The sequence below is a fragment of the Rathayibacter sp. AY1C5 genome (assembly GCF_002931705.1).
In the GTDB taxonomy this organism is placed as follows: Bacteria; Actinomycetota; Actinomycetes; order Actinomycetales; family Microbacteriaceae; genus Rathayibacter.
The window spans coordinates 1-55,831 of the sequence record NZ_PSWD01000012.1 but is presented as its reverse complement, the minus strand read 5'-3'; the positions used below and the strand labels follow the sequence as shown (position 1 = coordinate 55,831).

Below are 55,831 nucleotides of genomic sequence, written 5' to 3'. Positions count from 1 at the left end.
GTCACCGGCGTGGTCGCGGCCCGGCCCGAGGTGAAGTCGGTGGTCTCGGTCGTCGTGCTCGACGAGGTGGTGCGCAAGGCCTACCTGCTGCCCTCCGACATCCCCGACCGCTCCGGATCGACGAACCGGCTCGGCATGACGCGGTTCACCACCGCGGGGAACGGCCGCGACGCGGCGCGCTGAGCGTCAGACCTCGACGCAGATGCTGACGTGGTCGTCGCCGTCGATCTCGAACTCCTCGACGAGCCGCAGCAGGCCCTCCCCGTCGAGCTCGACGCGGCTGCCGCCGGTGCCGCTGACCACGGTCCCGCCGTCGATCAGCTGGTGCACGAACGAGATCTGCAGGGCGTCGCCGGTGCGCGTGCCCACGAACCGGCCGAAGGTCACGGTGTCGCCGACGTAGTCGCCCCAGACCACTCCGTCGCGCTCGGAGTAGTGGAACCGCGACGGCGACTCCGGGTGGACCGCACTGTTGGTCGAGGAGGTCATCACGAACTCGCGGCCGTCGAGACTGGGGGCGGTGGTGGCGTCGTTCACGTCATGGAGTATGCCGGAGAGGTCGAGGTGTCCTGGCCGCACGCCGGTTTCGTCTCGTTCTTCGGGTCCGCGACCCCCGGGGCTGGACGAAAGCGCCGTCTGCGGGTCTCTCGACGGTCCATTCGTCTGCGATCCTCCGCCGCCCGTCCCGATCCACCGAGCGACTCCGGGATCGGACGGGCGATGTCTGCGGACAGGCGGCTGCGAGGCGTCCGGGGTTCCCTTGCCGCCTCGATACTCCATCGACTCGTCCGTGATCGGAAACTTTCCCGTACTCTCAGGACCCGTACGGGGAATGAACCGGGGGCTCATTCGCATCCGGTTCGAATTCGACATCTTGGGGGCGCAATGGATCCGCAGCAATTGGTGAACAGTGATCGCGCCGTGTGCGCCCACGCGAGGAGCGGCGGATGACCGGGTCGAGTGCGACCGGCGCCGTGGTGAAGCGCCCCGAGTCGCGGGAGTGGATCGACTTCGCCAAGGGCGTCGCGATCAGCCTCGTCGTGCTCTACCACTCGTCGTTGTTCCTCGGATTCTTCGACCTCGCGGGGTACGTCCCGAAGCTCCGGACCGTGCTCCTCTACTTCCCCATGCCCGTGTTCTTCTTCATCGCGGGCCTCACGGCCGCCCGGATGCTGACGTGGACGTTCGCCGAACTGTGGCGCCGCCGAGTTCTCGCGCTGGTGTACCTCTACCTGCTGTGGTCGTTCATCCGGGTCGTCTTCTACCTCATCGTCCCGTTCTCACGGTCGGAGGCGACCTCGCCGACGGACCCGCTCAACGTGCTGGTGCTCCCCATCCTGCCGTCGAGCAGCTACTGGTTCATCTGGGCTCTCGCGATCTTCAGCATCCTCGCCTGGCTGATCCGCAAGGTGCCCCGATGGATCCAGCTCTCGGTGGCCGGGCTGCTGGCCGTCGCGGCGACGACCACCGGCCTGCTGGACACCGACAACATCGGCTGGGACCGGGTGCTCCAGAACTTCATCTTCTTCCTCGTGGCGATGTTCATCCCCCGCACGTTCTACCGCTTCGCCGCTCGCGTGAAGCTCTGGCAGGCGCTCGCGCTCGCGGTGGCCTACCTCGGCATCATCGCGGTGATCGTCGCCTTCGACGCCAACCGCGTTCCGGGCGTCATCCTGATCGCCAGTTCGGTCGCGATCATCGCGGGCATCGCCGGCTCCCAGTACCTCGTCAAGGTCCGCGCACTGAAGATCTTCGTCACCATGGGGCAGCAGAGCTTCCAGATCTATCTCCTGCACCTCTTCGTGATCGCGGTCGTCGTCGCATTCGTCCCCCTGCTCGGCGAGACGAATGTCCCACCCCTTCCGGCGACGGTCTTCCCGGTCGCCCTGACGGTGTTCTCCCTCTGGGCGTCGCTGTTCATCTTCCAGTCGCTGCGGCGCTTCTCCTGGCTGTGGGTGAGCCCGTTCAGCACCGGCAAGTCCCAGAAGAAGCGCCTCGCCGCCAGGAATGCGAGATCAGCCGAGGTCCAGCCCACCGCGGTCGAGTCCGCAGCTCCTGTCGCCCCGGCCGATGAGCCCGCTGACGCGGGGACTGCGGGCAGACCGGAGAAGGACTGACCAGCGAGCACGCCCCGGGCGACTCCCCGGGCGGCCCTTCTGCAGGCCCGAGTCGTCTCGGGTGCTGGTGAGTCCGCGTCAGACCGGGCTGGCCCGCACTGCTCGGTCTCGGGCGAGCCGAGGGAGCAGTCGGACGAGGACGACCATGCCGACGAGTTCCACGAGGGTCTGCGTGACGACGACGACGGGCGCGAGCGACAGCGGTGCCGGGAGCGCGAGTGCGAGGGGCAGCACGACGAGCGAGTTGCGGGTCGCGCCGCTGAACACGAGGGCGCGCGTCGCGGTCACGTCGAGTCGGAAGACGCGTCCAGCACCCAGCCCCAGAGCGGTCATGACCACGAGGAATCCCGCGTAGAGCGGGACGAGGACGAGAAGCCGGCCGGCCGAGGCGCCCACGGCGCCGGCCTGGGGGGCGACGACGGTGAAGAGCGTGGCCGTCATGAGCGGCACCATGAGCCCGAGCATCGTGGACTCGACGATCCGGCCGGACACGTGTCGGCGCGCGAGTGCCTGCACCAGCCCGGCCGCGGACAACGGCACCACGATCAGCAGCAGGAACGCCCGCGCGAACGGACCGGCGTCGACCACCGCCACCCCCGCAGGACCGATGAAGAGCAGCAGATACACGGGGAGGAGGAGGATCTGCGCGAGCATCAGCAGCGGTGCGGCGGCGAGCAGTCGGTCGGACGCCCCTCCGGCGAGCCCGGCGAACACGATCACGTAGTCGATGCACGGCGTCAGGAGCACCAGGAGGACCCCGAACAGCAGCACCGGAGTGTCGGCGACGAATCGGGACAGCCCGTAGGCGACGAGCGGCACGACGACGAAGTTCAGCACCCCGACCGCGGCGAGGAAGCGGCCGTCGCGCAGAGATCGTCCGATCGCGGCGAACGGGACCCCGAGGAACGTGGCGAACAGCAGCAGCGCGAGCACCGGTTCGATCGCGACCTCGAGGTGGTGCGCGGCGGGCAGCAGCAGTCCGAGAGCGGCGCCGGCGGCGATCGCGGCGAGGTAGAGCGGGATCTGGCGGCGCTCGAGCCAGGCGACGAGCGCTCTCACGACAGCAGGTCGGCGAGAAGGAGGGGCACGGGTGCAACGGTAGAGGTCCGAACCGCTTGAGGGTCGCTGCTCTGCCGCTCGTCGCGGCGGAGGGGCTTCTCCCTCGACCCCGCCCCGGTGAACGGACCGGGTCGAGACCTTCGACGATGCGGCACAGCCGGGGATCCGCTCCCGCACGGTCCTCCCCCGTGGGACGCGCGCCCAGGACAAAACGCCGTCGACAGCTCTTTCCCGAGTCACTCGCGGTCCTCCTCATAAGCTTTCGCAACTTCTGGTGCAGAGGTGTCGGAAAGATACGAACGCATCATGTCGCATCAGGCGCGAAAGGCTCGAAGAGCTCAGAGGTATTGAGGCCTCGGCCAGTTAATGCTTTAATCCACATCGAACCGGTTCGATGATTTATGCAGCACTGTGCGGACAGGTTCGACCAATCGCTCGATCAATGGAGATACAGCAGATGAACAGATCCATCGCTCTACGCGAGACGCCTCCCACGGATGCCGACCGGCGACAGCGCCGTCGGATCCGCGGGCGTCGTGTCCTCGCAGCAGTCGTCTCAGCGGCGGTCGTCGCAGCGGGGAGCGTCCTCGCCGTGGGCGCTCCCGCGGAAGCGGCACCCGGAGCCGCAGCCACGCTCGTCGTGGAGGCCGACCAGCCCTTCCGCCCCGTCACTCACATGGCCAGCGGGTCCCTGTACGGACTGGCGAGCGCCGGCGTCCCGTCCCTCGACAAGATCCTCCCCATCAAGCCGCACACCTTCGTGCAGAAGCCCGAGGGGGGCACCCAGCAGCCGACCGGTGACGCCCTGTCGGTCGCCGACACCGCGAAGTCGGCCGGTGCGGGCGTCGTCGTCCGCCTGGTGGACTACCTGCCCGGCTGGCCCTATCGATACGACAAGGCCTCCTGGCTCCCGGCCGTCGAGAAGATGGTCGAGGACACGCAGGCATCCGGCAAGACGAACATCGTCGCCTATGCCATCTGGAACGAGCCCGACATCACCTGGCAGGCGTCGAACGGCTCCTTCTTCGATCTCTGGACCGAGACCCACCGTCTGATCCGCACCCTCGACCCCGAGATGCCGATCCAGGGCCCCGCCTACTCCGACAACATCACGAACATGCGCGCGTTCTACGAGCACGCGAAGGCGACCGACACCCTCCCGGACGTCCTCGAGTGGCACGAGCTGATCCGCTCCTCGAAGATCAAGGGCGACGTCGAGAAGGTCCGGGCGATCCTCGACGACCTCGACCTCCCCGAGCCGCCCATCGACATCACCGAGTACGCGGCACCCGCCGAGGTCGGCCTGTCCGGCCCGCTGGTCGGATACATCGCGAAGCTCGAGCGCTACGGGATCACCCGCGCCGAGCTCCCGTTCTGGAACCAGTCGGGCGCCCTGGGCGACCTCCTCACCGGACGGAACGGCGACCCCAACGGCGCGTACTGGCTCTACACCTGGTACGCCCAGATGAGCGGCCAGATGGTGACCACCACGCCGCCGTCGAACGAGAGCCCGCTCGACGGCGCCGCCTCCGTCAGCGACGAGGGCGACGAAGTGCGCGTCATCGCCGGTGGCAACACCGGAGCCACGTCCATCAAGGTCAACGGGCTCGACGAGCTGTCGCTCGGCTCGAAGGTCGACGTCCAGGTGGACTTCACCGCCTCCTACGGCCGCACGGTGAAGACCGACGGCCCGGTCACCATCTCGAACACGACCTACGAGGTCGCCAGCGACGGATCGATCACGGTGCCCATCGTGATGAACCCGACCTACGGCTACCAGGTGATCGTCACCCCGGAGAAGAGCCCGACCAGCCTGGCGGGCGACTACACCGTGGACAACGCGAACTCCGGTCTGCAGCTCGCCACGCAGGGCGGCGCGACCGCGAACGGGACGCCGGTCGTCCAGGCCGACTCCGCGACCTCGACCGGACAGGCGTGGAGGATCACGGCAGCGGGCCAGGGCCTCTACCGCGTCATCCACACGCCCAGCGGACGCGCCCTGACCATCGCCGGCGCCGCGACGTCCAACGGAGCAGCCGCGGTGATCGCCGACGCGAACGGCGGAGACGAGCAGCTCTGGCAGCTCATCCCCGACGGGAAGGGGAAGGTCCGCCTCGCGAACTACGCGACGGGCAAGACGCTCGGGGTCCTCAACCTGAGCAAGGACGCGGGCGCTGCGGTCATCCAGTGGTCCGACGGCGCACCGACCTCCAACTGCCAGGTCAGCGGAGCCCGCCAGCCGGGCAGGTTCGGCACGGCACTGGACTTCTGCAAGACGGCGTCGTACGGGTCGCTCCCCAGCGGAATCGTCAGCGGACTCACCGGCGACTGGTCGGTCTCGACCTGGATCAAGCCGGCGTCGCTGACGAACTACTCCCGCGTCTTCGACTTCGGCACGGGCCAGAACGTCAACATGTTCCTCACTCTCAACGCCGGGGGTGCCGGACCGCGGTTCGCCATCACGAACACCGGCGCCGGAGGCGAGCAGCGACTGACCTACGGCGGTCAGAACTTCCCGCTCAACCAGTGGTCGAACGTGGTCGTCACCGTCTCGGGCACGCAGGGCACGATGTACCTCAACGGCACGGTCGTCGCCACGAACCCGAACATGACGGTGAAGCCGTCGGCTCTCGGGAACACCAACCGGAACTACCTGGGCAAGTCGCAGTACGGGGACCCGGCCTACGACGGCGCGATCGACGACTTCGCCGTCTACGACCGGGCGCTGTCCGCGGCCGACGTGGCCGCTCTGGCCGGCGGCCGGGCGGCGGCGGGCACCGTCGCGCAGTACGCGTTCGACGAGGCGTCCGGAGCCGCGCTCCAGGACTCCTCGGGGAACAACCGGAACGGGACCATCGTGCTCGGAACCGACGGGGCCACCACCAGCACCGCGACCGACGCCCAGACCGCCGACCGGTTCTGGACGCTCACGCCGGTCGCCGTCGCCGACACGACCAAGCCGGCGGTCACGCTGGTGTCGCCCACCACGGCGGGCCCCTTCTCCGCACTGGCCGTCCAGGTCGACGCGACGGACGACCTCGGACTGAAGCGCATCGTGGCCAACATCTACAAGGACGGCAAGCTCGTCAAGAGCACGCAGTCCCCGGTCGCCGGTGGAGCGAGGACCGGATCGCACTCGGCCACGGTGCAGCTGCCCGACGGGAACTACACCGTCAAGTACAACGCGGAGGATCTCGCGGGCAACATCGCGCCCACGAAGACCTTCGCGGTGACGCTGGACAGCACGGCGCCGACGGCCACGGTCAAGACCGAGCCCTCCTTCACCACCGGTGAGAAGGGCGTCTACGACCAGGTGAGCTTCAAGCTGTACGACGCGGGCAGGATCGACAGGGCGGTCATCAACGGTCGCGTGAAGGATCTCACCGACAACGCGTGGTCAGACGTGAACTTCATCAAGCCGGGCGTCTTCGGCGCGGTCGAGGGTGCCAACACCATGGTCGTCCACGACGTCGCCGGGAACACCACCACCGTCCAGTTCACCCTGAACTGACCCGGACCTCGAGGCGCCCCGTATCCGTACAGGGCGCCTCGAGCGTGTGCGGGGCATGCCACGGCAGGCTGGGCGCAGTTGGGGCGCCCCCCACCCGGACCGGCAGCGGCCCCTGGATGCAGGAGCATGAGGTGCGACCGCCGCGTGCTCTCCTGCACCTGAGCGGAGAGCCTGCAGCAGTCCGACCGGTCCTCGCCGTCCGACAGCCTCCGAGGAGAACGACAGTGGCCACCATCGCAGACGTCGCCCGCGAAGCGGGCGTCTCCCGCAGCACCGCGTCCTACGCGTTCTCGGGCAACCGCCCGATCTCGGCCGAAGTGCGCCGGCGAGTGCTCGCCGCGGCTCGTCGCCTGGAGTTCACGCCCAACGCGGGCGCGCGATCGCTGGCGACCTCGCAGACCCGGGTCATCGGCCTGCTGGCGCAGTTCCTCGAGGACGAGTTCGCCCCCGCGATGCTGCAGTACACCCTCGGCGTCTCGAACATGGCCCGCGAGCTCGGATACGACATCCTGTTGGTCACCGACGCGGACGGCACGAGCGCACTGCGACGCATCAGCGATTCCCGCATGGTCGACGGGATCGTCCTGCTCAACGTCGCCGTGGACGATCCGCGGCTGGACATCCTGCGCAACGCCCGGCAGCCGGGCGCCCTCGTCGGCCTGCCGAGGGACTGCTCCGGCGTCGACGTCTTCGACCTCGACTTCGAGGAGACCGGTCGCGCGATGATCGAGCACTTCCACGCCCTCGGGCATCGGGAGCTCGTGCTCGTGTCCCCGCCACAGCACGTCGTCGATCGCGGCGGCGCCTACGTCTGGCGCCTGCAGGACGCCGCTCTCCAGGCCGCCGACGCCCACGGCATCCGACTGCACACGTCGTTCGCGCCCTCCACCCAGCCGGACGTCGGCCGGGCGCTCGGAGATCTGCTCGACGCGCACCCGCGGGCGACGGGCCTGCTCGTCAACAACGAGGCGGCCGCAGCGGCACTTCCGAGCGTTCTGGGAGCGCGGAGCACGAGGAGCCCGGAGGACGTCTCGGTGCTCGGCCGGTTCTCGGAGGAGTTCGCGCGCACCTTCTCGCTCCCCTACTCCTTCGTGGAGAGCGCACCCGACCGGCTCGGGAGCATGGCGGTGCGTCAGCTCGTCCGCCGGATCGAAGGCGCGACCGACACCGAGGAGGCGTACGTCGTGCGCCTCCTCGGCCCTGAGATCGTCGAACGCGGCAGTACGGCGCCTCCGCGTCCGACTCCCGCGGCCTGAGCGGACGACCTCGCCCGGGCGCCCTCTCCCTCCACCCGGGACCACGACCACGAGGCGTCGGCAGCGGACCGCAGGAGGGCGTCGGGACCCCGGAGTCCGGCAGCAGTCGCGACCAGCGAGAGCATCAGCCGCGGATTCAGAGGTCGTCGAGAACCTCCCGAAGGATGCGGGTCAGCGCTGTCGTCCTCTCGTGGTTGGTGGCCGATCCGAACGTGTAGTGGGGCATCCTCCTCACGAACGACCGGGCGTCGGGTCCGAGAGCCTTCTCCAGTGCTTCGGCGATCCGGGTGTCCGGTCCTGTGCCCGACAGCCATTCGAACGCGGCGTCGCCCATGCCGACCACCACCGGCGTCCGGCCGTCGGCTCCTTCGCGACAGGTGGTCAGCTCCCAGGTCAGCAGCTCGGCGCAGCGTTCGACGTGGTCCCTGCCCGCCTGCTGCTCGTCGCGCAGAGTCGTCCGAAGAGCCCCCGCGTCACGGGTCGGAACCAGTTTGAAGACGTCCGACATGTAGGCGACAGGCGCACTCGAGTCGAGGACCTCGTCGTAGGCGGCGCGCACACTGTTCCGGAGTGCGCCGTCGCCCCGATGACCGGGCGAATGGAAGGTCTGCCAGAACGTCGGGTCGGAGGGAGGGTTCTTCCCGCCCCAGTTGATCGCGAACAGCACGACGGATGTCGTCATGGGCTGCAGCTCGACGAACTCCTCGGGACTGCTCGCCGTGACGGGGCCGGCCAGGTCACCGCGCTCGCCCCACCTCGCCCAGGACGTCGCGTGCCCGAGCTTCCAGCCCCCTCCCTCGACATCGGGATGGCTGATGTCCTCGTCACGCAGGGCCTGGTACGTGGCGTAATCGACAGGCGGGAAGCTCATAGCGGTCCTCTCGGGGCTGCAGGGCCCTGCCTCGGTGGCAGGAGGAGGGCGTGAGACCGGGCGTCTCGATCCAGAGGCTATCGAGACAGTGGTCTTCTCCGTCCCTCGTTCTCGAGTCCCTCCGGAGCGTCGTGCCGACCTCCGATCGGCGGAACGGTCGACGGCCTTCCGGCACCACGAGCACGGGCCGGGCGGACGACAGGTCTCGCTCGACGCAGCGGCTCGCGCCCCGCCGTCGCGATCGCCACCGCCCGCTGGACCAGTACCCTGTCGCCTCGCACCGCGTGGACCATCACCACCGCGACCGCCGCCGCGGGAACTCTGGGCCTGGCGCTCGCCGCCGACACTCCGTCCGCCCTCGCGGCCTGCCTGCTCTTCGGATGGGGATGCACCGCCGCCACCGGGTCGCTCATCGCCTGGACCGCCGCTCTCGACTCGGACCGCGCGGCGACCGGCACGGCCCTGCTCTTCGTGGTGCTGATCGCCGGACAGGCCGTGGGCGCAGTGGGGCTCGGAGCGCTGCTCGACGGGCTGGGCACGATGGTCGCCTTCGCCGCCGCTGCTGTCGTGACGGCAGCCGCCGGAATCACCCGCCGCCAGAAGTCGCCGAATGATCGGCTGTCGGCACGGTCGTCCGGTTCGTAGTGTCGGACGTATGGATCCGCGACCGCTTCCCGCCGTCGGCGCCCCGGCCACCCGTGCGCTCGAGGACGCGGGCGTGCACGATGTGGACGACGTGAGGCGGGTGGGCCTCGACCGTCTCGCAACCCTCCACGGAGTCGGGCCGAAGGCGCTCCGGCTCCTCCAGCAGGCCCTCGACGCGGACGATCCCGCTCCGTAGCGATCCCTTCCCTGCACGGTCGCCTCGACCCAGAATGGTCGGAGGCTCGGCGTGCCGGTTCCCGGGGGCGATCCGACCGCGGAGGCGGCCGCCGGGGGAACGGTGGTCGGATGAACCAGGAGGCGCGATGAAGATCATGCTCGTGATGCGGTCGGACGGCAGCTACGCCGGGGGCGATGCGCCCGAGGACTACGCGGCCTGGGCGGACTACGACGCGTCGCTGAAGGCGGACGGCGTCCTCGTCGACTCCGGACGCTTCGCCGACGCCTCCGGGGACGTCTCCGTCGAGACGGATCTGACCGCGGCGCGAAGAGAAGGCGGCACTCCGGCCCCTTCCCGAGCGGAGGAGCGGTCAGCCCTCGTCGGCTACTACCTGCTCGACTGCCCGACCCGGGACGACGCCGTGCGGTACGCCCGACGCGCCCCCCTCTACGGCTCGGTCGAGGTGCACGAGCAGGCGCAGTACTGAGCCGCAGTCGCCGGTCGGGCGGCTGTCCCCGTCACCGCCGCGCGGGACCGACCGCTTCACCCGAGGGATGCGAATCGGGCGTCCGGGATCGGGGCGGCGGGAGGGAAGTGGTGTACCGTCATCGCCTGACCGATTCTCATCGGAGTGGTCGACCCGTCTCACCGGCGGTGTCGATCCGGGGCTGAAAACCTCCGGCGTCCTCGAAGCCCGGAGGTCCTCCCATGTCAGTGTCCCCACGAAGTACCACCGTCGACGGTGACGCGTCTCCCTTCGTCGTCGTGGTCAGCGCAGAAGCGCACCCGAGCGGCGCGGCTTCGGAACGGTCCGATCCGGCCACCTCGCCGGCAGCGCTCGCACGTCCGAGGACGGGGTACGGCGGAGCGATCCGGCTGGCGCAGGGCCGCGTGCTCGGCCCGCCCTCCTTCCCCGGCACCGAGCTCCTCTTAGGGCTGCTCTTCTGGCGCAGCCGCCGCGACGCCGAGGATTTCGCGGCGGAACTGAGCCGCACTGAATCGTCGTGGGTCGTGGACGAGGGGATCTACCGGTTCACCACCTCGGCGACGGCGAGCCCGGACGACGCGACTCCCGTCGATCCGGTGCGCGCTGCCCCGACGGCGGCCCACGAGATCATCCGACTGGCGCCCGTCGCGGGCAAGCAGGCATGGATGGCCGAGTACAACGAGAGCGAGACGCGCGGTCACATCAGAACGCTCGAGGGCTTCGTCTCGACGAGCTTCTTCCGCGACCTCCGGAGCGATCGGATCATCGAGTACGTGCAGTGGCGCTCGGCCGACGACCTGACAGCGGCGTTCGGGGACGAGCGCTTCGCCGAGCACTTGAGCGTGAACAGCCATTACTCCGACGGCGAGGCCTTCCTCTTCGGAGAACGGTCGACCGATGCGGCACCCGCCGATGAACCGCCCGACGGCTCGTCCACCCCCTCCGGGACCGACGGTCCTGCCGCCGCTCAGAGCCCCGAGGCCCGACCGTGACTCGACTCGAGACCGTTCACGAGATCCTCGGGCCCTGGTCGTTGGCCACCACCCAGCGGTTCTGGGAGGGCTTCACCCCGAACCGGCTCGCGTCGCAGCCGCAGGCCGCGGGCATCCGCTCCGCCCTCCTCTGCGATGCCGACTGGCAGCGAGTGGACGTCGCGGTCACCCAGGACGGGCCGTCCGCCCGCATCGTGGTCGAGGGCCCGGGCGACCTGGACGCCGCGACCGAGCAGGTCCGTCGGCTGCTGTCCATCGACATCGACGGGCGCAGCTGGCCCGACGTCGCGGCGCGCGACGAGGTCATCGCGGACGTGCAGGCTCGGCTCCCCGGGTTCCGGCCGTGCGGCTTCTTCTCGCCCTACGAGGCGGCGGTCTGGACGGTCCTGTCGCGTCGGCTGCAGATCCGGCAGGCGGCGGCGGTCAGGACGCGTCTCGCGCAGCAGCTCGGTGATGACGGAGCCTTCCCGTCCCCGGCCGTCCTGCGTGCGGCGTCCCTCGACCTGCCCGACCGCAAGGCGGAGTACCTGCAGGCGATCGCCGAGGCCGCCCTCGACGGACAGCTCTCCGGCTCCCACCTGCGCTCGCTCCAGCCGGCCGAGGCCTTCGTCCAGGTGCAGAGCATCCTGGGGATGGGGCCGTTCTCGGCCGAGCTCGTCGTGATCCGCGGCGCGAACTTCCCCGACGTCCTGCCGCGCAACGAGGGCAGGCTGAGCGACGAAGTCGCGAAGCGCTACGGCGACGACCGGTCGATCGACGAGATCTCCGAGACGTGGACGCCGTTCCGCTCCTGGGCGGCGGTGCACCTGCGCGCGCTCGCGGAGTAGACGGGCGACTCCCAGGGGCGGCCCACCGTCAGGACGGCTCCTCCCGCAGGCGCCCCGCGGCGGCCGCTGCCGCGGAGATCTCTCCGCAGTGAGTCCGGCGACGGACGCCACCCCGAAGGCCCGGGCGGATGATGGTCGGGTGAACCGCACCGATCGTCTCTACGGGCTCGTCGAGGAGTTGCGGGCGGTCTCGCCCCGGCCGCGGAGCGCGCGCCGTCTCGCCGAGCGGTTCGAGGTGTCGGTGCGGACCATCGAGCGGGACCTGTCCGCGCTGCAGCAGGCGGGTCTGCCGATCTGGGCGGAGCCCGGCCGCACGGGCGGCTACGTCATCGACGCGTCCGCGACCCTCGGGCCGGCCGGATTCACGGTGGAGGAGGCCGTCGCCGTGCTGATCGGCCTCAGCGCGCTGCAGCGCAGTCCGTTCCGGCAGGCAGCCAGGACCGCTGCCCGGAAGACGCTCGCGGTCCTGCCGGACGACGTGGCCGCCCGCGCCGGCGCGGTCGCCTCCCGGGTGCACTTCCTCGAGAGCGAGGAGGAGGCGGTCGTCCCGGCGGAGTTCGCGACGGCCCTCCGAGCGGATCGTGTCGTCCGGCTCCGCTACCGCGACAGCAGCGGCGCGGAATCGGTCCGCGACGTCGAACCGCTCGGCTCGATCGGGAAGGAGGAGCACTGGTACCTGATCGCGTGGTGCCGGCTGCGGGAGGGGGTCAGGGCGTTCCGCGGCGACCGGATGCTGTCGGTCGAGGTGACCGACGAGCGGTCTCCGCAGCGCACCCTGCGAGCCGAGGACCTCGCGCTCCAGTACGGACGGCTGCGGTCCGTCGTCGACGACTGACCTGCTCCGGGGACGGCCGCCGCGGACCTCGCGGAGTCGCGGACGATCTGCGGAAACACCGACAGGACGGTGTCGCGACGACCGGCGAGCCTGGTGCCATCACCTCATCCCGGCCCTGAAGGAGCCCCATGTCGTTCACCTCCCTCCGCATTGTCACCGACGACCTCGACGGCCTCGTCGCCTTCTACGAGCAGGTCGTCGGCCGACCGGCCGAGCGCCCGGCGCCGGTCTTCGCGCAGTTCACGGGAGCGGGTGCGACCCTCGCGATCGCCCGCACCTCGACGGTCGCGATGCTCGACGGCGCCGTCGTCCCCGCGTCGAACCGCTCCGTCCTGCTCGAGTTCGAGGTGGCCGACGTCGACCGCGCCTTCGCCGAGCTCGCACCCCGGAGCGAGGACGTGGTGCTCCCGCCGAGCACCATGCCGTGGGGCAACCGCTCCGCCCTCGTCCGCGACCCGGACGGGAACGTCGTCAATCTGTTCAGCAGGCCCGCCGGCTGATCGGGCGCACTCCGTCGGTCCGAGCACGCCCATGCCTGGCCGGTGGGACCCGCCGGGGATCGCGGAGACCACCGGGGATCCTCTCTCGCGACGCGATCCTCCCGAGCGGGCGTGGCGTCGGGCCGAGCGCGACCGGTCTGCGGTTCGCAGGCGGGAGCACGGCGACTCCGTCCAGCGTGACGTCCCGACCGCACTCCGACCGGCGAGACGGCCACCCGCCGCCGGTGTCCTCGGCGGTACCCTCGCGGCATGACCTTCGTGAACGTCGGCTTCCTCGGGGCCGTGCCCGGCAGACGCGACGAGCTCGTCGCCGTCCTCACCGAGCACAACGACGACCTCGTCGACGCCGGCTGCCTGCTCTACGAGGTCGGGGTCGACGACGAGCAGCCCGACACCGTCTTCGTCGTCGAGCTGTGGGAGAGCGCCGAGGCGCATCGGGCCTCCCTCGCCCTCCCCCGGGTCCAGGCCGCGATCGCGACGGCGCGCCCGCTGCTCAGCGGCGCCTTCGGCGGCTACCGCTTCGACGCAGCAGGCTCTCCCCTCCGGAGCTGACTCGCGCCGAAGGCCTGCCGGCCGTCGGCACAGGCCGACCTGGAGTGAGCGGGCCGTCCGTCAATGGAAGGCCTCTTCCTCTCCCGCCACCCCGACACCTCGAAGCGGAGCACCGTGATCAGCACGTTCCTCGTCGACCACGCCGCGCTCGTCCCGATCGCCTTCTGGATCGCGGTCGCGGTGGTCACGGCGATCGCCTGGCTGCTGCACCGGCGCGGCGCGGAAAGGTCTCTTCTCGTCCTCGCCGCGCTCGCCTTCGTCGTGGGGATCGCGCTGACCGTGTATCCGCCCGACGGGACGCCGCGGGTCTTCTGCGCCGTGCAGTTCTCGGTGCCGTTCGACGGCATCGACACCCTCGCGAACATCGCGCTCCCGCTCCCCGGGGCCCTGCTGCTCGCGGTCGCGGTCGGCCGGCCCCTGCTCGTCGCCGCCGCCGTCTCCGGCCTGTCCGCCCTGATCGAGCTGGTCCAGGCGGGCGTTCCGGCGATCGGCCGCTCCTGCGACACGAACGACTGGTTCATGAACACCATCGGCGCACTCCTCGCCGCGTTCCTCGCGGCCCTGATCCTCAGAGGGGAGAAGCGGCGCGGGCGTCGGCGAATGGTCCGCTGACACCGCCTGTCACGTCGCCCTGCTCTCGGCCGGGTGTCTCGGCGGCCGACATCAGCACGGGTCCGTCGATCCACGTTCCTGTGACGCGGACCTGCTCAGAGGACGGCCGACGCCACGGGTGCCGTCTCGGCGACGCCGAGGACGACCGGGCGTCACCGGGTGCCGCGGTCGCGTCTGTCGACCGCCCCAGGAGCTGTCAAGTCTCTCCCCCGTCGGCCTCGGCGCTGCGCACGCTGGGGGGCATGAAGCATCTCCTCTTCGCGAACAAGACGATGCTGGTCGGAGACGACGCGGCGGACGCTCTGGTCGAGTACGGCGTCGCCCTCGCCGCGAGCAGCACAGCGGACCGTGTGGAGTACACCGGCATCGGCGGCGACGGCGGCACCGTGCAGGCGGTGTTCCTGCTCAACGCCGGCGCCGCCCTGGTCGCCGAGACCACTCCCTCCGATCTCCCGGAGCCGGACAACACGGCCGAGGTCGCCCGCATCCGCGAACGCACCAGGACGCTCACGGGAGTGTTCCCCGTGCAGCCGAGCGAGGACGACATCACCTTCGACGTCGAGCTCGAGCACGAGCACGGCTTCGGACACTGACCGGCCCGCCCATGCCCTCCCTCCACGCCCCCTGGCCGACGCTCTGACCGGGGACACGGACGACGCCGAGGTCCGTCGCTGGGCGGCGTCCCGCGCCCCGCTCACGCCGGGGACGATCGCCGTGCTGCAGGCCGTCGGCTTCATCAGCGCAGCGCAGCGGGTCCCCGCCGACACGGCCCTCGCTCTCCTGCTGACGGCGGCGGAGCACGACCGGCGCGATCCGCCCGACGTGGCTCGCGATGTCCTCGCGCGCCGCCATCCCCTGGCCGATCCCGGTGACGATCGCGGCGCGTCGGTGACCCCGTGATCACTGCCCTTCCAGAGCCGTGGTCGGTCCGCCGCCGGGGGCGCTGTCTCCCGAGTCCGCGACGTGAAGCGCACCGCGCGCCGCCCGCCCCGCCCGCTGGATGCGCGCCCGCACCAGCCGCTGCAGCAGCGCGGGGTAGAGCTGAACGGCGATCGTCGACCCGAGCAGCCAGGCCGCGCCGCCCGTCGCACCCGTGACTGTCGCGGCGAGGGCGAGCGCGACTCCGACGGCCGTGCACGCGACGTGCACCGCCTCGGAGCGGCGGGTGTGCTGATCGAGAGCGGCCAGCCCCGCGCGCGTGCCGTCGAAGCCGCGCTCGCGGGTGACGAGGCGGTTCCACCCGACGACGTCGAGCAGCCGACCGAAGACGCCGACCCCGAGCGCCCGCAGCACCGTCGGCTCACGGCGGCCCACGTCGAACCAGGACTGCTCGAGCGGACGGGTGCGCGCACCGAAGGTCAGGGCCGCCCAGCTGGTGAGGACCATCTGCGCGACCGCGGCGAAGACCGGATGCGAGGGTCCGATCGCGGTCCAGCCGGCCGCGAGGAGGGCGGCCGCGAGGACGGTGGGAACGAGGGTCCGGATCATCTCCGCTCCCTCCTGCTCGTGCTGCGGTGCTCGAGGCCAGTCCAGCAGATCCGCGGCATCCGTGCGCCGCATCCTCCTCCGGTCGCCCCGCACCGGGCATCCACCGCCGTCTCGGCAGCGCTTCCTTGACACCGCCGCCGGCCGGTCATCATCATGCAGTCACGACCGGCGGCGGCGCGCCACCGGCGTCCCGACAGGAACGGTGCACCGATGCCCACCATGCTCTTCGTCAACCTGGCCGTCGCCGATCTCGCCCGTGCGAGGGCCTTCTACGAGTCGCTCGGCTACTCGATCAACGAGGGCTTCAGCGACGAGAACGCCGTCAGCGTGGTGATCAGCGACACGATCACCGCGATGCTGCTCACGCGGGAGTTCTTCGCCGAGTTCACCAGCAAGCCGATCATCGACGCCACCACCTCGACCGAGGTGCAGCTCGCCCTCAGCGCCGACAGCAGGGAGGAGGTCGACACCCTCCACGGCAGGGCCCTCGCCGCGGGCGCGACCCCGGTCGGAGAGCAGGACCACGGGTTCATGTACTCCAAGAGCTTCGACGATCTCGACGGCCACCACTGGGACTTCGTCTGGATGGACCCGGCGGCCGCGGCGGGCGGTGCGCCGGAGCTGTCCGTCGAGGAGATCCGGGCGAACACGACGCACAGCTGAGGCACGATCCGCGGACTCCGAGCGGTCGACCTCCACGACCCGCGACGGCGCCCTCGCAGTCACACTCCGTCACGATCCGGCGCACACTCCCCTCGGCCTGACAGGCTCCCGGCATCCGCCTTCCGGGCGTCTGGACAGGAGCACACCGTGACGATCACTGCACCGGCGACCACCGCGACCACTGCTGCGGCGACCACCGCGACCATGACCTCCGCGCCCGCATCCCGCGCCTCCGCGGCGGCCGGCTTCTCCACGCGCCAGGTGCACGCCGGTGCCGCGCCCGACGGCGCCCACGGAGCGCGCGTCACGCCCGTGCACCTCAGCGCCGGCTTCGTGTTCGACAGCTTCGAGCACGCCCGCGAGCGGTTCGCCGGCGAGGACGAGGGCTACCTCTACACCCGCAACGGGAACCCGACCACCGAGGAGGTCGAGCGTCGGCTCGCCGATCTCGAGGGCGGCGCCGAGGCGATCCTGGTGGCGAGCGGCCAGGCGGCCACCGCCTCCGCTCTCCTGGGGATCCTGCAGGCCGGCGACCGGGTGCTCTCGTCGCGCCGCTTGTACGAGGGCAACCGGGGGCTGCTGGTGCAGAACTTCGGTCGGCTCGGGATCGGCGTGGACTTCGTCGACGACGCGTCGGACCTCGGCGAGTGGGAGCGGCGGATCGGGCCCGACACCCGGGTCCTCTTCGGCGAGCCGATCCCGAACCCGAAGAACAATCTGCTGGACCTCCCGGCGCTGGCCGCGATCGCGCACCGGCACGGGCTCCCGTTCGTGGTCGACAACACGCTCGCGACCCCGTACCTCCTCCGCCCGATCGAGCACGGGGCCGACGTGGTCGTGCACTCGACCAGCAAGTTCCTCGCCGGGCACGGCTCCGCCCTCGGCGGCGTGATTGTCGACGCCGGCACGTTCGACTGGGCGGCGCGCCCCGCGCTCTTCCCGCACCTCAACCAGGAGGAGCGGTCCTTCGGCGGCCGCAGCTGGACCGAGCAGCACGGCCGGCGCGCCTTCGTCTCGTACACGCGGGACATCGTGGTCTCCCGCCTCGGACCGACGCCGTCACCGCTGAACTCCTTCCTGCTGCGGCAGGGCGTCGAGACGCTGTCGCTCCGGGTCGAGCGGCACTCGGCGAACGCCCTCGCCGTCGCCCGCTTCCTCGAGGAGCGGCCCGAGGTCGTGTCGGTCGACTACTCCGGCCTGGAGTCGAGCCCGTCGTTCGCCCTCGCGCAGCGCCTGCTCCCCCGCGGGCAGGGCTCCGTCTTCTCCTTCACCGTGGCCGGAGGCGAGGCGGGCGCGGCCGCCTTCATCGACGCCGTCGAGCTGTTCAGCCACATGACCCACCTCGGCGACGTGCGCTCGCTGGTGCTGCATCCCGCGTCGACCACCCACGCCGGACGCACCCCCGCCGAGCGCGCCGCCGCCGGGATCCACCCCGGGCTCCTCCGGCTGTCGATCGGGATCGAGGACGTCGACGACCTCCTCCGCGACCTCGAGCGCGGGCTCGCCGCGGTGCGCGCACGCGCCCTCCCCGCGCTCGCGGAGGTGTGAGCGTGGCGCGCCGTCAGCACTTCGGCTGGTTCTTCTCCCGGGGCTTCGGACCGCAGGGATGGGGGCACCCCTACCGGGAGTGGAACCACGACTGGACGAAGCCCGGCCTCTACCAGCAGTCGGCCCGCGAGCTGGAGCAGGCCGGCTTCGAGCTGATCGTGATGGAGGACGCCGTCTCGCTCGGCTCCCCGGAGACGCTCGACCTGCGGGTGCGGGGAGCGTACGGCGGGCCGAAGCACGATCCGCTCCTCCTGGCGCCGTACCTGTTCGCGGCGACCGAGCGGATCGGGCTGGCCCCGACGATCAACGCCGGCATCACGCCCCCGTACCTCGCCGCCCGGCAGGCGGCGACGCTGCAGCACCTCAGCTCCGACCGCTTCGGGATCAACCTCGTCACCGACGTCGGCAGCGCCCGCCACGTGGGCCTGGAGCCGCTGTCGCACGACGCGGCCTACGACCGGGCCGACGAGTGGATGGCGGTCGTCCGCCGGCTCTGGCACAGCTGGGGCGAGGGCGCGCTGGTCGCCGACCCCGAGTCGGGCCGCTACGCCGACGGCACCCGGATCGACGCGTTCCGCCACCGCGGGGAGCACTTCCGCGTGGACGGACCCCTGAACGCCGTCCCCTTCGCGAACGGCGACCCGATCGTCGTCTCCCCAGGCGGCTCCCCCCGCGGCCTGGCCTTCGCCGGCACGCAGTCGGACGTGCAGCTCGCGCTCGCCCCTCTGGAGGCCCGGGCGGTCCGCGACTACCGGGCGCGCGTGCTCGCCGCGGCCGAGCAGCACGGGCGGACCGCGGACGACCTCCGCGTGCTCTTCGTCGTGAAGCCCGAGATCGTGTCGAGCCCGGAGGAGGCCGCGCGCGTCGTCGAGGCGTCGCGCCACCCCGACGAGGACGCGCTGCGGCGGATCGCGCTCGGCTGGTCGAGCGACCTGGAGACCGACCTCACCGGGCTGGACCTGGACCTCCCCGTCCCGCGGTCGGTGTTCGGCGAGCACGTCTCGCACGGCACCATCGCCGGCCTGTACGGCGGCACGGAGGATGCTCCGCTGCGGGAGCTGCTGACCAGGAAGGCGCGCAAGGGCCGCGTCGCCGAGCGCGCCGGCTTCGTCGGCACCGCGGAGGAGTTCGCCGACTTCGTCGAGGAGCTCGGCGACGACGGCGGCAGCGACGGGCTCCTCCTTTCCGGGGACCTGCACCCGGTCACCCTCCACCGGATGCTCGACGACCTGGTCCCCGTCCTGCGCCGCCGCGGGATCCTCCGCGACGAGCTCGCTCCCGGCGGGACCCGCGCCAATCTCTTCGGGACGTAGGGGGGGGGGCCGCCCCGTCTCACTCCGGATCCTGCGCCCGGCCGGGCACCGGGCGGAAGAATCCGTGCTCGATCTCGTGGGCGAGCTGCACAGCCTCGACACGCGAGGCCGCCCGGTCCACCGCCGGCGGCCCGGCCTCATCGGGGGTGCAGAGGGAGCGGAGGCGCTGAAGGACGGCTCCTCGCCACTGTCGTGCGATGCCGCCCGCCTCGGTGCTCCACCGTCCCACCTCGTCGAGTCCCCGCGAAGGCGCTCCGCCGTTCACACGGCGGCCCGCACGGCTTCGAGCGTCTCGAGGAGGAGGGGACGCGGCATGGCGAAGACGAGACGCACGTGGTCGGCGTAGCCGGCGCCGCACAGGCGTCCGGAGGTGAGCGTCACTCCCGCCTCGCGCTGCAGGTGCTGCGCGGGATCGGCGAGGCCGAGAGCACCCAGGTCGAACCAGGCGAGATACGTCGCCTCCGGGGTGCGGTACCCGATCCGGGGCAGCTCGGAGGCGAGGAAGTCGGCGATGAGGCGCCGGTTGCCGTCGAGGTAGTCGACGACCTCGTCGAGCCACGCTCCGCCCTCCCGGTAGGCGGCCGTCGAGGCGATCACGCCGAGATTCGAAGCGCCGTGCTGCACCGCGAACCCGAAGCGCGAGTAGACGTCCTCGTCTGCGTCGTTCGTGGTGATCAGCTGCGCGGCCTTCAGGCCGGGGATGTTCCACGCCTTCGAGGCGCTCGTTCCGGTGACGGAATGCCGGGCGGCCTCCTCCGAGACCGAGGCGTAAGGGATGTGCGGGACGCCGTCGAACCGCAGCGGCGCGTGGATCTCGTCGGCGAAGACCCGCCCGCCGTGGCGCTCGACGACAGCGGCGAGACCTTCGAGCTCGGACCGCGGCAGGACCGAGCCCGTCGGGTTGTGCGGATTGCAGAGCACCAGGGTGCCCGCTCCCTGCGCGAAGGCCGCATCGATCCCGTCGAGGTCGTGCTCCCAGCGGCCGTCGACGATCGTTCCCGGGACCTCGATCACCTCGCGTCCGATGGCCGACAGGTAGGTGAGGAACGGCATGTAAGCGGGGGTAGGCACGATCACCGGTGAGCCGGGGCGGGAGAACTCGGTGACGGCCACTCCGAGCGCGGCCATGACATCCGAGACGGAGTGCACGCGGGCGGGGTCGACCGTCCACGCGTACTGCTCAGCGAGGTACTCCGCGGCGGCCTCGCCCAGCTCGCCCGCAGTCGAGGGGGACAGATAGCCCAGCACGTCGCCGGCCACGGCGTCGTGCAGTGCCCTTCGAACGGCCGGCGCCGTACCGAAGTCCATCTCGGCGACCCAGGCTCCGATGGTGCCGGGGCGGAGGCTCCACTTGCGGCTCGTCGGGCGGTCGAGTCGTTCGCGCGTGAGCGAGTCGAACAGGTGCATGGGAGTCCTCGGGGAAGCGGGCGGAGGGCGCCCCGCTGGTCGATCGGGGCGCCCGAGGCGGGGGCGGCTCAGCTGTTGTCGAGCGGGAGCCCGGGCGGGTTCACCAGGGCCTCGTCCACGGCCTCGTCCTGCAGGCCGTAGGCCGACAGCCAGTCCTGGTACTGACCGTTCCCGACGAGGTAGCCGAGGGCCTGGGCGATCGGCTCGGCGAGTCCGGAGTCCTTCTTCACAGTCGCCGCGATCAGCCCGTCGAGCGATTCGCCCGCTCCGGAGAACGTGCCGGCGTTGCGGGTCGGGTCGGCGCCGTCCTCCGAGATCCGGTTCTGGTAGACCGTCGTCGGGTTGGGCCCGAAGTAGGCGTCGATCCGGCCGGAGCCGAGAGCGAGAGTGACGGAGTTGGCATCGGGCAGTCGCGTGATCTCCAGGGACCTGCCCTCGGACTGCAGACGGGCCTGCCACTCGAGCAGGATCTTCTCCTGGTTGGTGCCGCTGCTGACCGCGACGGTGAGTCCGTCGAGGTTCTCGTAGTCGCCGTCGAACTCCCAGTCGTTCGAGGCGAGGACCTGGAACGCGAGGGTGTCGGCGCGGTAGGAGGCGAAGTCGTACTTCTCCTTGCGCTTCTCCGTGACGGTGATGTTCGAGAAGCCGACGTCGCTGCCTCCGGTGTCGATGCCCACGAAGAGGTTGTCCCAGGTGGAGTTCTCCACCTCGGGCTGCAGCCCGAGGACGGCGGCGACGAGGCGGCCGAGATCGGGCTCCGAGCCGGTGAGGGTCTCGGTGTCGGTCCCGGTGAACGCGAGCGGAGGGAAGCCTGCGGGGAGAGCGCCGACGCCGATCGTCAGGGTCCCGCGGTCGAGGATCTCCTGCGGCAGCGTGCCGCGGATCTCGTCGACGACCGGCACGTCGATGTCCGTCTCGGTCGCCGCTCCGTTGGAGAGGGCACCCACGGTGACGGTGGTGGTGCCGGAGGCGGCTCCCGGGGAGGCCGGGTCGGAGGCGGCGGCACCGGAGCAGGCCGCGAGGCCCGTCGTCAGCGCGGCGGCAGCGAGAAGCGCCCCGACTCTGGTCCAACGAGTGATGTGCGGTCTGGTCATGATTCGATTCCTGTGTCTGTCGTGCGGATGGAGAGGAGGAGGAGTGCGGGGGCTCAGCCGAGGACTCGGCCGAGGAAGTCGCGGGTCCGCGGATTCTGCGGGCGGTCGAGGACCTCGCTCGGGCTGCCCTGCTCGACGACGAGGCCGTCGTCGACGAACACCACCCGGTCCGCGACCTCGCGGGCGAAGCCGATCTCGTGGGTCACGACGATGAGGGTGCGGCCGCTCTCGGCCAGCGACCGGATGACCTGCAGCACCTCCCCGACGAGCTCGGGATCGAGAGCCGAGGTCGGCTCGTCGAAGAGGATCACCTCGGGGTCGAGCGCGAGCGCACGCGCGATGGCCACGCGCTGCTGCTGGCCGCCGGAGAGCTGCCTCGGATAGGCCGCCGCCTTGTCGGCGAGACGGACGTGCTCGAGCAGGGCGCGTGCCCGCTCGCGGGCCTCCGCGGGCGGCTGCCCCTGCGAGATCGGCGCCTCGGTGACGTTCTCGAGGATCGTCAGGTGCGGGAAGAGGTTGAAGCTCTGGAAGACGAAGCCGATCCTCGCCCTCTGGCGCAGGATCTCCTTCTCGCGCAGCTCCTTGAGCCGACCGCCGCGCAGCCGCACCCCGATCAGCTCGCCGTTCACGGAGACGAACCCCTCGTCGAGCTTCTCGAGATGGTTGATCGCCCGCAGCAGGGTCGACTTGCCCGAGCCGCTCGGACCGAGGATAACCGTGACGGTGCCCGCCTCGACGCGCAGGTCGACTCCCCGGAGCACGGTCCGGTCGCCGTAGGACTTGGTCGCGTTGTGGATCTCGATGGCGGCGGTCATCGCGCACTCCTCAGGCCGGCGAGCGAGCGCCGCACCCGCTGGAGGGGCGTGGGCGCGAGCTCCCGGTGCGCGCCGCGGGCGTAGAAGCGCTCGATGTAGAACTGCACGACCGAGATCGCCGAGGTCAGCACCAGGTACCAGATCGTCGCGACGACGAGCAGGGGGATGATGTCCGTCGGGTACGTGCTGCCGAGGTTCTGAGCGACCCCGAACAGGTCGAGCAGCGAGACGTAGAACAGCAGCGAGCTCGCCTTCAGCAGGCCGATGATCTGGTTCACGTAGGCGGGCACGATCGAGCGGAGCGCCTGCGGGAGGACGATGCGGGTGAACTGGCGGCGCTGCGGGATCCCGAGCGCCTTCGCCGCTTCGTGCTGCCCCTGATCGACCGCGAGCACCCCGGAACGGACGACCTCGGCGCTGTAGGCGATCTCGGACAGGCTCAGGCCGATCACGCCGAGGGCGAGCGGAGGCAGCAGCGACACCGTCGGCACCGACCACTGCGGACCGAAGGGGATGCCGATGCCGACGGTCGGATACAGGTTGCCGAGATTGAACAGGAAGATGAGGACGAGGATCAGCGGCACCGAGCGGAACAGCCAGATGTAGACCCAGCTGAGCGTCGACAGCACCGGATTGCCCGAGAGCCGGGCTACGGCGACGACGATGCCTCCGACGAAGCTGATCACGGCGCTGATGGCGGTGGCGAGGAGCGTCAGCTGCAGCCCCTTCAGGATCGCCGGACTGAAGAGCCAGGTCCCGACCTTCGGCCACTCCCACGACGGGTTCGTGAAGAGGGTCTGTCCGGCGTTCAGCAGGAGCACGAGGACCAGTGCGGCGACCACCCAGCGCACCGGGTGGCGCAGCGGCAGCACCGGCCGCTCGCCGAGTCGGGCGAGGTCGATGCCTCCGGGAAGGGGGCCGGACGTGTCCCGCGGTCGAGGCGGCGCGATCGTGCCGCTCATGAGGCACGCCCCGTGACGCCACCGCGCAGGCGTGCTCCGCCGTCGGGCAGGGACGCGGTGAGCTGCGCGAAGGAGTCGTCGTGCGCGGTCCGGATCCTCGCGACGTCGAGCGGCCGATCGGTGAGCGTCCGCGCATAGCCGTGCAGGACGACCACCTCCGGAGGCTGGGTCACGTCGTAGAGCGGGGTGTAGCCCGCGGTGAGGTAGAGCCGCTGCGCCTCCGGCTGGAGCGGCCCGGTCGTGAGGTAGACGGTCGAGTAGCCGAGCCGGCGGGCCTCCGCCTCGAGCTCTGCGACCACACGCAGGGCGAGTCCCTGCCGACGGTGCGCCGAGGATGTCCAGATGCGCTTGAGCTCGGCGGTCGTGTCGTCGAATCTCTTCAGCGCGCCTCCGGCGATCGCAGTGCCGTCGCGCAGAAGCAGGACGAAGGATCCCTCCGGCGGGGCGAACACCTCGCTCGGGTAGCGCGCGAGCTCGGCCGATGCCGGCTCGCCCCAGGCGGTGCCGTAGCGGGTGTCGTACTCGCGCTCGAGCTCGTCGAGCAGGGGCCGGGCCCGCGGGTCATCGGCCCGCACATGGACGAACTCGTCGGCCGCGACGGTGTCAGACGAGGACACGAGCGGCCTCCTCGGCGGCCTGGGCGGCCGCGGCGTCGCGTCGAGCGACCTCCTCGCGCACCAGCGGTATCACGTGGCGACCGAAGTCGAGGGTGTCGTCGACGTAGTCGTAGCCGCGCGCCGAGATGATGTCGACCCCGAGATCGACGTAGTCGAGCAGCGCGGCGGCCACCGTCTCCGGCGTCCCGACGAGGGCGTTCGAGTTGCCGCGCGCTCCCGCGGCGACTCCCGCCCTGGTCCAGAGCGCGCGATCGAAACGGTCGCCTGCGGCGGCGATCGCGAGGAGGCGCTGCGAGCCGGTGTTCTCCGGCGCGGCGAGGCCTCCGGGGGCGGTCTCGCGGGTGCGCGCCTCGATGCGGCGGAGGATCCCCTCCGCCTTCTCCCAGGCCTGCTCCTCGGTGGCCCCGAGGATGGGTCGGAAGGCGACCTGGATGCGCGGCGCGACGTCGCGGCCGGCCGCCGCCGCCGCCTCCCGGATGCTGCGGATCTGCTCGGCGGTGTCCCGCAGCGGCTCGCCCCAGAGCGCGTAGACGTCGCTCTCGGCGGCACCGACGGACAGAGCGGCGGGAGAGGAGCCTCCGAACGAGATCTGCGGCCGAGGCTGCTGCACCGGCCAGACGTCGCTGACGAACCGGGAGAAGCGGTAGTGCTCCCCGACGTGATCGAACGGCTCACGGGTCGTCCAGACCTGCTTGACGATCCTGATGTACTCGGCGGTGCGCGCGTAGCGCTCGTCCTTGCTCAGGTAGTCGCCCTCCGCGGCCTGGTCCGCGTCCGACCCGCCCGTGATCACGTGGACGCTCAGGCGGCCTCCACTCAGCTGATCGAGGGTCGCGAAGGCTTTCGCCGCGACCGTGGGGTAGGAGACGTTGGGCCGGTGCGCCAGCAGCAGCTGGATGCGCTCGAGCCGCGACGCGATGAAAGCGGCGGCGACGGCGGGGTCGGGGGCTCCGGAGTGGTAGGCGAACAGGATGCGGTCCCACCCGCTGTCCTCATGAGCCGCGGCCAGACGCACCGTGTACTCCGGGTCGAAGCTCGCGCCGCTGCGTGCTCGTGTCTCGCTGCCGTCGTTGAGCGCGGCGATGCCGAGGAATTCGATGGGCACTCGAGGCTCCTGCCTGTCGGGGCGCACCGTTCTGCACGCCGTGGGGGCCGACGCTAGGGTCCGCGGCCACCCGGCTCCAACCCCGCCGCTACACACTTCTTCACATCGTCACGAGTCGTCACAGAGCGGCGTCCTCACGGGGGAAGGGTCATCGTGGACGCATGTCAGCGCCATCGGACGGGACCCGCTCCCTCGTGATCGTCGGGGGAGGTCCCCGCGCGGTCGGGGTCCTCGAGCGCCTCGCCGCGAACGCCGCCGAGGACGCCCTCGGGCCGGCCGCGCTCGTCGTCCACGTCGTCGACCCGTACCCCGTCGGCCCCGGCCGGATCTGGCGCTACGAGCAGTCGCCGCTGCTGAAGCTCAACTCGCGCGCAGCCGACGTGACGATGTTCACCGACGCGAGCGCGACGATCGAGGGGCCGGTGCGCCCCGGACCCTCGCTGATCGAGTGGGCGGAGGCGGTGCGGGCCGGCCGGATCGCGCTCGCAGAGGGCGACGAAGCCGTGCGCCGCGAGCTCGACGGGCTCCGCGCCGACAGCTTCCCCACCCGCCGGCTGCAGAGCCTCTATCTGCGCTGGTTCCACCGGGAGGCGCTCGTCGCTCTCCGCCCTGACGTCGAGGTCCGCGAGCACGCGGCGCGCGTCGTCGAGGTGCTCGGCCGCGACAACGGTGCGCAGCGGGTCGTCCTCGACTCCGGCGACGTGATCGAGGCGGACCTGGTCCTGTTCTCGCTCGGGCACAGCGGCGCTCTGCCGACGGTCGACGAGACCCGGCTGGCCGGGTTCGCCGAGCGCCACGGCCTCGCCTACCTGCCGCCGTCGTTCACGGCCGACGCCGACCTCGGATCCCTCCGCGCCGGACACGACGTGATCGTGCGCGGCCTCGGCCTCGTCGCGGTCGACCTCCTGGTGCTGCTCACCGAGGGCCGGGGCGGCCGCTTCGAACGGGACGACGCCGGCGGACTGCGCTACCACCCGTCGGGACGTGAGCCGCGCATCCTGATCGGCAGCCGCCGCGGGGTCCCTTACCACTCGAAGATCGGCTCGACGCTCCAGGGAGCCGCGCCCGAGCCCCGCTGGTTCTCGGCGTCCGTCGTCGAGGAGCTGCGCTCGCGACACCGCCCGCTCGACTTCAGCGAGGACGTCTGGCCCCTGATCGCCCAGGAGATGCTCTGGGGCTACTACCGTGAGCTCTTCACCGGGCACCCCGACCGGGTGAGCACCGACTGGACGCACTTCTCGGAGGTGTTCTCGCGGCTCGACCCGCGCGCCTCGGTCCTCGCCGGCTCCCGCGGCCCGCGACCCGAAGCGGGACAGGGGTACGCTCTCCCCGCACTCGGGGCCGACGCCGAGCGGGTCCTCGGAGATGCGCGGACCCTGACCGCGCTCGTCGCGGACACTGTGCCGGACAGCCTCGACAGGCTGCTCCTCCCCGATCTCGACCGCCCGTTCGCCGATGTGCGGTTCGCCGACGGCTCGGCGCTGCAGGAGGCGGTGCGCGCCTACATCCGGGACGACCTGGCTCTGCGCAGCCGGCAGGAGCACAGCGCCACGATGGCGCTCTTCCTCGCGCTTCTGCGCAGCCACTTCCTCGTCGCCGATCTCACCGCGTCCGCGAGGTGGACGCCCCGCTCGCGGATCGAGGATCTGCACGGATGGTGGCTCAGCTGGTTCAGCTTCCTCGCGAGCGGGCCGCCCGCGCACCGTCTCGAGGAGCTGCTCGCACTCTCGGACGCGGGCGTCGTCGACTTCCTCGGCCCGGGCATCCGTGTGGAGTCCTCCGAAGAGGAGGGCCGCTTCGTCGCGAGCGGCGGGGCGACCGATCAGGTCGTCCTCGCTGACGCTCTCGTCGACGCGCGCCTCCCCCGGACGTCCGTTGCGAGGAGTGACGACGCGCTGATGCGAGCGCTCGTCGCGTCGGGGTCGGCGGTCGAGGACCTCGTCGACGTCGGCGACATTCTCCTGTCGACCGGGAGGCTGCGCGTGCACCAGGACGACACCCTGCTGCGCTCGACGGCGGGAGGCCGCGTCGGCCGCCGGTACGCGATCGGCCCGTACACCGACTCGCCGTTCGTCGGCGCCTTCTCCCGGCCGGGCACGAACGCGGTGTCGTTCCGCGAGAACGACAAGGTCGCGCGCGCGCTGCTGCGCCGCCTCCGCGCACTCGACGACGAGGAGCTCGTCCGAGCCGGCACCCTGATCCGAGGAGCACGATGACCGCCGCCCCACCCCTCAGCCTCGCCGTCGCCCTCGAGGGCGCCGGCTGGCACCCCGCGTCCTGGCGCGAGCCTGGCGCCCGTCCCGACGCGCTCTTCACCGGCGCGTACTGGGCGGACATCGTGCAGCGGGCGGAGCGCGGCGGGATCGACTTCGTGACGATCGAGGACTCCTTCGCCCTGCAATCGGCGGACCCCTTCCTGGCCGACGACCGCACCGACGAGGTCCGCGGCCGGCTCGACGCGCTGCTGATCGCCTCCTACGTCGCCCCCCTCACGAGCCGCATCGGTCTCGTGCCCACGGTCACCGTGACGCACACGGAGCCCTTCCACGTGTCGAAGGCCGTCGCGACGCTCGACCACCTGAGCCGGGGGCGGGGCGGTTGGCAGGTCAGGGTGTCGTCACGCGTCGACGAAGCCTCGCACGTCGGACGACGAATCGCGGCGATCGTGCCGCCGGAGCCGGGCACGCCCCTTCTCGAGGACCCCGCGATCCGCGCCGTCGTCGACGAGCTCTTCGAGGAGGCGGCCGACGCCGTCGAGGTCGCACGGAGACTCTGGGACAGCTGGGAGGACGACGCCGAGATCCGCGACGTCGCCACCGATCGCTTCCTCGACGCCGACAAGGTGCACCGCGTCGACTTCGCAGGACGCTGGTTCTCGGTGCGCGGCCCCGCGATCACTCCCCGGCCGCCGCAGGGGCAGCCCGTCGTCGCCGCGCTCGCACACGCCGACATCCCGTACCGTTTCGCCGCGCGCTCGGCCGACGTCGTGTTCGCGACGCCTCAGAACGCAGCGGACGCCGAGAGGATCCTCCAGGAGATCGCCGAGGCGGAGCGCGGGGCGGGGCGCACGGGCGAGCGCCTGCGGGTCCTCGCCGACCTCGTCGTCGTCCTCGACACCCCGGCGGAGTCCGCCGCGGCCAGACTCTCGCGCCTCGACGCTCTCGGCCGACCGCTCACCGGCGACGCCGCCGTCGCCGCCGGGTCGGCCGCGTCCGTCGCCGACCGCATCGCCGAGCTCTCACGGCTCGGCTACGACGGCGTCCGCCTCCGACCCGCGGTTCTCGCCACCGATCTGCCGCTGATCGCCGACGACCTCGTGCCCGAGCTGCGCCGACGCGGTCTGCTCGTCGGGACGGAGGAGGGCCGCACCCTCCGCTCAGCCCTGGGCCTGCCCACGTCGATCCCGAACCGCTACGCCTCCGAGGAGCAGTCATGACGCGGCGACCGAAGCAGATCGTCCTCGCCGCCTACGTGGGCGGGGTGAACGAGCACACCCTGTGGGAGCACCCCGACGCCGGCAGCCAGGTCGACTTCTCGACGTTCCGCCGCGTCGCAGAGACCGCGGAGCGCGGGCGGTTCGACTACTTCTTCCTCGCCGAGGGTCTGGCACTGCGGGAGCGCGCGGGGCGCCCGTTCGACCATGACATCGCCGGACGACCGGACACTCTGCCGCTCCTCGCCGCGCTGGCCGCGGTCACGGAGCACATCGGCCTGGTCGGCACGCTCAACGCGACGTTCAACGAGCCCTTCGAGCTCGCCCGTCAGATCGCGACCCTCGACCACCTCTCAGGCGGACGAGCGGGGTGGAACGTGGTCACGTCCTTCGACGCCTTCACGGGCGCGAACTTCCGCCGCGGCGGCTTCCTCGACCGCGCCGACCGCTACGCCCGTGCCGAGGAGGCCGTTCGCGCGGTGACGACGCTCTGGGACACCTGGACCTCCGACGCCGTGCGAGCCGATGCCCCCTCCGGCGAGTTCCTCGCCGACTCGTCGACGGGGTCGTTCGCCGTCTCGAGCAGCCAGTTCGACGTCTCCGGCCGTTTCACCGTGCCGCGCAGCCCGCAGGGCCGCCCGGTGATCGTGCAGGCGGGCGTCTCTCCGCAGGGTCGCGACTTCGCGGCGTCGAGCGCCGATGTGATCTTCTCCCCCTACCACCGGGGACCTGAGGCGCACGAGTTCGCGCGCGACATCGCGGCCCGGGTCGCGGCGGCGGGTCGCCCGGCCGGCTCCGTGCGGATCCTCCCGTCAGCCGCCGTCGTCCTCGGCGGCACCGCTGCGGAGGCGGAGGAGAGAGCGCGGTGGATCCGCGATCAGCAACTCACACCGCGCACGATCCAGGTGCTCTTCGAGCAGGTCTGGAACCGGGACCTGTCGGGCTTCGACGTCGACGGGCCGGTACCCGATCTCGAGCCCGACCTCGAGGCGCCGCCGCTGATCGAGGGCCGCGCACTGATCCACGGTGATCGCGCGGGGACCGTGCGCGCCTGGCGTGCGCTCGCTCAGGAGCGCGACCTCACCCTCCGCGGTCTCGCCGAGACCGTCTTCGACCGCACGGAGTACGTGGGCACGGCTGAGCAGGTCGCCGACCGTCTCGACGAGTTCGTGCAGAGCGGAGGCGGCGACGGGGTCGTCCTCGGATCGCACCTGCACCCGGGTGGTCTGGACGAGTTCGTCGACCGCGTCGTGCCGCTGCTGCAGGAGCGCGGTTCGCTGCGCACCGAGTACGAGGGCACGACCCTGCGGGAGAACCTCGGCCTGGAGATCCCCGCCCGGCCGTGACCTCATCCCCTCCGCCCCCTCTCCGACCTCCGAAGGAAGACCATGACCGACGCCTACTACGACCGCGCAGCCGACCGCCGCTACACCGCCGCCTACAAGAAGGAGACCCCCGACGTCCTTGCGGCGTTCACCGCCTTCGACACCGCCGTCTTCGCTCCGCAGGGTCGCGAGATCCCGCTCAAGTACCGCGAGCTCATCGCCTACGCCGTGGGCATCAGCAAGCAGTGCGTCTACTGCATCGACGGCCACGGCCAGAACGCCGTGCGCGCCGGTGCGACCGAGACCGAGCTCGCCGAATCAGCCTGGGTCGCGGCCGCCATCGGAGCCGGAGCCGCCTTCGCGCACGGCCGACTCGGCTTCAAGCTGACCGAGGACCACCCGCACTGATCGTGCCCCCGCCCCTGTCCCTCCTACCGATCGGCCGATCATGACGAACGAACCCGCCTTCAGCATCACCCTCACCCCCTTCGACGAGGACTACTCGCCGGCCCGGAGCTCCCGGATCACCACCAACTTCGCGAATCTGGCCCGCGGCGAGCGCCGCCGGGAGAACCTCCGGACCGCGCTGCGGATGATCGACGACCGGTTGAACGATCTCGTGCCGGGCGACGATCCGAGCCGCGGCCGCTACACGGTCGGGCTCGACATCGTCTCCGTCGGGCTGCGGCTCACCACGGACGGCGAGGACCGGGAGTTCCCCCTGCTGGAGGTCCTGCGCACCCGGATCCTCGACCGCCGCACCGGCCGATGTCAGCCGGGGACACTGGGGAACAACTTCTCCTCCTACCTCCGCGACCACGACTTCAGCGTGCGGCTGCCGGCGGTCAACGCCTCGCAGGCCGGCTTCACCGTCCCCGACGACTTCGGCGTCCTGCACGGCGCGCTCTTCCAGCACTTCCGGGACTCCGCGCAGTACGCGGAGCTCTCGTCGACGCCGCCCGTCATCTGCATCAGCGTCTCGACGAGCAGGACGTACCGGCGCACCGGGACCCTCCATCCGATCCTCGGCGTCGAGTACCGGCAGGACGAGCTCTCGCTGACCGACCGGTACTTCTCGGAGATGGGCCTCGGGGTCCGCTTCTTCATGCCGCCCGGCAGCACGGCGCCGCTCGCGTTCTACTGCGGCGGCGACCTGCTGGAGGACTACTCGGACCTCCAGCTCATCGCCACGATCAGCACGATGGAGACGTTCCAGAGGATCTACCGGCCCGAGATCTACGGCGCGCGCTCGGCCGCCGCCGACGTCTACCGGCCGGACCTGGAGCAGCAGGACTACGTGCGGCCCGCGGTCTCCTACGACCGCGAGGAGCGCGGTCGGCTCGCGGTCGAGCAGGGGCGGTTCGCAGAGGAGCACCTCATGAAGCCGCACGGGGAGCGGCTGCGGCAGTGGGCCGCCGGGTACGCGGGAGCGGTCCGATGAGCGCCCGCGGATCCTCGACGTCCCTCCCGCTCCTGCCCACCTCGATCGCCGGCAGCCTGCCGAAGCCGTCGTGGCTCGCGCAGCCGGAGACCCTGTGGTCCCCGTGGCGGCTGACCGGCGACGCCCTGGCCGAGGGCAAGCAGGACGCCCTGCGCGCCGCCGTCCACGAGCAGCACCACCGGGGCCTGGACATCGTCAGTGACGGGGAGCAGACCCGCCAGCACTTCGTCACGACGTTCATCGAGCACCTCACGGGCGTCGACTTCGAGCGGCGCGAGACGGTGCGCATCCGCGACCGGTACGACGCGAGCGTGCCGACCGTCGTCGGCGCCGTGGGCCTCGAGAGGCCCGTGTTCGCCGACGACGCCCGGTTCCTGCGCGAGCAGACCGATCAGCCCATCAAGTGGGCCCTGCCCGGCCCGATGACGATGATCGACACCCTCTCCGACCGGCACTACGGGAGCCGCGAGAAGCTGGCGTGGGAGTTCGCGACCATCCTCAACGAGGAGGCGCGAGCCCTCCAGGACGCCGGAGTCGACATCGTCCAGTTCGACGAGCCCGCCTTCACCGTCTTCTTCGACGAGGTGCAGGACTGGGGCGTGGCCGCGCTGGAGAGGGCGGCGGAGGGACTCCGCATCGAGACCGCGGTGCACATCTGCTACGGCTACGGGATCAAGGCGAACACCGACTGGAAGGCGACCCTCGGGTCGGAGTGGCGGCAGTACGAGGAGTCGTTGCCGCTCCTCCAGCAGTCCTCGCTCGACATCGTCTCGCTGGAGAGCCACCACTCCCACGTGCCGATGGAGCTGATCGAGCTCGTCCGTGGCAAGAAGGTCATGCTCGGAGCGATCGACGTGGCGAGCGGGACCGTCGAGACGCCCGAGGAGGTCGCCGACACCCTGCGCCGCGCCCTCCGGTTCGTCGACGCGGACCTGCTCCTCCCGAGCACGAACTGCGGCATGGCACCGCTGCCCCGCGACCTCGCCTGGGGGAAGCTCAGCGCGCTGAGCGCGGGAGCAGCGATCGTCCGCGAGGAGCTCGCGCCCTGACCGGCCTCCGGGGAGACGGGTCGCGGCCGGCCCGTCTCCCCGGAGGTCCCGCCCGCCTCACCCCTCCGCTCGCGCCTCCTGCGCCGCGATGTCCTTCATCGCCAGGTCCGCCCGGCGGAACTGGTCCGTCTCCGGAAGCGCGAGGTGCAGTCCGGCGACGGTAGTGAGCGAGACCGTCACCTCGGCCACGGTCACGTCGAGGACGTGCCCGCCCTTCTCGCGGGCGTCGTCGACGTAGTGCAGGTGGTACCCGGGGACCGACACGGCCTGCTCGAACTGCGGAGTGCGGAAGCCCGCGATCGTGCCGCGGGTGTCGGCGATGCCGGTGACGCTCTGGTGGGCGGTCGCCTCGATCAGGGGCGGGTACGGCTCCGTCTGCTCGCCCACGGTCCGAGTGCGGACCTCGGTGAACCGGCCGTCGATCCGCAGGGCGACGGGGATGTTCCCGCCGTCGACCGCGTCATCGATCAGCCGGGTGAGTCCGGCGAGACCGGTCGGCTCCTCGACCGTGAACGTCGTGGTCGCGTGGAAGGGCAGCACGGCGGCGAAGGGCGTCCGGTCGTCGCCGTCCGCGACCTGGACGGAGCCGTCGCTGCGCAGGTGGTAGCAGACGCCGTCGACGATCACCATCTCGCCGTCCAGGTGGTTGAAGGTGCCCAGCCCGAGGTCGCCGTGGGTGAGCAGCTCGCGGATCGTCAGGTCCCCGTCGTAGACCCCGGCCAGCAGCGCGGCCATGGTCGAGCTCTGGTAGATCGCGTAGTCGTCGGTCGAGTCGACCGTGTGCGTGCTCATTCGAAGGCGTCCTCGACCAGGTGGGCGGCGATGTCGACGTTGCGGCTGTAGTCCACCGCGACGTCGATGATCGAGACGCCCGGCTCGGCGAGGGAGGCGCGGAAGGCCTCCTCGAACTCGGCGAGGCCGCTCACCCTCCTGCCCGTGGCGCCGAAGGCCGCCGCGAACTTCTCGATGTCGTAGTCGCCGAGCTGGACCCCGGACTTGCGGCCGTACTTCAGCAGCTGCTGGAAGCCGACCATGTCGTAGGTGTCGTCCCGCATGATCACGTGCGTGAACGAGAGGCCGAGCCGCGTCGCCGTCTCGATCTCCGTCGCGGAGAACAGGAAACCTCCGTCGCCCGAGACGGAGACCACCGGGGTCCCGGGGCGCAGGAGGCTCGCCGCCATGCCCCACGGGAAGGAGACGCCGAGGGTCTGCTGCCCGTTCGAGAAGAGCAGGTGCTTGGGCTCGTACACCCGGAAGTGCCGGGCCATGAAGATGTAGTTCGAGCCGATGTCGCAGGCCACGGTGGCGTCGTCCGAGAGCAGGTCGCGCATCAGGAGCACGAGGCGGGCGGGATCGACGGTCCCGGGAGCCGCCTCGGCCGTCCGCGCCGCGTCGTCGATCCGCTCCAGCTCGCTCCGGTGCCGGGCGACCCGGTCGGCCGCGTCCTCGTCGAGCTGCAGGCCGGAGACGAGCGGCGTGAGGGCCGCGACGGTCTGCGCGAGATCGCCCTTCAGCTCCAGCGCGGGCAGGTAGTGGTTGTCCAGCGGGGCGTCGACGGAGTCGATGTGGACGATCCGGCGGTCGACGTCGCTGTTCCAGATCACCGGGTCGTACTCGACGGCGTCGTAGCCGATCGCGACGACGAGATCGGACTCGGCGAGGGCGAGGTCGGCGGGCTGGTTCTTGAAGAGGCCGACGCGGCCGAGGTAGTGGTCCTCGAGCTCGCGGGAGACGAGGCCGGCCGCCTGGAACGTCTCGATCACCGGCAGCTCCGTCTCGCTGATCAGGACCCGCAGTGCCGCCACGGTCGCCGGCTCCGACGCGCGGAGTCCCACGAGGAGGACGGGCCGCTCCGCGGTGTTGATCAGGTCGGCGGCGTGGGTGAGGTCCTCGGCGCGCGCCGGACCGCTCGTCGGCCCCGTGGCCGCCCGGGTGATGACCTGCGAGGTCGGCGCGGCCATCACGCTGGCCGAGAGGACGACCGCCGCGGCGCCTCGGGGCTCGGTGACGGCGGCGCGGAAGGCGTTGCTGACCGCCTCCGAGACGTCGTCCGGATCCGTCGACTCGACCGTGTACTTCGTCACGGTGGAGAGGAAGGCGGCCGCATCCATCGACTGGTGCGTGCGCTTGAGGCGGTCGGAGAGCTGCACGGCCCCGGCGAGCGCGACGACCGGGTCCTGCTCCGTGTTGGCCGTAAGCAGGCCGGTGGCGAGGTTGGTCGTGCCGGGGCCGGAGGTCACCAGGACGACGCCCGGGCTGCCCGTGAGCCGCCCCACCGCGGCGGCCATGAAGGCGGCGTTCTGCTCGTGCCGGCAGACGATCAGCTCCGGCCCCTCGTCGGCGAGGACGTCGAAGACCGCGTCGATCTTCGCTCCCGGGATCCCGAAGACGTACTTCACGCCGTTGGCGGTCAGGGTCTCGATCACCCGCCGTGCACTGCGCGTCTCGACGTTCGGCTGCTCCATGGTCGGCTCCGCTCTCTCCTCGGTTGTACCGACGAGCGTAGGAACGGGGGCACCCGGAGCGACCCGGTCAGATGACTCGTTCCCACCGGTGCATCTCCGGCGGCGTACCGATCGCAGTGACGGAGCGCTCGGCCGGGACACGCTCGGCTCCCCCGCCGACGGTTTGCTCCGAGAGTCGTCCGACGCTCGCCGCGACGTCCCCGGTCGTGATGGACTTGCCCGCATGATGATCTCTCCGCGCGAGTCCGCGCACGACACGAAGGCAGGCGTCTGATGGCCGAGGAGCGCGCGATCCTCGCGGGCGGATGCTTCTGGGGGCTCCAGGAGCTCATCCGCGACATGCCGGGCGTCTTCAGCACCCGCGCCGGGTACGCCGGCGGCAGCACGCCGAACGCGACCTACCGCCACCACGGCGACCACGCGGAGGCGGTCGAGATCGAGTTCGATCCCGAGCAGCTCTCCTACCGCGACCTGCTCGAGTTCTTCTTCCAGGTGCACGACCCGACGACGAAGAACCGTCAGGGCAACGACATCGGCACGGCCTACCGCTCCGTGATCCTCTTCCTCTCGCCTGAGCAGGAGAGGGTCGCGCGCCAGACGATCACCGAGATCGACGCGTCGGGCCGCTGGCCCGGACCGGTCGTCACCGAGGTCGAGCCCGCCGGCGAGTTCTGGGACGCCGAGGAGGAGCACCAGGACTACCTGCGCAAGCACCCCGGCGGCTACACCTGCCACTGGGTCCGGCCGAAGTGGGCGCTCGACGCCTGATCCCGGTCACGCGGGACGCGGGGCCCCGGGCTCCGCTCCCGCGGGCACGGCTCGCGCGCGGTGCGCGAAGAGAAGCACGACGGCGACCGCCGAGAGCACCAGGGCCGGCGTCGGGGCCCAGGCCGGAGCGAGCGTCACGGTCGCCGCTCCGACGACCGCCCCGCCTGCGAGGCTCGCGACGATGAGCGCCTGGAGGGTCCTCGACCCGGACGAGCGCTCGGCGAGCTCCTGCATCAGGCTCGTGAGCGTGCCCGTGACGAACGTCGTCGTCAGGCCGGCGGCGCCGGAGATCCGCTTCGCGAGCACGGTCTGCAGCCCGAGCGCCGTCGCGCTGGTCGCGATGAACGCGCAGTCGACGAGCAGCGACCTTCCGCTCTGCACCGTCGGCCAGGCGACCGCGACGGCGAGCTGCAGGACGACCCCCACGAGCGCGATCGAGCGGAGCGGACGTCTCCCGTCGCCGGTCGACGGCGTGCGCGCCCGGGTCGTGCGGAACCCGGCGTAGACCGCTCCGGCGAAGAAGACGATCGCCGTGACCGCTCCGGCCGCGGTCGTCAGCCAGGCGGAGCGGGGGTACAGCCCCAGCAGCACCAGGTTGCCCGTCATGTTCGCGGTGAAGATGCCGCCGAGCAGGAGGAACGCGAACGCGTCGGTCGCGCCCGAGGCGATGGCCAGCAGCACCAGGGCGAGCCGCAGTCGCGCGAGCCCGGTCACCGCCGTCACGCGAGGCCCTCAGCCATGGAGCTGCCGCCAGGTGACGATCTGCTCTCCGCGGAGCTCGTAGCTCCCGAAGCAGCGGAGCCAGTGGCCCTCCCCCGTGTCCGAGCGGAGGTGCAGGGCGTGCTCGGTGAGGACGACGCTGCCGGCGACGGCGATCGTGACGAGGGCGATCCGGATCTCGGTGAACGCCCGGTGGACCTCGTCGCACATCTCGAGGACCCGCGCCCGCCCCGCGATCTCCTGCGAGCTCGACGCGCTGTAGACGACCTCCGGATGCAGGAACGGGATGAGCTGGCGGCTGTCGCGAGCGCTCCACACCTCGAGGAAGTCGCGCACGACCAGCTCGTTCTCGATCATCGCGACGCCCCGCACCGACGCGTCCTGCCAGCTCTCGGCCATGGGTCCTCCCGCCGTCCCCGCACCGACACTCGTCGATGGCGACGAGCCTGCCCGAGAGCGCCCCGGGCGCCTACGCGTCGGATGACCCGATCTCCCCGCCGGCGGGCTCACCGCGCGTGGGCCGTCGCCAGCTCGCCCCAGTGCGTCGTCGCCCGGAGCGAGAGGGCGTCGCGCTTCATCGTCCACACCGGCCCCGTGCGGATGCCCGCCAGCCCGAGGCCGACCGCGGACCGGCCGTGGCGCTTGGTCACGGCGTCGATGGTGGCGCCGAGGCCCTTCGTGTCGAAGGCGGTGTCGAAGATCTCGAGCAGCGCGTGGGAGTTCCGCGGTGAGAGGTTCGTGAGGATGACGCCGGCCCGCACGTAGCGCGCGCCCTCCCGCAGCCGCGGGCGCAGGGTGCCGATCGCGGCCCTCACCATCGCCACCGGGTCGTCCGTGGGAACGGGGAAGCCGGCCAGGCCGCCGGCGGACTCGTTCGGCGCGTCCGCGAACGGCGACGTCGACGCGAACACGCTCATCGTCCTGGTGACCGACTCCTGCGCGCGGAGGCGGTGGGCGGCGCGCTGCGCGTAGACGGAGAGCACCTGCTCCATGTCGCTGATCGTCGTCACGGGAGTGGCGAACGACCGGGAGAAGATCAGCTGGTCGCGGACGGTGCGAGCGGCCTCGAGGGGGATGCAGTCGACGCCGCGCAGCTCGTAGACGGAGCGCTGCAGGACGACCGAGAACTTCTTGCGGATCAGCGCGGGGTCCGCGTCGCGGAGGTCGCGGACGGTGTGGATGGACAGCTCCGCGAGGCGCTTCCCTGTGCGGCCGGCGACTCCCCACAGCTCGGTGACGTGCTGGGAGGCCATCAGCGCGTCGAGCTGCTCGGGTGTGTACCAGTCGGTGTCGCAGACGCCCCCCAGGCGCGGGTGCTTCTTCGCTCCGCCCTTGTTGACGAACTTCGCGAGCGTCTTGCTCGGGCCGAAGCCGACGCAGACGGGCAGCCCGACGTTCTTCGCGACGGCCGCCCGCATCGCCCGGCCGACCTTCGCCCGCTCCGCCACGTCGCCGTCGACGCCGAGGAAGGACTCGTCGATCGAGTACACCTCCTGCCAGGCGGAGTAGCGGCCCAGCAGCTCCATCACGCGCGCGGACAGCTCGCCGTACAGCTCGTAGTTGCTCGATCGGGCGATCACCTCCGGGAGGCGACCGGAGCGGATGAGCGGCTCGATCTGGAACCAGGGCGTGCCGTTCTCGATCCCGAGCCTCTTCACCTCGTCGGAGCGGGCGACCACGCAGCCGTCGTTGTTCGAGAGGACGACGACCGGCCGGCCCGCGAGCCTCGGATCGAACAGCCGCTCGCAGGAGACGTAGAACGAGTTCACGTCGACCAGGGCGATGCGCCGCTCAGAGCGCACGGTGCAGCCGGTGGAGGCAGACGGTGACGACGCCCCACACCTGGAGGTCGCTCAGCTCGGCGACGTGGATCGGCGGGTACTCCGGGTTCTCGGCCCGCAGGACCACTCCCCCGGAGTGCAGCTCGAGGCGCTTGACGGTCAGCTCGCCGTCGAGGATCGCGATGACGACGCTCCCGTGCGTCGGCGTGATCGACCGGTCGACCACGAGTTCGTCGCCGTCGCTGATGCCCGCGCCGACCATGCTCTCGCCCGAGACGCGGACGATGAACGTCGACGTCCTGTCGCGGATCAGGTGGTCGTTGAGGTCGAGGGACCCGTCGAAGTAGTCCTGCGCCGGCGACGGGAATCCGGCCGCCACCGCCTCGCTGGTGACGAGGAACATGACGGCGACGGCGTCCGAGGCCGGGGTCGCGATGCGCTCCACGACGGTCACGCCCATGGTCGGCTCCCTCCTCATCGCATCGAACGTGTGTTCGAACGCGTCCGAGTGTAGGTCGGGGGCACCGACATTCGGGAGGCGCTCGGCGCCGTCCTCGACCGCTCGCGGGGACGATCACCGGGGACGCCGCTGGGCGCCCGGAGGAGTGGCGCGTCGGCCGACGCGAGCCCAGCCTCCCTGGAGCCTTCTCCGGCACGATCCGACCTCATCCCCTCGGAAGGAGCTCCTCTCATGCGCGCATCCCGTCCTCTTCCCGGCGACCCCTGGCCGTCGGAGATGGTCATCACGGTCGAGGACAACCCCGCGGCGCTGCTCGAGCTCCTCTGGATCCGCGAAGCGTGGGGCTTCACTCCGGCGGGCGACGGGCCGCCGCCGCTCGAGCGGTCCCCGGAACGGGTCGGGTCGGCGGAGCCCGGCGCCGACGAGCAGCGCGCCTGGCCTCAGCTGTGGCAGGACTGCGTCGAGCATCTGGCGGTCGAGACCGGCCCGCTCCTCCGGCAGCTCTCCAGCACCGCCGACGGATCCCCCGAGCGCGCACGCCTCCTCGACCTCGCGCGCGGCCCCGGCTGGCGGGAGCGCTTCGGCGACGACTCCCTCGGAGCGCCTTTCCGCGCCTGGCACGACGAGCTGCGGTCCGCCCGGATGGACGCACGGGACGTCCCTCTGGACGCCGCCCCCGAGCGGCGCTGCCTCGGCTCCCTCGTCCCCGCCTGGGAGGCCGGACTGACGACGGTGGTCACCCTCCCCTGCCGCGGCGAGTACACGCGCGCCGTCTCCGGCTCGGTGCTGCTCCTGACCGACAGCGACCACCGGGACCCGGACCGCTACGCGGCCGCGCTCCGCCGGTTCGCCGACGGCTCTCGGGAGTGACGGGGCACGGATCTCCGGATCGGATGAACGCTCGCGCGCTCCGGACGGTATCCCCTTCCGAGCCGCCGATCTCCGGCGACCGCAAGTCTCGAGGAGTGCACGATGACCAGGAACATCAGAGTCGGTATCGCAGCTGTCGCCGTCGCGGGCGTGATGGCGGTGGCACCCGTGCTCGCCGGTGCGAGCAGCGTCGCTCCGGCCGCGGCGACCAGCGACTCCAGCAGCGCGTCGGACAGGAACCTGATCAACGCGGTCCGCTCCGTGGCGGCGAAGCTGCGGGTCGTCGGGCTCTCCGACGGCGGCACGAAGCTCGTGCAGTTCAACCCGACCAAGCCCGGCAAGGTCACGAACCGCGTCGCCGTCACCGGCCTCACCGGCGGCGACACCGCGCTCATCGGCATCGACTACCGGGTCCAGGACGGCGCCCTCTACGGCGTCGGCGACAACGCGGCGAGCGCCGGCGTGTACTCCATCAACCCGTCCACCGGCGTGGCCACTCAGGTGACCCGTCTCACCGTGGGGCTGAGCGGCACCTCCTTCGGCGTCGACTTCAACCCCGCCGCGAACGCGCTCCGCGTGGTCAGCGACACGGGCCAGAACCTCCGTCAGCCGTTCGCCACCGCGGGCGCCGCGACGGTCGCCGACGGCACGCTCAGCTACGCCGCGCCCGCCGTGGCCACCGGTGTCGCCGGGGCCGCGTACACGAACAACGACCTCGACGCGAACAGCGCGACCACCCTGTTCGTCCTCGACACGGCCCTCGACCAGATCGCGATCCAGTCCCCGGCCAACGCCGGCACCCTGGCGCCGACCGGGAAGCTCGGCCTCGACGCAGCGGGTGCGACCGGCTTCGACATCTACTCCGTCCTCCGCAACGGCAGCTCCATCGGCTCGGTCGGCCTCGCCGCCGTCAACGGGTCGCTCTACGAGATCGGACTGCTGAACGGAACGGCGACTCCGCTCGGCGCCATCGGCGCGAACGTCACGGACATCGCCGTCCCGCTCGTCCAGCGCTGACCCGAAAGGCTCCCGGCGACCGCGCCCCTGCCGACCGACGCTCCCGGTGAGCGCCGGTCGGCAGGACGCCGGTCGGCAGGACGCTCCGGCGGGCCGCCGGGGCCGAGAGCCCTCGTCGGAAAGTTCACTCAGCTATGCATCACCGTTCACCCACCGACGGGGCGATCCGGAGTGAGATGAGCGTGCCCCTTTCCGGGGTCTCACCTCTCAAGGAGTCCACGACGTGACACGACTGTTCCGCTCCGCGAACCGCGGACGCTCCGCTCTGGCCCTCTCGGCCGCTGCTCTGGTCTGCGCCGCCGCACTGGCCGCACCCGGCGCCGCCACTGCTGTCGGTGCCGCCGACCTCTCCGCCACCGGCGGAGCCGCCCGCATCTCCCCGGTCGACGCCGACCTCTCCGACTCGCTGCGCGCAGCGGTGAAGGAGCAGGACGCGAAGAACGTCATCCTCCTCATCGGGGACGGCATGGGCGATTCGGAGATCACCGTCGCTCGCAACTACCAGTACGGAGCGGCCGGCCGCTTCCCCGGGATCGACGCCCTGCCGATCACCGGCCAGTACACGACCTACTCGCTCTACCGCGCGGACGACCCGGCGACGGGCGCCGTCAAGGGCGCCCCGGACTACGTGCCCGACTCCGCCGCCACCGGCAGCGCCTGGGCCACCGGCACCAAGACCTACGACAACGCCATCTCGGTCGACATCGACCAGCAGCGCAAGGACACCCTCCTCGAGATCGCGAAGGCGAACGGCCTGAAGACCGGCAACGTCACCACCGCCGAGATCCAGGACGCCACCCCGGCCGTGCAGGCCGCCCACGTCGACGCCCGCAGCTGCTACGGACCCGACAGCGCGAGCTGCGGCGACGACGCGCTGGAGAACGGCGGACTCGGCTCGATCAGCGAGCAGATCCTCGACACCCGCGCCGACCTGACCCTCGGCGGAGGGTCGGCCAGCTTCGCGCAGGTCGCGCGCGCCGGCGACTGGAGCGGCGAGCCGCTGTTCCAGCAGGCCGCGGAGCGCGGCTTCCAGGTGCTCGGAGACGCCACGACTCCCGCCACCGCCGCGCAGCTCGACGCGCTGACCGTCGCCGACCAGGACGCGCCCGTGCTCGGACTGTTCAACGCCGGCAACCTGCCCGTCCGCTACGCGCCCACTCCGGCAACGGTCGGCGGAGCGGACGCCGCCCCGCAGACCTGCGTCGCGAACCCCGCCCGTCCGGCCGAGCAGCCCACGCTCCGCTCCATGACCGAGAAGGCGATCGACCTCCTCGACACCGGCGACAAGGGCTTCTTCCTCCAGGTGGAGGGCGCCAGCATCGACAAGCAGGACCACGCCGCGAACGCGTGCGGCCAGATCGGCGAGACCGTCGACCTCGACGAGGCCGTCCAGGCCGCGCTCGCGTTCGCCGAGGCGGACGGGAACACCCTCGTCATCGTCACCGCCGACCACGCCCACTCCAGCCAGATCGTCGACTCGACCCCGCCGACCTCGCTCAGCACCGCGCTGAAGACCGCCGACGGCAGCACCATGAAGGTGTCGTACGGCACGGCCGCCGAGGGCGGATCGCAGCAGCACACCGGAACGCAGCTGCGCATCGCCGCCTACGGGCCGGGCGCGGCGAACGTCGCCGGGCTCACCGACCAGACCGACACGTTCTTCACCATCACGAACGCGCTCGGAGTGGACCGCGACATCCGCTCGATGAGCTTCGGAGCCACCGCCGAGCTCTCCGGCTCGTCGTTCACCCCCGGAGCCGACGTCACCCTCACCGCGAAGGGCTTCAACGGGGACACGCAGCTGATCGGCTCCGCGCCCCTCTTCACGGACCGCACCGCGACCCGCGACCTCGCCGGCGGCGGCCTCACCGTCACGGCGAAGGCGCCCACCACGCCCGGCGACTACAGCGTCACGGTGACCGGCGACCAGACCGGCAAGGCGATCACCCTGCCGTTCACCGTCACCGAGCGCCCGAAGTCGAGCACCCCCATCACCGACAAGGTCAAGGACCTCGGCGGGAAGCTGATCGACAAGATCCGCCAGCACTGAGCACTCGTCGGCCCGGCTCCTCTGGAGGAGCGCGGGCCGACGGAGTCGCGGGAAGGGCCGTCCCTCGGGGCGGCCCTTCCTCGCGTCCGGGGGGATCGGCACAACCGAGCGGGCCGGGTGAGCCCGCCGTTCGATCAGGACGCGTCGGCTCCCGGCGACTCGCGACGCGGCACGGCCCCCGCGCGATGCACGATCGAGCGGATCAGCGCTTCGAGCAGGAGCGGCGCCCCGGCGAGCGCCACCGAGGCGGCGACGACCGACTCCGTCCAGGGCGTGGTGTCGTACGACTGGGAGCCGACGAGCGCGGGAGCGATCGCGAACGTCGCGACGAGGTAGCCGGGCAGCGTCGATCCGATCAGGAGGACGAACGACGCTGCGCGGAGGGGCGACGTCCTCGCCACGAGGACCGCGAGCGCGAGAAGAGCGGTGGGCGCGACCAGTCCCAGCACGACCGCCGGGAGCATCGCCTGCAGGATCGTCGGTGCGCCGAGGATCCCGGACAGGACCGCGTGCAGGCCGAGGCAGCCGAACGCCGCGGCGACCACGGTCCGCAGCACCGCGACCGGGCGCCGCCGTCCCGGACCGACCGCGGCGAGGACGGCGAGAGCGACGAGGAGGTGCCCGATCCCGAGCAGCTGCGCTGCCGATCCGACGTTCTCCCACGGATCGGAGGGCCACGAGTAGTCGTACCGGTGGTCCTCGATCGCCTGCTCGCCCAGGATCGGCCCGGCGACGGCCCAGCGCTGAACGGCGGCGAGCTGCTGCAGCCCGGCCGAGGCGAGCATCAGAGCGCCGGCCGCGATAATCCCGCTCGAGCCCCGCTCACGGGCTCCGGGACGTCCTGACTCCGCTGCTGTCATGCGGCCACGGTAGGGGCGGGGCGTCCGGCACGGGTGGCCGGGAGGAGAACGTCTCGCCGCGATCGGTCTGCGCGAGACGCCTGCGCGCGATCCGTCGGGACCGGCCCCGGCACCGGTGGGGGATGCTCCGCGGGCCCGTTCCGAGGCCGACGCATCCTCCGCGCACCGGCCCCTGCCCTGTTGCGGACATGTCCGCTAGAGGCTGTTGTCGGCGGTGGGACCGGGTGCCACTGTTCGGAGACGGCCGCCCACGGTCGACCCGATCGAAGGCTCCAGCATGCGCTCTCCCTCCGCCTCCCGCCCGACCGACCCGGACGCCGGTACGGCCCGCTCGACCCCTGAGCGGAGGACGAGGCCTCGGCCGGCGCTCGGCCTGCTCGCGCTGACGGCGACCGTCGCGCTCCTCCTCGGGACCACGGCTCCCCTGTCCGCGGTCGCCGCGGCTCCCGCTGCGACCGGTGTCGTCGGCTGGGGTGACGACTCCAGCGGGCAGGTCACTGCGCCGGCTGGGCTCACCGACGCGACGGCGATCGCCGCGGGCGGCTCCCACAGCCTCGCCCTGCGCAGCGACGGCACCGTCGCCGCCTGGGGCGAGGACAGCAGCGGGCAGGCCACCGTGCCGACCGGTCTGGACGACGTCGTCGCCGTCGACGCCGGCGTGAACCACAGCCTCGCCCTGCGGAGAGACGGGACCGTCACCGCCTGGGGCGACGACGGCGACGGGCAGGCCACAGTGCCGGACGGGCTCGCCGACGTCACCGCCATCGCTGCCGGCGGCTACCACAACCTCGCCCTGCACGGCGACGGGACCGTCACCGCCTGGGGATACGACTTCTACGGCCAGGCGACCGTGCCGGACGGGCTCAGCGGAGTCGTCGCCATCGCCGCCGGCCGATTCCACGACCTCGCGCTGCACCGCGACGGCACCGTCACCGCCTGGGGATACGACGCCTTCGGGCAGACCGACGTGCCCCCGGGACTCACCGGCGTCACCGCCGTCTCCGCCGGAGCCTCCCACAGCCTCGCGCTGCGCTCGGACGGGACCGTCGTCGCCTGGGGCAGCGACAGCGACGGCCAGTCCGACGTCCCCGACGGCCTCGCGGACGTCACCGCCGTCGCCGCCGGCGGGTACCACAGCCTCGCTGTGCGCCGCGACGGCACCGTCACCGCCTGGGGCTACGACGGCTTCGGAGAGGCCTCCGTGCCGGCGGGACTCACCGGCGCCACCGCCGTGTCCGGCGGCAGCTTCCACAGCCTCGCCCTCGGCGCTCGGCCCGTCTTCACGGCCGACGCCCCTCCGGCGACGGCGCCTCTCGGAGCGCCCTTCTCCTACACCTTCGCCACCGGCGGCGCGTCGACGTTCGAGCTCGCCTCCGGGTCCCTCCCGGCCGGCCTGACCCTCACCTCCGCGGGCGTCCTCTCCGGCACCCCGACCGTCGAGGGAGCGTCCTCCTTCACCGTGTCCGCCCGCACCACCTTCGGCACCACCACCGGCGCGCCCCACACCCTCACCGTCGGACCGGCGGCGACCGCTCCGACCCTCTCGGGGACGGCCGCGGCCGGCGTGGTCGGCTCCGCCTACGACTTCACGTACACGGCGACCGGATCCCCGGCGCCGGTCGTCACCGTCGTGTCGGGCACTCTGCCTCCCGGGCTCGCCCTCGACGGCTCAGGCCGCCTCACCGGCACCCCGACCACCGCGGGGACGTACGGCTTCACCCTCCGCGCGGTGAACCCGGCGGGCACCGTCGAGGCGGCGAGCACGCTGACCGTCTCTCCGCAGAAGGCGACCACGAGGGCCGACCTGCGCGTCGACGTCTCCGCTCCGACCACCGCGGTGAAGGGGAGGACGTTCACGTACACGCTCATCACGAAGAACGCCGGACCCTCCACGTCGGCGTCCGTCTTCTCGAAGGTGGTCCTCCCCCCGACCGTGCAGTTCGTCTCCGCCACGGGCTCGTACAGCCGCATCGGGAGCATCGTGATCTTCCCGCGCTCGAGTCTCGCGAACGGGCAGACCGTCACCGAGAGGATCACCGTCACGGCCACGCGCACCGGCACCGCGACCGCCTTCGCCGCCGCGTTCTCGGTCAGGACACCGGACCCGTCAATGCGCAGCAACACCGACACCGCCGCGACGACCGTCCGCTGACGGCGGGCGCAGGAGGACGGCGGGCGGGCCTCCGGGATCGCCCGCCGTCTCGATCCGCGGGTACGGATGCATCCGGGGAATTCCCGCTCACCGGCGCCCGACCCGCGGAGGGGGCGGCTAGAGCACGTCCGCGATCGCGGCGAACGTCCCGTCCGGGTCCTCGAGCTGCATGTCGTGGTGCACGCCCGGGAGCCGGCGCACCTGCCAGCCCCGCTGCTCGAACCGCGCGGCCAGGGCGTCCGGCAGCACCGCCGGCGACTGGTCGGAGAGCACGACCGTCGACGGGACCGCCGGCGCCTCGACCGGGACCGGGTGGAAGGCGACGTCCCGGAACACGCCGACGGCCATCCGCGCGTCGAACCTCTTCTTCGCGTCGTCGAGCAGCGCGCGGATCTCCGGGCTGTAGGCGGCGCGGACCGCGGCGCTCGCCCGCGCCTGCCCGAGCTGGGCGACGCCGAGCGACAGCAGCGGTGCCGCCCAGAACAGCCGTCCGCGCAGGCCGCTCGTGGGGAGCGACAGGGCGAACCCGGGATCGAGGTAGACGGCCCGGCCGGGCGCGAGTCCGGCGACGGCACGCTGCAGCACCGCGCCGCCGAGCGAGTGGCCGACCACGCTGTGGAGCCCTGCCGGCAGCGTCTCGACCAGATCGGCGGCCATGTCGTCGATCCGGTACGACTCGGCCCGCGGGCTCTCGCCGTGCCCGCGCAGATCGACTGCGGTGACGGTGTGACGGCCGGTCGCGACGAGCCGCTCGACGAGCGGCCCCCAGGTCGCCGCCGACCCGCCGAGACCGTGCACCAGCCCGACGTGTCGCGGTCCGGATCCGGTGGTGAGGGTCTGCAGGCGCATCCCCTGATCCTGCCCGAGACGGCGCCTGAGGCGGAGGCGCCGGGCGGATGCGGAGCCTGCTGCTGCACCCTCTGCGTCGACGATCGCGCCACATCTCCTGCCATCGAGGTGTGCGCTCTTGACTCCGCCGATGCGCGCTGGGAGGTTCTCCGGATGCGGTGGCACTCCGCCGTCCGCCCGAGCAGCCGGCCGAAGAGAGGACCTCCATGACAGCGACGAGCAGAGCCACGGGAACGGTCGGCCGGACCGCCGTCGTCTTCGGGGCGGCGGGTCTCGTCGTCGGGGCCGTCGTCGGCGGAGCCGCCGTCTTCGGAGCGGGGCTCCTCCTCGACGACTCGAGATCGAGGATCACGATCCGGGACGTCACCCGCGCGGAGCTGGACGGACTCGAGCGCGCTGCCGCTCCGAGCAGGGAGGCCTGCGGAGATCGTCGTGGGTGCGTGGAGGGCGTCGACGGGCCCGGGGCGTCGATCCACCGCTACCACTCCCTCGATCTCGCGCGCCAGGCGACGGTGTACAACACGAGGGACGTCTACCGGTCGGACCGGCTCGTCGTCGAGTTCGAACCGGATCTGGGCCCCGATGAGCGGCACGACCTGATCCAGGTGATCGAAGGGACCTGGACCGGGAGCAGCGACTGACGGGCGTGAAGCGAGCCGCCCGGACGGCGTCGACGAGCGACCGGAGGGCGGGGCCCTCGACTACTCGCTCAGCGCCGATCCTCCTCCGGAATGCCCACCGGACAGGGGCCTCCGCAGGGGGTCCGCTCGGGTGCGGTCCGGGCCTACGCTCGCCCCATGCACATCCGCACTGTCGCGATGAGGCCTGGCGCCGCCGCTCTCGGGCCGGTCGGCGCGCCCCCACGGACCGCGCTGGACGACGTGCTCGCCCACCTGGTCGCGGCGCTCGCGATCGGATCCGGCCTGCTGCTGGTGCCGGCGGGCGTCGGCGGAGTGCCGCTGCTCGCCACGGGATCGACCGGAGCGAGCGCCTTCGAGGCCTGGACGCTGATCCGCACCACCGTGGCGCTGCAGGTCGGCATCGCCGTGCTCGCGATCGGTCTCGGCGCCGTGGCGCGGACGCGCGGTCCCGCGGGGACCCGAGCGGAGCGCTGGTGCGTGGTCGCCGCGATGAGCGCCGCGATCGGCGTGGTGCTGCTGGTCGTGCCGCCGGTCTGAGGACCCCCCGGGGAGCGTCGCCCACCGGCTTGTCCGGGTCGCAGTGCGCGCCCGTGACCGGACCGTCACCTCGCGCCGCGCGGCGTGATCGGATCGTTGCAGGATCCGGCACCGGCTGAGGTTCCGCATAGGACACACTCAGCGACAGGGGGCGAGCGTCCCCCGCTCATGGGGAAGCCGACCGCGATCAGCGGCTCGGAGAAAGCAGGAATCGTGCGTTCTGCGCGACGACGCCACGGCGTCACCATCATCACCACTGCGGCACTGCTGGGGGCGCTCGCGTTCCCGTCCGTCGCCCTGGCCACCGAGGTCGTCCCTGACGCCGCCTCGAGCCCCGCACCGGCCGAGCCGGCTCCCACCGCGGAGCCGACCGCGACTCCGGAGCCCACGGCGACGCCGCAGCCGGCCTCGACTCCGGAGCCCACGGCGACGCCGCAGCCGGCCTCGACTCCGGCGCCCACTCCGGCTCCGACCACCGCGCCCGTCGAGAGCGCGCAGTCGCCCCTGGCGATCGCCCTCGACCGCACCACCTACGAAGCGGGCTCGGCGTTCTCCGCGATCCCGTCGGCGGAGGGCTGGGCCGGCGGCCTGGACGTGTCCGGGACCGGTTTCCAGCCCGGCACCGTCGCCGTCGTCGTGCTCCGCGACGGCGACTCGGAGGAGGCCGTCACCACCAGCGTGATCACCGCCTCCGGCGAGCTCCGCCTCCAGGACTGGCTCCCCACCGACGCGGACGGCGTCGCGGTGGACCCGCACCTCCCGCTCCCCGGCGAGACGATCTCCGTCGTCGCGGAGGGACTCGACGCCTCGGGCGCCCGTATCGCCTCCGATGCCGTCGAGCTGACCGTGACGCAGCCCGACACGAGCGTCGTCTTCCAGAACCGGGAGGACGGCGGGGTGCTCCCGGCCGGTGCGGACATCCAGGTCGGAGAGTTCCGGATCTACGGCGTCGTCGCCTCGTTCCGCGGATTCGACCGCGGCGAGGACGTGTCCGTCACCCTCACCGCGCCCGACGGCAGCACCTCCGCCCTCGTGCCCCCCGCGCCGACCCCGCTCTCGGGCGAGGCCTTCGTCCTGCTCGACGCCGACACCATGGCGGACCAGCTGGGCACCTTCACCGTCACCGCCACGGGAGAGACCAGCGGACTCTCCGTGACGTCGTCGCTGGAGCAGGTCCCCTCGCGCACCGCGATCCGGATCTGGCCCCAGGGGGCTTCGCCCGAGCCCGCCCCGGCGGACGGACAGCCCACCAGCGGTGGCGCTCTCCTCGGCTTCGGCGCGGACGAGACCGTCTCGATCGGCGTCTTCTCGACCTCGGGTGCGCGCCAGACGCTCACGGGCGGCGGCTCGAGCCTCGAGGTCGGCGTCGACGCGCTCGGCTGGAGCCTGATCTCCCTCGGCCAGTACCCGCTGCAGGACCCGGCGAGCGAGATCTACTGCGTCATCGCCCGCGGCACGTCGAGCGGTCTCGTGGCGAGCACCTCCTACGACTACACGCTGACGGAGGAGGACCCGATCGCCGGAGAGGCCGACTGCTCCGCCGCGGTCGCCGCGGTCACGGCGCACCCTGTCGGCGCCGGGCCTGCAGGGCACCCGGCCGGCTCCGGACCCGCTGCGCAGACGGGCGGCCACCGCCCCGTCCTCGCCTCGACCGGCGTCTCGACGACCGCACCGCTCGCCCTGGCCGCCTTCGGCATCCTCGGCGGTCTCGCCCTGACGGTGCGCCGCCGCCGCGCGTAGACGACCGCGCACCGCGCACGACGGAGGCGCCCGGGCACACCGCCGGGCGCCTTCGTCGTCGCGAGACCCGTCGGGTCAGTCGGACGGCACCGCGCAGGTCTCCTCCGCCGCGGTCTGACCCGGAGCGTCGACGGCGACGGGAGCGGGATCCGTCGGAGCCGCGCCGCCCTCCGCGGGCGTCTCCGCCGCGGGCGCCTCCTCCGCCGGAGCGTCGGATGCGAGGGTCACCGGCTGGTCGGTGAGGACGCGGCTCATGAGCTCGGCGCCGACCTCGGCGTTCGGCACGACCTTGCCCGGGTAGTCCGGGTCGTCGAGCGCCGGGTACTGCACGAACACCATCTTCGAGAGGTCGACGTCCTTCAGCGCGAGGGCGAGCGAGATCATCGTCGCCGGGCTCGTGAGCGACGTCGACAGGTGCACGTTCGACGAGGTCGCCTGCGCGAGTCCGTAGAGGGCGGGGATGTTCGAGAGGGTGTCGGCCGAGCGGACGGTGCGCATCAGCGAGGCCAGGTACTGCTGCTGCGACGAGATGCGGCTGAGGTCGCTCTGGTCGCCGACGCCGTGGCGGCTGCGGAGGAACGAGAGGGCCATCGACCCGGAGACGGTGGAGGTGCCGGCGGGCAGGTCGAGTCCCGAGTCGGTGTCGAGGATCGGACCGGTGAGGCAGATCGGGACGCCGCCGACGGCGTTGCTCATCTCGATGACGCCGTTGAAGGACACCCAGCCGGCGTAGGGCACCGTCAGGCCGGTGAACTGCTGCAGGGTGTCGTTGACGCAGGCGAGCCCGCCGTACTGGAACGCGGAGTTGAGCGGGACGCCGGCGGCCGCCTCGGTGACGACGCCCGTCTCGGGGTCCGTGCAGGCGGGACGGTCCAGGATCAGGTCGCGCGGGAAGCTGATCACCGTCGCGCTGCGATGGTCGGCCGAGACGTGGAGCAGGATGTTGACGTCGTTGAGCGTGTCGTCGCGGACGCCGAACGTGTCGCCCTGCGTGGCGTCGTTGTCGGTGCCGACCACCAGGACGTCGAAACCGCCCTCGACCGCGCCCATCTGCACGTTCCCGGCGGTGGGAGGAGCGACGCCGAGGTCGACCGCGTTGTCGGCGACGTTCCGGCTGATGCTCACCGTCGCGATCGCCACGAGCGAGGTGGCGCTGACAGCGAGGACGCCGACCACCGCCGCGATCCCGACCACCACTGTCCGCACCCCGGACCGCCGCCGGAGCCGCCCGTGCCGCACCGCGCGCTCGTGAACCCTCATGCGCTCCCACCCCTCGCCCCGCCCGCCCGTTCGCGGACGCAGTCGCTCGCCAGTGTAGGCAGGCCCCCTCCGATGCGGCGCGGAACGGCCCTGCTACCGTCGTGCGCGCATCGAGGAGCGGAGGAGGAGCCGTGGAACGCCGAGTCGTCGATCCCGTCACGCAGATCGAGTGGATCGTCCCGCCGTTCGCGACGGAGGAGGACACCCTCGCCCGCGCGCGGGCCGATCGGGAGGGGCGGCTCGCCGACCTCCGCCTGTACCCGGACCACTGCGCGGAGTATCCGCTCTGGGCGGTCGACGGCCCGGTCGACGACCCGGGTGCGATCGGCGTCCCGGAGGCCCTGCACGGACCGCTGCTCCGCTGGCAGGAGCTCTGGGCCGCCGGATGCGACGTGTTCGAGGGCTGGAGGAGCGCCGAGGCGGAGGAGCGCTGGCTCGCCCTCGGCCGGGAGCTGCACACCGACCTCGAGGCCGCCCTCTGGCTGACGACCCGGGTGCTCGCCTGCTTCTGAGGACTGCTGCTCGGACATCCGCGGGAAAGCCGGCGCAACCCGTCCCCGGACCGGCCCCCGCGTGCCTACCCTGGACGGTGCGCTCTCCTCGTCTTCTGCAGCAGGTCGTCGGCAAGCTCGGCGGGCAGCGGCCCGCGGCCCCGGTGAGCCGTCGAGCGCAGCGCGCGCTCCTCGCCGAGCAGACGGTCCGCGGAGTGCTCGAGCTGGCCGTGCGGCTGGGCGAGACGCTGCTCTCGCTGGGGTCCGCGGCCGCCGAGGTGACCGAGACGATCCAGCGGGTGTGCCGCGCCTACGGCATCGAGTGCCAGGTCGACCTCACCTTCACGTCGATCCTGGTCGTGCACGACGGAGGCGACGACTCCCCCAGCGTGAGCGTGCTGCGCGTCGTCCCCTCCCGCAGCGCCGACTACGAGCGGCTCGCCCGCGTGACGGCGCTCGTCACCGCCATCACCGAGGGCTCGCCGGAGGTGCGCGTCGCCGACGCCGTCGATTCCGCCGAGGCCCGCGAGGAGGCCCGCCACCAGTTCGAGGCCGCGCACGACCGGCTCGACGCGATCCTCGTCCAGCCGCACCGCTACCGCCGCGGAGTCGTCACCCTCACGCTCGCGCTGATGGCCGCGGGCGTCGCGCTCCTGCTCGGGGGCGGACCCCTCGTCGTGCTCCTCGCCGCCGCGACGGCCGCCGCGATCGACCTGGTCAACCAGCTGCTCGCCCGCTGGGGCCTGCCCGCCTTCTTCCAGCAGATCGCCGGTGCCGCGGTGGCGACCGGAGTGGCGGTGGTGCTGCTCGCGGTCGTGCCGCGGCTGCCCGTGGAGCTGGCGGTGCTGCCGCCCGCGCTCGTCGTCGCGTCGGGGGTGGTCGTGCTCCTCGCCGGGCTCTCGTTCGTGGGAGCGGCGGACGACGCGATCAACGGGTTCCCGATCACGGCGGGCGGCCGGCTGCTCGAGGTCGGGCTGCTGACGCTGGGCATCGTCGTCGGGATCGCCGTGGTGCTCGACGGCGCGCGCTCGCTCGGGGTCGAGCTGGTGCTGGTCGACTCCTACGCCCGCCCCTGGCCGGCCGCCGTGCAGGTGCTCGGCGCCGGGGTCGCGGCCGGCGCCTGGGCGCTCTCGTCGCACACCCCGCCGCGGCCCGCGCTCATCGCCGCCCTCACCGGAGCCGGCGCGTTCCTCGTCTCCGACTCGCTGACCACCTCGGGCTTCGCGCCGCTCATGGCCAACGCCCTCCCGGCGCTGGCGATCGGCCTGCTCGGCGAGATGCTGGCCGAGCGGATGCGGGTGCCCGCCGTGGTGACGACCGCGTGCGCGATCGTCCCCCTCCTGCCCGGCCTCACCCTCTACCGCGGCGTCCTCGGCCTCACCTCGAACGCCGGCCCGAGCGCCGGGATCGAGCTCCTGCTCCAGGCGGGCATGATCGCGCTGGGCCTCGCCGGCGGAGTCACGCTCGGCCGGATCGCCTACCGCCGCCTGCGCACCCCGATCGTGCGGGCGGTGGCGCCGGTCCGCGCCCGGACCCGCCGGGACCGCGGGATCGAGCAGGCCCTCGCCGCCGACGTTCTCTACCCCGACGGCGCCGAGGCCGGGCAGGCGGACACCGCGCAGGTCGTCACGGCGCCGGGCAGCGGATCCGGCCTCACGGCGTCCGCCCCGTCGGCGTCGGCCGCGGTCGACCCCGCACCGCTGCCCGACGAGCCGACGCCGGCCGCCGAGGAGCCGTTCACCCGCACCGGGATCGTCCCGATCGTCAGCACGATCGGCGTGACGGAGCCGGTGCCGATCGTCACCGAGGAGGATCCGGCCGACCGGGGCTGACGACAGGGCCTGCTCCCGCGGTCGGCTCCTCGCCGCAGAGGGAGGCGCCGCGCCGGTCAGTCCGCGTGGCCCCGCACGACCGCGGTCCGGCGGGTGTCGATCACAATCACCGAGCCGAGCACGATCAGGGCGAGCGACACCGAGGCGAGCGTGTCGGTCAGCCAGTGGTAGCCGAGGTAGAGCCGGGCGACGATCTGGCCGGCGATCATCCCGAGCGAGAGCGCGAAGCCCCCGATCATCCAGCTCCGGGAGGAGCGGCGGGAGGCGAGGAGGAACGTGGTGATCAGGAAGAAGTCGCTCACGCCGGTGACGTGGCCGGAGGGGAACGAGAACGTGCCGTCGGGCCCGAGCAGCATGTACTCGACCGGCGGGCGCATCCGCATCACGAGGTGAGCGGCCAGCTGCACGCTGAGCATCCCGACGAGCATGCCGCCGGCCAGGAGGATCGGCCGCCAGAGGTGCCGCGCGAGGACGAACCAGAGCACGAGCACCGCCAGGATGATGACCGGCAGGTAGACCGGCCCGAAGACGGTGGCGAGCGCGTCCATCACGACCGTGCCCTCGGCGGAGCGCTTCTCGCGGAACCACTCGGCGACGACCGGATCGAGGACGGTGAGGCCGGTGCCGCTCGCGACCTGCGCGGTGAAGGCCGCGAAGAGGACGACGCCGACGCCGATGAGGCCGAAGCCGGCCCGGTCGAGGCCGCGGCGCGCCTCCGGGGCCATCACGCGCTCCTCCACGAGGAACCGCTGGTGGAAGCGGGCGCGGCGCGAGAGGGCGGGGGTGCTCATCCGCTCACCCTAGGGCTGCGGAGGCGCCGCCGACCGGGCCGTTCGCTCAGCGTCCTGCCGCGTAGTGCGTCTGGATCTGCTCCGGCGTGAGGACCGTCGAGTACACCGCGGCGTAGCGCAGGCTCCCGCCGAAGTACGAGGAGCCGACGTTCGGCCACTGGCCGCCCAGGCTGTCGTATCCGATCTTCCAGGTGCCCGTCGTGTTCTCGGCCGTGCGGTACGTGCTGTTCGAGGCGACCTTCACGCCGTCGACCCAGAGCGCGATGCCCGCCGTCGGCGAGAGCGTGGAGACGACGTGGTGCCAGAGCCCGTCGTTGACGGCTCGGGTGCTCGTGATGGTCTGCGCGGCGCCGTTGTAGACGCCGAAGACGAGCTTGCCGTCGGCACCGATGTAGGTGTGGCGGTCGTACTGGCCGCCGGGAGCGGTGGCGCCCGCGCTGAAGCTGAAGAGCTTGCCGCCGGCGTTCGTGGTCTTGAACCAGATCTCGGTGCTGAAGGTGCCGGGGTTCCTGATCTCCAGCGGCGTGCTCAGGTACTGGTTGGTGCCGTTCGGCGTCCACGAGCCGCCCGCGTCGCGCGGGCAGGCCTTGGGCGTCGCGGCGGAGCTGACCATCGCGGTCGGGAAGAGGCTGGTGGAGCGGTAGGTGCCCGGGTACTGGCCGGAGTCCGTGTCGGGCGCGGTCGTCGATCCGCTCGGCTGCGCGAGCGTGTAGGCGAAGAGCGCGGCCCCGCGGTCGGCGGCGAGGGCGCCGTCGCAGGTGAAGAACGCGGCGGCGCTGCCGACCGTGTTGGTCGAGTTCAGGATCGAGGCGGTGTACGCGCCGGAGGTGGCCGGGGCGGTGAGCAGCACGGCGGCCAGGGCGGCGGCGGCGAGGGCGGCGACGACAGACCTCGGGCGGGCGAGGAGGGTGCGCAGCCGCGCGGCCGGTGAGGCGGCGGAGAGGCGGTGCCGGCTCATGCCGTCTCCTCCTCGCGGGCGGCGCGGCGGCCGCGCTCGGCGGTCCGCTCCGGCTCCCCGGGGAGGCCGACGAAGACCGTGTAGAGCACCGGGATCGCGCAGAGCAGGACGAAGAGGACCCAGCCCCAGAACGGCAGGTGCAGAGCGGAGGAGAGGGCGTAGGCGTCTCCGTCGTGCGCCGGGATCTGCAGGCGGCCGACCTGTCCGGAGACCAGGTCCACGGGGTCGGCGCCCTCGGCGCTCACGCGGATGGGGAGGACGCCCGTCGAGACGAGCGTGGCGTTCGTCGTGCCGCTGTCGACCGTGGCCTCGAGGACGACGATGCCGACGAGCGGGCGGAGCACGAAGACGGTGACGGACGCGACGAGCGAGAGGCCGAGGATCCGCATCGACGCCCGCTGGGTGGGCGAGGCGATGAAGCGGGAGAGCAGCTGCACGAGGACGGCGCCGATGATCAGCAGCGGCAGGCCGCGCACGAGCCAGCCGAGCACCGGCAGCGCCGTGGTGACGACTCCGATGAGCTGGTCCTGGCCGGTGGCCCACGGATCGACGGCTCCGTTGATGTCGCCCTGGGTGCGGAGCGTGCCGTCGTCCGCGATCTCGACGACCCGGTGGGTGTAGGTCTCGTCGGGCGTGGTGGTGGGGTGGAAGCTGACCGCGTCGCCGACCCGGACGTCCTCGAGGGCCGTCGGCTCGGTGAGGACGAGGGTGCCGACCGGGGCGGCCGTGCCCATGGAGGGCGTCTGCACGATGAACCAGCGTCCGCCGGACGCGTGGAACAGGAGCGCCGCCGCGACCAGGACGGCCAGCAGAGCGGTCGTCGTCCCGATCAGGGCGGTGCGGAGGAGGGACCGGCGGACGCTGGTTCATCGTGCAGACGCCCTCCA

Annotated in this window: 56 protein-coding genes (1 of these 56 cut by a window edge); 34 read left to right on the top strand and 22 right to left on the bottom strand. The window is 72.1% G+C overall.

The window, feature by feature from the left end; translation table 11 throughout:
* On the top strand, positions 1–183 hold the final stretch of the coding sequence (locus C5C57_RS10375; protein ID WP_104223259.1) for an Lrp/AsnC family transcriptional regulator. It extends 402 nt beyond the left edge of the window; only the last 183 of its 585 coding nucleotides appear in the window; its start codon lies beyond the left edge, outside the window; it ends in the stop codon at positions 181–183.
* A gap of 3 nt (positions 184–186) precedes the next feature.
* Here the strand turns inward: C5C57_RS10375 and C5C57_RS10370 are convergent, their stop codons facing one another.
* A complete protein-coding gene (locus C5C57_RS10370) occupies positions 187–537 on the bottom strand; it encodes a hypothetical protein (RefSeq protein ID WP_258072742.1) in 351 nt (116 codons plus the stop codon).
* Positions 538–947: 410 nt separating this feature from the next.
* Here C5C57_RS10370 and C5C57_RS10365 point away from each other — a divergent pair, with 410 nt between their 5' ends.
* On the top strand, positions 948–2,117 hold the full coding sequence (locus C5C57_RS10365; RefSeq protein ID WP_104223260.1) for an acyltransferase: 1,170 nt from the start codon (positions 948–950) through the stop codon (positions 2,115–2,117).
* Between the two features lie 78 nt (positions 2,118–2,195).
* On the opposite strand, the gene C5C57_RS10360 is transcribed toward C5C57_RS10365, so the two are convergent.
* Positions 2,196–3,176, bottom strand: a complete 981-nt coding sequence (locus C5C57_RS10360) for an arsenic resistance protein (protein WP_104297589.1) — start codon at positions 3,174–3,176, stop codon at positions 2,196–2,198.
* Between the two features lie 592 nt (positions 3,177–3,768).
* On the opposite strand from C5C57_RS10360, the gene C5C57_RS10355 reads away from it, so the two are divergent.
* Both C5C57_RS10355 and C5C57_RS10350 read left to right on the top strand, forming a co-directional pair.
* On the top strand, positions 3,769–6,687 hold the full coding sequence (locus tag C5C57_RS10355; RefSeq protein ID WP_219827754.1) for a LamG-like jellyroll fold domain-containing protein: 2,919 nt from the start codon (positions 3,769–3,771) through the stop codon (positions 6,685–6,687).
* 224 nt (positions 6,688–6,911) lie between these two features.
* Positions 6,912–7,943, top strand: a complete 1,032-nt coding sequence (locus C5C57_RS10350) for a LacI family DNA-binding transcriptional regulator (RefSeq protein WP_104297587.1) — start codon at positions 6,912–6,914, stop codon at positions 7,941–7,943.
* A gap of 136 nt (positions 7,944–8,079) precedes the next feature.
* On the opposite strand, the gene C5C57_RS10345 is transcribed toward C5C57_RS10350, so the two are convergent.
* The gene (locus C5C57_RS10345; RefSeq protein ID WP_104223263.1) at positions 8,080–8,814 is read right to left on the bottom strand and encodes a hypothetical protein; all 735 of its coding nucleotides are present in this window, start codon (positions 8,812–8,814) and stop codon (positions 8,080–8,082) included.
* 471 nt (positions 8,815–9,285) lie between these two features.
* Here C5C57_RS10345 and C5C57_RS18130 point away from each other — a divergent pair, with 471 nt between their 5' ends.
* The 11 genes from C5C57_RS18130 to C5C57_RS10290 all read left to right on the top strand — a co-directional run bounded on the left by C5C57_RS18130 (position 9,286) and on the right by C5C57_RS10290 (position 15,342).
* Positions 9,286–9,459 (top strand): hypothetical protein, encoded by a 174-nt coding sequence (locus C5C57_RS18130; protein WP_181069175.1) that lies wholly within the window; start codon positions 9,286–9,288, stop codon positions 9,457–9,459.
* Between the two features lie 10 nt (positions 9,460–9,469).
* The gene (locus C5C57_RS10340) at positions 9,470–9,655 is read left to right on the top strand and encodes a DNA-binding protein (RefSeq protein ID WP_104223264.1); all 186 of its coding nucleotides are present in this window, start codon (positions 9,470–9,472) and stop codon (positions 9,653–9,655) included.
* A gap of 127 nt (positions 9,656–9,782) precedes the next feature.
* Positions 9,783–10,124 carry a YciI family protein gene (locus C5C57_RS10335; protein ID WP_181069173.1) on the top strand — a complete coding sequence of 114 codons (342 nt, stop codon included), beginning with the start codon at positions 9,783–9,785 and terminating at the stop codon, positions 10,122–10,124.
* A 221-nt stretch (positions 10,125–10,345) separates the two neighbouring features.
* A complete protein-coding gene (locus C5C57_RS18125) occupies positions 10,346–11,116 on the top strand; it encodes a hypothetical protein (RefSeq protein WP_181069171.1) in 771 nt (256 codons plus the stop codon).
* Positions 11,113–11,943: a DNA-3-methyladenine glycosylase gene (locus C5C57_RS10320; RefSeq protein WP_104260308.1), complete on the top strand. Its 831-nt coding sequence runs from the start codon at positions 11,113–11,115 to the stop codon at positions 11,941–11,943. Before C5C57_RS18125 ends, C5C57_RS10320 begins: the two co-directional genes overlap by 4 nt.
* A 139-nt stretch (positions 11,944–12,082) precedes the next feature.
* Positions 12,083–12,778, top strand: a complete 696-nt coding sequence (locus C5C57_RS10315) for a YafY family protein (protein ID WP_104297584.1) — start codon at positions 12,083–12,085, stop codon at positions 12,776–12,778.
* Positions 12,779–12,906: 128 nt separating this feature from the next.
* The gene (locus tag C5C57_RS10310) at positions 12,907–13,278 is read left to right on the top strand and encodes a VOC family protein (protein WP_104233974.1); all 372 of its coding nucleotides are present in this window, start codon (positions 12,907–12,909) and stop codon (positions 13,276–13,278) included.
* Positions 13,279–13,527: 249 nt separating this feature from the next.
* Entirely contained in the window at positions 13,528–13,830 is a 303-nt protein-coding gene (locus C5C57_RS10305; RefSeq protein ID WP_104297583.1) for a putative quinol monooxygenase, read from the top strand.
* Positions 13,831–13,893: 63 nt separating this feature from the next.
* Positions 13,894–14,442, top strand: coding sequence for a VanZ family protein (locus C5C57_RS10300; protein WP_104247103.1), 549 nt, complete (start codon positions 13,894–13,896; stop codon positions 14,440–14,442).
* Between the two features lie 242 nt (positions 14,443–14,684).
* Positions 14,685–15,035 carry a hypothetical protein gene (locus C5C57_RS10295; protein ID WP_104247104.1) on the top strand — a complete coding sequence of 117 codons (351 nt, stop codon included), beginning with the start codon at positions 14,685–14,687 and terminating at the stop codon, positions 15,033–15,035.
* 121 nt (positions 15,036–15,156) lie between these two features.
* Positions 15,157–15,342 carry a hypothetical protein gene (locus C5C57_RS10290; RefSeq protein WP_104247105.1) on the top strand — a complete coding sequence of 62 codons (186 nt, stop codon included), beginning with the start codon at positions 15,157–15,159 and terminating at the stop codon, positions 15,340–15,342.
* Here the strand turns inward: C5C57_RS10290 and C5C57_RS10285 are convergent, their stop codons facing one another.
* Positions 15,343–15,930, bottom strand: a complete 588-nt coding sequence (locus C5C57_RS10285; protein ID WP_146082411.1) for a hypothetical protein — start codon at positions 15,928–15,930, stop codon at positions 15,343–15,345. It abuts the gene before it with no gap.
* A gap of 210 nt (positions 15,931–16,140) precedes the next feature.
* Here C5C57_RS10285 and C5C57_RS10280 point away from each other — a divergent pair, with 210 nt between their 5' ends.
* From C5C57_RS10280 to C5C57_RS10270, 3 genes are all read left to right on the top strand, one after another.
* Positions 16,141–16,593 (top strand): VOC family protein, encoded by a 453-nt coding sequence (locus tag C5C57_RS10280; RefSeq protein WP_104247107.1) that lies wholly within the window; start codon positions 16,141–16,143, stop codon positions 16,591–16,593.
* 204 nt (positions 16,594–16,797) lie between these two features.
* Complete coding sequence (locus C5C57_RS10275; protein ID WP_104297610.1) at positions 16,798–18,141, top strand: O-acetylhomoserine aminocarboxypropyltransferase/cysteine synthase family protein; 1,344 nt, start codon at positions 16,798–16,800, stop codon at positions 18,139–18,141.
* Positions 18,142–18,143: 2 nt separating this feature from the next.
* The gene (locus tag C5C57_RS10270; protein WP_104233980.1) at positions 18,144–19,454 is read left to right on the top strand and encodes an LLM class flavin-dependent oxidoreductase; all 1,311 of its coding nucleotides are present in this window, start codon (positions 18,144–18,146) and stop codon (positions 19,452–19,454) included.
* A 261-nt stretch (positions 19,455–19,715) separates the two neighbouring features.
* Here the strand turns inward: C5C57_RS10270 and C5C57_RS10260 are convergent, their stop codons facing one another.
* The 6 genes from C5C57_RS10260 to C5C57_RS10235 all read right to left on the bottom strand — a co-directional run bounded on the left by C5C57_RS10260 (position 19,716) and on the right by C5C57_RS10235 (position 25,454).
* Positions 19,716–20,861 (bottom strand): MalY/PatB family protein, encoded by a 1,146-nt coding sequence (locus C5C57_RS10260; RefSeq protein ID WP_104297581.1) that lies wholly within the window; start codon positions 20,859–20,861, stop codon positions 19,716–19,718.
* Between the two features lie 68 nt (positions 20,862–20,929).
* Complete coding sequence (locus tag C5C57_RS10255; protein ID WP_104297580.1) at positions 20,930–21,955, bottom strand: transporter substrate-binding domain-containing protein; 1,026 nt, start codon at positions 21,953–21,955, stop codon at positions 20,930–20,932.
* Between the two features lie 53 nt (positions 21,956–22,008).
* On the bottom strand, positions 22,009–22,770 hold the full coding sequence (locus C5C57_RS10250) for an amino acid ABC transporter ATP-binding protein (RefSeq protein WP_104223287.1): 762 nt from the start codon (positions 22,768–22,770) through the stop codon (positions 22,009–22,011).
* Positions 22,767–23,732 (bottom strand): amino acid ABC transporter permease, encoded by a 966-nt coding sequence (locus tag C5C57_RS10245; RefSeq protein WP_104233982.1) that lies wholly within the window; start codon positions 23,730–23,732, stop codon positions 22,767–22,769. Before C5C57_RS10245 ends, C5C57_RS10250 begins: the two co-directional genes overlap by 4 nt.
* Positions 23,729–24,349, bottom strand: a complete 621-nt coding sequence (locus C5C57_RS10240) for a GNAT family N-acetyltransferase (RefSeq protein ID WP_219812286.1) — start codon at positions 24,347–24,349, stop codon at positions 23,729–23,731. The genes C5C57_RS10245 and C5C57_RS10240 overlap by 4 nt, the downstream gene beginning before the upstream one ends.
* Entirely contained in the window at positions 24,336–25,454 is a 1,119-nt protein-coding gene (locus tag C5C57_RS10235; protein ID WP_104223289.1) for an LLM class flavin-dependent oxidoreductase, read from the bottom strand. The genes C5C57_RS10240 and C5C57_RS10235 overlap by 14 nt, the downstream gene beginning before the upstream one ends.
* A 161-nt stretch (positions 25,455–25,615) precedes the next feature.
* Between C5C57_RS10235 and C5C57_RS10230 the strand changes: the two genes are divergently transcribed.
* The 6 genes from C5C57_RS10230 to C5C57_RS10205 are packed head-to-tail and all read left to right on the top strand — an operon-like array spanning position 25,616 to position 32,702.
* The gene (locus C5C57_RS10230; protein WP_104297579.1) at positions 25,616–27,670 is read left to right on the top strand and encodes an FAD/NAD(P)-binding domain-containing protein; all 2,055 of its coding nucleotides are present in this window, start codon (positions 25,616–25,618) and stop codon (positions 27,668–27,670) included.
* Positions 27,667–28,890, top strand: a complete 1,224-nt coding sequence (locus C5C57_RS10225) for an LLM class flavin-dependent oxidoreductase (RefSeq protein ID WP_104226542.1) — start codon at positions 27,667–27,669, stop codon at positions 28,888–28,890. Before C5C57_RS10230 ends, C5C57_RS10225 begins: the two co-directional genes overlap by 4 nt.
* Positions 28,887–30,233 (top strand): NtaA/DmoA family FMN-dependent monooxygenase, encoded by a 1,347-nt coding sequence (locus tag C5C57_RS10220; protein WP_104223292.1) that lies wholly within the window; start codon positions 28,887–28,889, stop codon positions 30,231–30,233. The genes C5C57_RS10225 and C5C57_RS10220 overlap by 4 nt, the downstream gene beginning before the upstream one ends.
* 42 nt (positions 30,234–30,275) lie before the next feature.
* Positions 30,276–30,620, top strand: coding sequence for a carboxymuconolactone decarboxylase family protein (locus C5C57_RS10215; protein WP_104223293.1), 345 nt, complete (start codon positions 30,276–30,278; stop codon positions 30,618–30,620).
* Positions 30,621–30,660: 40 nt separating this feature from the next.
* The gene (locus C5C57_RS10210) at positions 30,661–31,653 is read left to right on the top strand and encodes a putative oxygenase MesX (protein WP_104260761.1); all 993 of its coding nucleotides are present in this window, start codon (positions 30,661–30,663) and stop codon (positions 31,651–31,653) included.
* Entirely contained in the window at positions 31,650–32,702 is a 1,053-nt protein-coding gene (locus C5C57_RS10205) for a methionine synthase (RefSeq protein WP_104223328.1), read from the top strand. The genes C5C57_RS10210 and C5C57_RS10205 overlap by 4 nt, the downstream gene beginning before the upstream one ends.
* Positions 32,703–32,759: 57 nt before the next feature.
* On the opposite strand, the gene budA is transcribed toward C5C57_RS10205, so the two are convergent.
* Entirely contained in the window at positions 32,760–33,494 is a 735-nt protein-coding gene (gene budA / locus C5C57_RS10200) for an acetolactate decarboxylase (RefSeq protein ID WP_104255916.1), read from the bottom strand.
* Positions 33,491–35,167, bottom strand: coding sequence for an acetolactate synthase AlsS (gene alsS / locus C5C57_RS10195; RefSeq protein WP_104260759.1), 1,677 nt, complete (start codon positions 35,165–35,167; stop codon positions 33,491–33,493). Before alsS ends, budA begins: the two co-directional genes overlap by 4 nt.
* Before the next feature lie 273 nt (positions 35,168–35,440).
* Here alsS and msrA point away from each other — a divergent pair, with 273 nt between their 5' ends.
* Positions 35,441–35,935 (top strand): peptide-methionine (S)-S-oxide reductase MsrA, encoded by a 495-nt coding sequence (msrA, locus tag C5C57_RS10190; protein ID WP_104226547.1) that lies wholly within the window; start codon positions 35,441–35,443, stop codon positions 35,933–35,935.
* A 6-nt stretch (positions 35,936–35,941) separates the two neighbouring features.
* On the opposite strand, the gene C5C57_RS10185 is transcribed toward msrA, so the two are convergent.
* From C5C57_RS10185 to C5C57_RS10170, 4 genes are all read right to left on the bottom strand, one after another.
* Positions 35,942–36,658 carry a YoaK family protein gene (locus C5C57_RS10185; protein ID WP_104297578.1) on the bottom strand — a complete coding sequence of 239 codons (717 nt, stop codon included), beginning with the start codon at positions 36,656–36,658 and terminating at the stop codon, positions 35,942–35,944.
* 9 nt (positions 36,659–36,667) lie between these two features.
* Positions 36,668–37,054: a nuclear transport factor 2 family protein gene (locus C5C57_RS10180; RefSeq protein ID WP_104247117.1), complete on the bottom strand. Its 387-nt coding sequence runs from the start codon at positions 37,052–37,054 to the stop codon at positions 36,668–36,670.
* Positions 37,055–37,161: 107 nt separating this feature from the next.
* Positions 37,162–38,457: a Y-family DNA polymerase gene (locus C5C57_RS10175; protein WP_104297577.1), complete on the bottom strand. Its 1,296-nt coding sequence runs from the start codon at positions 38,455–38,457 to the stop codon at positions 37,162–37,164.
* Entirely contained in the window at positions 38,447–38,896 is a 450-nt protein-coding gene (locus C5C57_RS10170) for a LexA family transcriptional regulator (protein ID WP_104268985.1), read from the bottom strand. Before C5C57_RS10170 ends, C5C57_RS10175 begins: the two co-directional genes overlap by 11 nt.
* Positions 38,897–39,127: 231 nt before the next feature.
* On the opposite strand from C5C57_RS10170, the gene C5C57_RS10165 reads away from it, so the two are divergent.
* The 3 genes from C5C57_RS10165 to phoA all read left to right on the top strand — a co-directional run bounded on the left by C5C57_RS10165 (position 39,128) and on the right by phoA (position 42,833).
* Complete coding sequence (locus C5C57_RS10165) at positions 39,128–39,766, top strand: hypothetical protein (protein WP_104297576.1); 639 nt, start codon at positions 39,128–39,130, stop codon at positions 39,764–39,766.
* 102 nt (positions 39,767–39,868) lie between these two features.
* Positions 39,869–40,783: a DUF4394 domain-containing protein gene (locus C5C57_RS10160; RefSeq protein ID WP_219827753.1), complete on the top strand. Its 915-nt coding sequence runs from the start codon at positions 39,869–39,871 to the stop codon at positions 40,781–40,783.
* A 223-nt stretch (positions 40,784–41,006) separates the two neighbouring features.
* Positions 41,007–42,833 (top strand): alkaline phosphatase, encoded by a 1,827-nt coding sequence (gene phoA / locus C5C57_RS10155; protein WP_258063299.1) that lies wholly within the window; start codon positions 41,007–41,009, stop codon positions 42,831–42,833.
* 134 nt (positions 42,834–42,967) lie between these two features.
* Here phoA and C5C57_RS10150 read toward each other — a convergent pair whose 3' ends face one another.
* Positions 42,968–43,693: a hypothetical protein gene (locus C5C57_RS10150; protein WP_146079477.1), complete on the bottom strand. Its 726-nt coding sequence runs from the start codon at positions 43,691–43,693 to the stop codon at positions 42,968–42,970.
* A 277-nt stretch (positions 43,694–43,970) separates the two neighbouring features.
* Between C5C57_RS10150 and C5C57_RS10145 the strand changes: the two genes are divergently transcribed.
* Entirely contained in the window at positions 43,971–45,845 is a 1,875-nt protein-coding gene (locus tag C5C57_RS10145; protein WP_104273880.1) for a DUF11 domain-containing protein, read from the top strand.
* Between the two features lie 117 nt (positions 45,846–45,962).
* Here C5C57_RS10145 and C5C57_RS10140 read toward each other — a convergent pair whose 3' ends face one another.
* Entirely contained in the window at positions 45,963–46,694 is a 732-nt protein-coding gene (locus C5C57_RS10140; protein ID WP_104273881.1) for an alpha/beta fold hydrolase, read from the bottom strand.
* 206 nt (positions 46,695–46,900) lie between these two features.
* Here C5C57_RS10140 and C5C57_RS10135 point away from each other — a divergent pair, with 206 nt between their 5' ends.
* The 3 genes from C5C57_RS10135 (at position 46,901) to C5C57_RS18120 (ending at position 49,612) form a co-directional block, all read left to right on the top strand.
* Complete coding sequence (locus C5C57_RS10135) at positions 46,901–47,335, top strand: hypothetical protein (protein ID WP_104226555.1); 435 nt, start codon at positions 46,901–46,903, stop codon at positions 47,333–47,335.
* Positions 47,336–47,491: 156 nt separating this feature from the next.
* Positions 47,492–47,872: a hypothetical protein gene (locus C5C57_RS10130; RefSeq protein WP_146076856.1), complete on the top strand. Its 381-nt coding sequence runs from the start codon at positions 47,492–47,494 to the stop codon at positions 47,870–47,872.
* 213 nt (positions 47,873–48,085) lie between these two features.
* Positions 48,086–49,612: a hypothetical protein gene (locus C5C57_RS18120; protein ID WP_181069169.1), complete on the top strand. Its 1,527-nt coding sequence runs from the start codon at positions 48,086–48,088 to the stop codon at positions 49,610–49,612.
* A 75-nt stretch (positions 49,613–49,687) separates the two neighbouring features.
* Here C5C57_RS18120 and C5C57_RS10120 read toward each other — a convergent pair whose 3' ends face one another.
* Positions 49,688–50,872: an LCP family protein gene (locus C5C57_RS10120; RefSeq protein ID WP_146082410.1), complete on the bottom strand. Its 1,185-nt coding sequence runs from the start codon at positions 50,870–50,872 to the stop codon at positions 49,688–49,690.
* Between the two features lie 131 nt (positions 50,873–51,003).
* On the opposite strand from C5C57_RS10120, the gene C5C57_RS18115 reads away from it, so the two are divergent.
* Together C5C57_RS18115 and C5C57_RS10115 are read left to right on the top strand one after the other, a co-directional pair.
* Positions 51,004–51,384: a hypothetical protein gene (locus C5C57_RS18115; protein WP_181069167.1), complete on the top strand. Its 381-nt coding sequence runs from the start codon at positions 51,004–51,006 to the stop codon at positions 51,382–51,384.
* A gap of 77 nt (positions 51,385–51,461) precedes the next feature.
* Entirely contained in the window at positions 51,462–53,195 is a 1,734-nt protein-coding gene (locus C5C57_RS10115; protein WP_181069164.1) for a threonine/serine exporter ThrE family protein, read from the top strand.
* Between the two features lie 56 nt (positions 53,196–53,251).
* On the opposite strand, the gene C5C57_RS10110 is transcribed toward C5C57_RS10115, so the two are convergent.
* The 3 genes from C5C57_RS10110 to C5C57_RS10100 are packed head-to-tail and all read right to left on the bottom strand — an operon-like array spanning position 53,252 to position 55,693.
* Positions 53,252–53,986: a phosphatase PAP2 family protein gene (locus C5C57_RS10110; protein ID WP_104223319.1), complete on the bottom strand. Its 735-nt coding sequence runs from the start codon at positions 53,984–53,986 to the stop codon at positions 53,252–53,254.
* Positions 53,987–54,032: 46 nt separating this feature from the next.
* Positions 54,033–54,944 (bottom strand): LamG domain-containing protein, encoded by a 912-nt coding sequence (locus C5C57_RS10105; RefSeq protein ID WP_104247132.1) that lies wholly within the window; start codon positions 54,942–54,944, stop codon positions 54,033–54,035.
* Entirely contained in the window at positions 54,941–55,693 is a 753-nt protein-coding gene (locus C5C57_RS10100; protein ID WP_146082409.1) for a S26 family signal peptidase, read from the bottom strand. The genes C5C57_RS10105 and C5C57_RS10100 overlap by 4 nt, the downstream gene beginning before the upstream one ends.
* Positions 55,694–55,831: the final 138 nt, after the last annotated feature.

Excerpts from the sequence above, each read along its gene's own strand:
- alsS (WP_104260759.1), bottom strand. The coding sequence starts at position 35,167 with ATGGAGCAGCCGAACGTCGAGACGCGCAGTGCACGGCGGGTGATCGAG.
- budA (WP_104255916.1), bottom strand. The coding sequence starts at position 33,494 with ATGAGCACGCACACGGTCGACTCGACCGACGACTACGCGATCTACCAG.
- C5C57_RS10180 (WP_104247117.1), bottom strand. The coding sequence starts at position 37,054 with ATGGCCGAGAGCTGGCAGGACGCGTCGGTGCGGGGCGTCGCGATGATC.
- C5C57_RS10215 (WP_104223293.1), top strand. The coding sequence starts at position 30,276 with ATGACCGACGCCTACTACGACCGCGCAGCCGACCGCCGCTACACCGCC.
- C5C57_RS10160 (WP_219827753.1), top strand. The coding sequence starts at position 39,869 with ATGACCAGGAACATCAGAGTCGGTATCGCAGCTGTCGCCGTCGCGGGC.
- C5C57_RS10120 (WP_146082410.1), bottom strand. The coding sequence starts at position 50,872 with ATGAGGGTTCACGAGCGCGCGGTGCGGCACGGGCGGCTCCGGCGGCGG.
- C5C57_RS10145 (WP_104273880.1), top strand. The coding sequence starts at position 43,971 with ATGCGCTCTCCCTCCGCCTCCCGCCCGACCGACCCGGACGCCGGTACG.
- C5C57_RS10245 (WP_104233982.1), bottom strand. The coding sequence starts at position 23,732 with ATGAGCGGCACGATCGCGCCGCCTCGACCGCGGGACACGTCCGGCCCC.
- C5C57_RS10340 (WP_104223264.1), top strand. The coding sequence starts at position 9,470 with ATGGATCCGCGACCGCTTCCCGCCGTCGGCGCCCCGGCCACCCGTGCG.
- C5C57_RS10230 (WP_104297579.1), top strand. The coding sequence starts at position 25,616 with ATGTCAGCGCCATCGGACGGGACCCGCTCCCTCGTGATCGTCGGGGGA.
- C5C57_RS10210 (WP_104260761.1), top strand. The coding sequence starts at position 30,661 with ATGACGAACGAACCCGCCTTCAGCATCACCCTCACCCCCTTCGACGAG.
- C5C57_RS10170 (WP_104268985.1), bottom strand. The coding sequence starts at position 38,896 with ATGGGCGTGACCGTCGTGGAGCGCATCGCGACCCCGGCCTCGGACGCC.
- C5C57_RS10345 (WP_104223263.1), bottom strand. The coding sequence starts at position 8,814 with ATGAGCTTCCCGCCTGTCGATTACGCCACGTACCAGGCCCTGCGTGAC.
- C5C57_RS10310 (WP_104233974.1), top strand. The coding sequence starts at position 12,907 with ATGTCGTTCACCTCCCTCCGCATTGTCACCGACGACCTCGACGGCCTC.
- C5C57_RS10275 (WP_104297610.1), top strand. The coding sequence starts at position 16,798 with ATGACCTCCGCGCCCGCATCCCGCGCCTCCGCGGCGGCCGGCTTCTCC.
- C5C57_RS10205 (WP_104223328.1), top strand. The coding sequence starts at position 31,650 with ATGAGCGCCCGCGGATCCTCGACGTCCCTCCCGCTCCTGCCCACCTCG.
- C5C57_RS10220 (WP_104223292.1), top strand. The coding sequence starts at position 28,887 with ATGACGCGGCGACCGAAGCAGATCGTCCTCGCCGCCTACGTGGGCGGG.
- C5C57_RS10140 (WP_104273881.1), bottom strand. The coding sequence starts at position 46,694 with ATGCGCCTGCAGACCCTCACCACCGGATCCGGACCGCGACACGTCGGG.
- C5C57_RS10225 (WP_104226542.1), top strand. The coding sequence starts at position 27,667 with ATGACCGCCGCCCCACCCCTCAGCCTCGCCGTCGCCCTCGAGGGCGCC.
- C5C57_RS10365 (WP_104223260.1), top strand. The coding sequence starts at position 948 with ATGACCGGGTCGAGTGCGACCGGCGCCGTGGTGAAGCGCCCCGAGTCG.
- msrA (WP_104226547.1), top strand. The coding sequence starts at position 35,441 with ATGGCCGAGGAGCGCGCGATCCTCGCGGGCGGATGCTTCTGGGGGCTC.
- C5C57_RS10250 (WP_104223287.1), bottom strand. The coding sequence starts at position 22,770 with ATGACCGCCGCCATCGAGATCCACAACGCGACCAAGTCCTACGGCGAC.
- C5C57_RS10260 (WP_104297581.1), bottom strand. The coding sequence starts at position 20,861 with ATGCACCTGTTCGACTCGCTCACGCGCGAACGACTCGACCGCCCGACG.
- C5C57_RS10305 (WP_104297583.1), top strand. The coding sequence starts at position 13,528 with ATGACCTTCGTGAACGTCGGCTTCCTCGGGGCCGTGCCCGGCAGACGC.
- C5C57_RS10110 (WP_104223319.1), bottom strand. The coding sequence starts at position 53,986 with ATGAGCACCCCCGCCCTCTCGCGCCGCGCCCGCTTCCACCAGCGGTTC.
- C5C57_RS10285 (WP_146082411.1), bottom strand. The coding sequence starts at position 15,930 with ATGATCCGGACCCTCGTTCCCACCGTCCTCGCGGCCGCCCTCCTCGCG.
- C5C57_RS10150 (WP_146079477.1), bottom strand. The coding sequence starts at position 43,693 with ATGACAGCAGCGGAGTCAGGACGTCCCGGAGCCCGTGAGCGGGGCTCG.
- C5C57_RS10280 (WP_104247107.1), top strand. The coding sequence starts at position 16,141 with ATGCCCACCATGCTCTTCGTCAACCTGGCCGTCGCCGATCTCGCCCGT.
- C5C57_RS10295 (WP_104247104.1), top strand. The coding sequence starts at position 14,685 with ATGAAGCATCTCCTCTTCGCGAACAAGACGATGCTGGTCGGAGACGAC.
- C5C57_RS10130 (WP_146076856.1), top strand. The coding sequence starts at position 47,492 with ATGCACATCCGCACTGTCGCGATGAGGCCTGGCGCCGCCGCTCTCGGG.
- C5C57_RS10300 (WP_104247103.1), top strand. The coding sequence starts at position 13,894 with ATGGAAGGCCTCTTCCTCTCCCGCCACCCCGACACCTCGAAGCGGAGC.
- C5C57_RS18125 (WP_181069171.1), top strand. The coding sequence starts at position 10,346 with ATGTCAGTGTCCCCACGAAGTACCACCGTCGACGGTGACGCGTCTCCC.
- C5C57_RS10255 (WP_104297580.1), bottom strand. The coding sequence starts at position 21,955 with ATGACCAGACCGCACATCACTCGTTGGACCAGAGTCGGGGCGCTTCTC.
- C5C57_RS10105 (WP_104247132.1), bottom strand. The coding sequence starts at position 54,944 with ATGAGCCGGCACCGCCTCTCCGCCGCCTCACCGGCCGCGCGGCTGCGC.
- C5C57_RS10135 (WP_104226555.1), top strand. The coding sequence starts at position 46,901 with ATGACAGCGACGAGCAGAGCCACGGGAACGGTCGGCCGGACCGCCGTC.
- C5C57_RS10165 (WP_104297576.1), top strand. The coding sequence starts at position 39,128 with ATGCGCGCATCCCGTCCTCTTCCCGGCGACCCCTGGCCGTCGGAGATG.
- C5C57_RS10335 (WP_181069173.1), top strand. The coding sequence starts at position 9,783 with ATGAAGATCATGCTCGTGATGCGGTCGGACGGCAGCTACGCCGGGGGC.